The sequence below is a fragment of the Candidatus Pelagibacter sp. PS_37 genome (genome assembly GCF_059417825.1).
Map to the genome: position 1 here is coordinate 343674 of NZ_CM182067.1, position 55634 is coordinate 399307.

Below are 55634 nucleotides of genomic sequence, written 5' to 3' on the forward strand. Positions count from 1 at the left end.
TGCTGCAGGGTGTTCGGTAATTATTAAACCTGATACAATTACACCTGGTGTAGTAATGGAGTTGGTTGATATTTGTAGAGAATGTGGGGTTCCACCAGGAGCAGTTAATCTTTTATCAGGCGATCCACCAAGCATAGCCTCTCAATTAATTCAATCAGATATAGTTAAAAAAATTTCAATTACTGGATCTTTAAGAGTTGGAAAATTAATTTTAAAACAAGCTGCTGATAAAGTTCAAAGAGTAACAATGGAGTTAAGTGGTCATTCTCCTTTTATAGTTTTTGATGATGCTGATGTTAAAAAAGCAGCTGATATGGCTATCGCTGCAAAATTTAGAAATAATGGACAAGTCTGTATTTCTCCTAATAGATTTTACATCCATGAATCAAAAAAAGAAGAATTTATTAATTTATTTATCGAAAAAACTAAAAAGTTAAAAATTGGAAATGGAATGGATCCAGACACTCAATTAGGTCCATTAACAACTCAAAAAAGATTGGAAGAAATTGAAGAGTTGGTTGAAAAAACCAAGCAGGAAGGTGCTAAAGTTTTATTAGGTGGAAAAAGACCAGCAGGCTTTAATAAAGGTTTTTATTATGAGCCAACAATTTTTGATGATGTAAAAGATGATTTTACCATTATGAAACAAGAACCATTTGGACCATTAGTTCCAATGTTGTCATTTAAATCTTTTGATGAAGTTATTAAAAGAGCTAACAATAATGACCTTGGTTTATGTAGTTATGTTTGTACTAATTCAATGGAAACAGCTCATCTGGCATCAGAAAAATTAGAAACTGGATCTGTAGCAGTTAATACAGGAGTTGTTGCGGTTGCTGAGGCACCATTTGGTGGGATAAAACAGAGTGGATACGGAAGAGAAGGTGGATCAATGGCTATCAAAGATTATCTAAATGTTAAATATACTCACATGGGTATTAAGGGCTAATAAATAAAGTTGAATTAAACAAATCCTTAATTAAAATTTTTATTTATGAATAATTATAATTTAAAGAGCAGAGTAGCAATAGTAACAGGTGGTGCACAAGGTTTTGGTTTTGCAATTACAAAAAGGTTTTTAGAATCAGGCGCTGAAGTTATAATTTGGGATATCGATCAAAAAGCTGTCGATGAAGCATTAAAAGAGCTTTCATCCGAAAAATGTAGTCATCAAATAGTTGATGTAACTAACTTCAGTGACATAACAAAAAATATTGAAAAAATTACCAAAGAAAAAAATATTGATATTTTTATTAATAATGCTGGAATGGCAGGTAAAAATACACAAGTTTGGAATTATCCAAATGATGAATGGTTAAAAGTAATGAACTTAGATTTAAATTCAGTTTTTTATTGCTGTAAAGCAATAGCACCTCACATGATTAAGAATAATTATGGAAGAATAGTAAATATTGCATCTATTGCAGGAAAAGAGGGTAATCCAAATGCTAGTGCATATAGTACTGCAAAAGCGGGTGTTATAGGACTTACAAAATCGTTAGGTAAAGAATTAGCTGATAAAAATATTGCCGTTAATGCTGTAACGCCAGCAGCAGCTAAGACTAGAATTTTCGATCAAATGACTGAAGAACATATAAATTATATGTTATCAAAAATTCCAAGAAATAGATTTGCTAAAGTTGATGAGTTAGCGTCATTAGTTACTTGGTTAGCTGCAGAAGAGAATTCTTTTTCAACTGCTGCAGTTTTTGATTTAAGTGGTGGAAGAGCAACATATTAATTATGCAAATTGGATTTGACGTTGGTGCCACAAAAATAGAAAGTGTCATTTTAAAAGATAATGGTGAAGAAGTTGACAGAAGTAGAAGAGACTGTCCAAAAGATTATATTTCAATAGTTCAAACCATAAAAGATGTTGTAGTTGAGCTAGAAAAAAAACATAATAAAACATTACCAGTTGGTGTATGTCATCCAGGTGTTCATTCTCCACAAACAGGACTAGTTAAAAATGCGCCTAACTGTGTTTGGATTGAAAAAAAACCTTTTCAAAAAAGTCTTCGTGAAGCTCTAAATAGAGAAGTTTTTTGTGAAAATGATGGAAATTGTTTTGCATTATCTGAAGCAATAGATGGTGCTGGTAAACATTATAAAATTGTATACGGAATTATTCTTGGATCTGGTGCAGGAGGTGGATTGGTTATAGATAAACAGATTGTTTCAGGACCTAATGGTGTTGCTGGGGAATGGGGTCATAATCAACTACCATTTATAGCTGCCCAAAAAGAGGAGCTCAAGACATTAAATCTAAGAGATGCAGAGGTTGAAAGTTTTGTATCAGGATTAGGGTTGGCTAAAAGATTTAATAAAAAGTATAAAAAAAATTTGAAAGCTAATGAAATATTTGAACTCTATAGAAGACATGAATTAGATGCAGAAAAAATGATAGAGGAATTTAAGACTAATCTTGCAATGTCTTTAGCTACTATAGTTAATATTCTTGACCCAGATGTTTTTATATTTGGTGGTGGTGTTACAAATGAAATAGATTTTTTTGATGAGATAGAAAACTTAACTAAAAAATATGTTATAGGCAAAGAATATGAAGGTGTTTTCTTAAAACCCAAATATGGAGATGCCAGTGGAGTTAGGGGTGCGGCAAGATTAGGTAGAAAATCAAGCTATTAAATTTTCATATCTATCAAAAAGTGAAAAAATTTTTTTTATAAAATTTTTTATTCAAATAAAACATAGTTTAATTTAAAAATAATTAAATCAATCTTAGGTTGTAGAAAAAGTTTTTTGTTTAGGTTTTTTTGTTTTTTTAATAAGTTAATTTTTTAAATTAATTGATCGATTAATTATATTAACTAAAAAGAGGAAAATAAAATGAAAATGAAGAAACTGATAGTTGCTTTAATAGCTCTAGCTCTTACTCCAAGTGTTTCATTTGCAGCACCTAAGGCTGAGGTATTGCACTGGTGGACAGGTGGTGGTGAAGCAAAAGCTTTAAAAGTATTACAAGATGAGTTTGCTGCACAAAATGGAGTTTGGTTAGACATGCCTGTTTCTGGTGGTGGTGGAGATGCAGCAATGCAAACACTAAAAGCTAGAATAGTTGCTAACGATGCACCAGCAGCAGCTCAAATTAAAGGTCCTACAATTCAAGAGTACGATGAAGAGGGTGTAGTTGCACCTTACAATATTGATGCTGTTGCAAAAAAAGAGGGTTGGGACAATCTTTTAAGTAAGCAAGTTGCTAGTCATATGAAATGTGATGATGGTAAAGCGTATTGTGCTGCACCTGTAAACATTCACAGAATTGACTGGATCTGGGCTAATAAAAAAGTTCTAGATTCTAATGGTATTAAAATGCCTTCTACTTGGGCAGAGTTTAATGCTGCTGCGGATAAACTACAAGCAAATGGAATTATTCCTTTAGCTCATGGTAGTCAACCTTGGCAAGATGCAACAGTATTTGAAGCTGTAGCTCTTGGTGTCGGTGGTAATGATTTCTACAGAAAAGCTTTTGTAGATTTAGATGCTGCTACGTTAGGTGGATCAACTATGACTAAAGTGTTTGATCAAATGAGAAAACTTAAAGGTTACACTGATGCTGGTTCTCCAGGTAGAGACTGGAACGTTGCTACTGGTATGGTAATGGAAGGCAAAGCTGCTTTTCAAATCATGGGTGATTGGGCAAAAGGTGAATTTGCTGCTAACAACATGGCACCAGGAAAAGATTATATCTGTGCGCCAACTCCATCTAACAATGGATATCTTTACAATGTAGACTCATTTATTTTCTACAAAGTTAAAGGTAAAGATAAAGTTGAAGGTCAAAAACTACTTGCTAGCTTAATGATGGGAAAAAACTTCCAAAAAGTTTTCAACATCTATAAAGGTTCGATACCTGCAAGATTAGATGTTTCTATGGATGAGTTTGATATGTGTGCTAAAAAATCAAACGCAGACTTAAAAACTGCTGGTTCTAAGGGTGGATTACTACCAAGTTTTGCTCACGGTATGGCATTAAGACTTGCACAAAAAGGTGCTATTCAAGATGTAGTTACTGAGCATTTCAATTCAAATATGTCTTCATCTGATGCTGCTAAAAAACTAGCTGCAGCAGTTAAGGCTTCGCTATAATAAAAAAAAGTACGTTAAAATCTGCGCTTTCATAAAAATGATAGCGCAGATCTAATTAAAAATATGTTTTGGTTAAAAAAAAATTTACCTAAATTAGTTCTAGTACCATCACTTGGAATTTTATCTTGGTTTGTGTATGGTTTTATTTTTTGGACGATTTATATTTCTTTTACAAAATCTAAGATGCTACCAAGGTACGAAATTTGGGGGATAGATCAGTATATTAGATTATGGAATATGCCAAGATGGCATGTAGCAGTTGAAAATTTACTAATATTTACAGTGTTATTTATAATCTTATGTATTGCTATTGGAATTCTTCTTTCAATATTACTGGACCAAAAGATTAGAGCAGAAGGTTTTTTAAGAACAATTTATTTATACCCTATGGCTTTATCGTTCATAGTGACAGGAACAGCTTGGAAATGGGTTCTAAATCCAACACTAGGCATTGAAAAGTTTGTTAATGATATGGGTTTTGAAACCTTTAAATTTGATTGGTTAGTAACACCAGAAATGTCAATCTACACGATAGTAATAGCCGGTGTATGGCAATCTTCCGGATTTATTATGGCAATTTTTTTAGCAGGCCTGAGATCGGTTGATGATGAAATTATTAAAGCTGCAAAAATAGATGGTGCAGGAATTTTTTCAATTTATAGTAAAATTATTCTTCCAATGATGAGACCAGTTTTTATGAGTGCAATAGTAATTTTGGTTCATTTATCAATCAAGAGTTATGATTTAATTATAGCACTAACCTCAGGTGGGCCAGGAATTTCATCAGATATGCCCGCAGTGTTTATGACTGCTATGGCTTTTCATAGAAGTGAAGTGGGACTAGCATCTGCAAGTGCGATAATGATGTTTTTAACAGTATCTGCAATTGTTGTGCCGTATTTGTATTCAGAATTAAAGAGGGAAAATGCAAGATAAAGAAAAATTAAATCTTAATAGATTAGAAGCAAATTCTAAAAGAAAAAATATTATCTATAGATGGATTTTATATTTTATATTAGGAATTTTTGTATTTTATTATTTAACTCCACTATATGTAATGATTGTAACATCATTTAAAACTATGCCAGAAATTAGACAGGGTAATTTATTTTCTTTACCAGAATCTATTAAGTTTGATGCTTGGAAACAGGCCTGGGATGGAGCTGGATTTACAGGAGGTGATGTTGTTCTTAAACCTTATTTTTGGAATTCTATTAAGTTAGTAGTCCCAGCAGTTATAATATCAACTTTACTTGGAGCTATTAACGGTTACGCTTTAACAAAATGGAGATTTAAAGGAGATTCATATATATTTCTATTATTTTTATTTGGAACTTTTATACCCTATCAAGCAATATTATTACCAATGGCTAGAACTCTAGGTGTCCTAGGAATGTCAAATTCAATAAGTGGGCTAATATTAGTTCATGTAGTATATGGAGTTTGTTTTACAACATTATTCTGCAGAAATTATTATGTATCTATTTCAGATGAAATGGTAAGAGCTGCAAGAATTGATGGAGCAGGATTCTTTAAAATATTTTTTAAAATTATCCTACCAATTTCTATTCCTATACTAGTTGTAACTGTCATTTGGCAATTCACACAAGTATGGAATGATTTTTTATTTGGAGCTACTTTTTCATTTGGGGAAGCAGCACCAATTCAAGTAGCCCTTAATAATTTGGTATTAACAAGTACAGCTGTCAAAAGATATAACGTAGATATGGCAGCAGCAATTATTACAGGTGTTCCAACATTAATAGTTTATATTCTTGCTGGAAATTATTTTATTAAAGGACTAACAGCAGGATCAGTGAAAGGATAATATGGCAACTTTAAAAATTAATGACATCAATAAAAACTTTGGAAAAACTGAAGTTTTAAAAGGAATTAATCTAGATATTAAACACGGTGAATTTCTTGTACTTTTAGGACCATCTGGGTGTGGAAAATCTACATTGTTAAATACAATTGCAGGTCTAGAAACATCCAATAGCGGGGATATTTTGATAGACGATCATAATGTAAATAATATGGAGCCAAGTGATAGAGATATTGCTTTAGTGTTCCAGTCTTATGCTCTTTATCCAGCAATGACTGTTAGAAAAAACGTTACCTTTGGACTGGAACAAAGAAAAACTCCAAAAGAAAAAATAGAAAAAGCATTAAATGATGTTTCTAATTTATTACAAATAACACAACTGTTAGACAGAAAACCATCTCAATTATCTGGTGGTCAACGTCAACGGGTTGCAATGGGTAGAGCGTTAGTAAGAGACCCCAAAATTTTTCTATTTGATGAACCGTTATCAAATCTTGATGCAAAATTAAGAGTTGAAATGAGAAGAGAAATAAAAAAACTACATCAAAAACTTGGAACTACAATAGTTTATGTTACACATGATCAAACGGAAGCTATGAGCTTAGGTACAAATATTGCAATTATGGATCATGGATTAATTCAACAATGTGATACACCTAAAAATATTTACAATAAACCTGAAAGTGTCTTTGTTGCAGATTTTATTGGATCTCCATCAATGAATTTGATTGAAGGTAAATTAAAGAAACATGATAATAATATTATTTTTATGCCCAATGGTTCAAATGATAGTATTAAAATACCAGTTGGGAACTACTCTTTTAAAAATAAATTTGAAAACACTGAACTAACTACTTATTTAGGAATTAGACCAGAACACATTTACTTTGATAAAATTAATCCTGATTGTTTTGAAATTGATTTAAAGTCGGAGCTTTTAGAATACACAGGTCATGAGCAAATAGTAACGTTTGATTATCTTGGACAACAAGTTCTTGGTAAGTTTGCATCTACATTTGATATAGAAATAAATAAAGAATTAAAATTAAATATTGATACATCTCAAATTTCTTTATTTGATAAAGATTCAAAAAAGAGGATTTAAATGACAGCTATTTATGAAGATTTAAAAAATAAAAGAGTTTTTGTAACTGGAGGCGGTTCTGGTATTGGTGCCTCTATCGTAGAGCATTTCTGTGAACAAGGTTCAGAAGTATATTTTATAGATATAAATGAGAAAGCATCAAATAAATTAGTTTTAGAATGTAAAAATAAAAATTTTTCTGTTCCTACTTTTATAAAGTGTGACCTATTAAATATAAAAGATTTACAAAATACTATATCAAAAATTATTGATAATAATGGAGCAATCGATGTTTTGGTAAATAATGCAGCAAATGATGAGAGACATTCTATCGATGAAGTAACTGAGGAATTTTGGAACGAAAGAATGAATATTAATTTAAGACATTATTTTTTTACAGTTCAGTCAGTTAAAAAAGCAATGATAGCAAATAAAAGTGGCTCCATTATAAATATTGGGTCTGTTTCATGGATGATTGGACAAGGTGGAATGGCTGCTTATACTGCTGCTAAATCTGGCGTTGTGGGTTTAACAAGATCTTTTGCAAGAGACCTTGGTGAGTTTGATATAAGAGTAAATTCAGTAGTTCCTGGTTGGGTGATGACAGAGAGACAAGTTGAGAAATGGTTAACACCTGAGTCTGAGGCAGATATGTTAAAAAAACAGTGTTTAAAACATAAGTTAATGCCCTCAGATATAGCTAAAACAGTTCTATTTTTTGGTTCTGATGCTTCATCTGGATGTACTAATCAAGATTATGTAGTCGATAAAGGTTGGTTATAATAAAATTCACAAAAATGAAAAAAAAAGAATTAAGAAGCAAACAGTGGTTTGATAATCCAAATGATCCAGCTCTTACTGCTCTATATTTAGAAAGATATCTAAATTATGGAATGACAAGACAAGAATTGCAATCTGGAAAGCCTATAATCGGAATTGCTCAATCTGGTAGTGATCTATCACCATGTAATAGACATTTTCAAGAATTAAGTAGTAGAATTAAGGATGGGATTAGACAGGCGGGAGGAATACCCATTGAATTCCCAACTCATCCTATTCAAGAAACAGGTAAAAGGCCTACAGCTGGTTTGGATAGAAACTTATCTTACTTGTCTTTAGTAGAAGTTTTATTTGGCTATCCTATAGATGGAGTAATTTTAACAACTGGTTGTGATAAAACTACGCCAGCAGCATTAATGGCTGCGGCAACTGTAAATATACCAGCAATAGTTTTATCAGGTGGTCCGATGCTTGATGGAAGTTATAAAGGAAAAAAAGTAGGTTCTGGAACTGTAGTTTGGGAAGCGAGAAAACTGCACGCAAAAGGAGAAATTACATATGATGAATTTATGGACATGGTTGCTGCATCAGCACCAAGCATAGGTCATTGTAATACAATGGGAACAGCATCATCTATGAACTCTATTGCAGAAGCATTAGGAATGTCTTTAACAGGTTGTGCGGTTATACCAGCTCCATACAGGGAAAGATCACAAATTTCATTTGAAACAGGAAAAAGAATTGTTGATATGATTCATGAAGATTTAACACCTTCAAAAATCATGACTAAAGAAGCATTCGAAAATGCAATATTAGTTGCAAGTGCAATAGGAGCTTCAAGTAATTGTCCACCACATCTCACAGCAATAGCAAGACATATGGGTTTAGAATTAGATATAGAAAATTGGCAAACAATAGGTCACGATATCCCATTACTTGTAAATTGTCAGCCAGCTGGCGAACATTTGATGGAAAGATTTTATAGAGCAGGAGGGGTTCCTGCAATTATGCAAGAATTATTAAAAAATAATAAATTACACAAAAACGTACTTACAGTATCAGGGAAAACTGTAGAAGAAAATTTAAAGATTAAAATAGATGTAGATAGTGATGTTATTAAATCATTTGAAAATCCACTAGTAGAAAATGCAGGTTATATCGTTATGAGAAGTAATTTTTTTAGTTCTGCTGTTATGAAAACATCAGTTATTAGTGATGAGTTTAGAAAAAGATATTTATCAGATCCAAAAAATAAAAATGTATTTGAAGCTAATGCCGTAGTATTTGAAGGACCAGAGGATTACCATTCAAGAATAAACGACGAAAAGTTAAATATAGATGAAAAATCAATTTTGATGATTAGAGGTTGTGGACCCGTAGGTTACCCAGGTTCTGCTGAAGTTGTAAATATGCAGCCACCAGATAGATTATTGAAAAAAGGGATTAACACTCTTCCAACATTAGGAGATGGCAGACAAAGTGGCACTTCAGAAAGTCCATCTATTTTGAATGTTTCACCAGAATCGGCTATTGGTGGGGATTTATTGATAGTTCAAACAGGAGATAAAATTAAGATTGATCTTAACAATAGAAGGATAGATTTGTTAATATCAGAGACTGAGATCTCAGATAGAAAAAAAAATACCAAGATCCCAGTATTAACAAACCAAACACCATGGCAGGAAATTTCCAGAAAAATGGTGGGTCAATTAGAAACAGGTGCTTGCCTAGAAACTGAATCTTTATATTTAGATATAACAAACACAAAAGGGATGCCCAGGCATTCACATTAAAAAAGGAAAAACATGAGCAATCGACTAGAAGGTAAAAATATTATTGTAACAGCTGCAGGCCAAGGAATTGGTAAAGCAACAGCTATAGCATTTCATAATGAAGGAGCAAATGTAACTGCAACAGATTTAAATAATAAAACTTTAGCTGAATTAAATAAAGAATATCCTAAAATTAAAGTTCAAACTTTAGATTCAACAGACAATAATGCTATTTCAGAATTTATGAAAAGTGTTGATAAAGTTAATGTTTTATTCAACGCAGTAGGTTTTGTTCATCATGGAACTATTCTAGAATGTGAAGAAAAAGATTGGGATTTTTCTTTTGATGTAAATGTCAAATCTATGTATCAAATGTGTAAAGCAATTTTACCTTTAATGGTTAAGCAAAATGGTGGAAGTATAATTAACGTTTCGTCATGTGCCTCTAGCCTTAAAGGTTTTCCAAATAGATTTGTTTACGGAACTACAAAAGGAGCAGTAATTGGCTTAACTAAATCAATAGCTGCAGATTTTGTAAAACAAAATATTAGATGCAATTCTATTGCACCAGGAACAGTATTTTCACCTTCTTGGCAAGATAGAGTTAATCAAAGCCCGGACCCGGTACAAGCAAAGAAAGATTTTATAGCAAGACAACCAATGGGAAGACTAGGAACAGCAGAAGAAATAGCTGCTGTAGCAGTTTATTTAGCTGGAGACGATGCAACATTTACTACAGGAACAACAATTTCTGTTGATGGTGGAATTTCAATTTAATAAATTAAGAAAAGGAAAATTATGAAACTATTAAGAGTAGGTGTTAAAGGAAAAGAAAAACCAGCAGCATTAGATAAAAATGGAAAATTTAGAGATTTAAGTTCTCATATTACTGATTTAAATTCAGATACTGTAAATTTTGAAACTATTAAAAAATTAGAAAGTATAGATTTAGAAAGTTTACCTGAAATTTCAAATTCTGAGAGAATAGGAGCTTGTATTAATAAGCCAGGAAAGTTTGTAGCAATTGGTTTAAATTATTCTGACCATGCAGCAGAATCTGGTATGGATGCTCCATCAGAACCTATTGTATTCATGAAAGCGACAAGCTCAATTAATGGTCCTAACGATGATATTGAAATTTCAAAAGATTCAAAAGAGCTTGATTGGGAAGTAGAATTGGGAATAATTATCGGAAAAGACACTAAAAATATTAGTGAAAAAGAGGCTGAAAATCACATTCTTGGATATTGTTTAGTAAACGATGTGAGTGAAAGAGAATGGCAACTTAAAAAAATGGGACAATGGGTTAAAGGAAAATCACATGATACTTATGGACCAATTGGACCTTATTTAGTTACCAAGAATGAAATCTCCGACATTAACAGTCTTAATTTAAGCTTAGATGTTAATGGGCAAAGAATGCAAACTGGAAACACAGATAAAATGATTTTTAATGTGTTCTTTATTGTTTCATATTTAAGTAAGTACATGACGTTACAAGCGGGTGATATCATTACGACTGGAACACCTCCAGGAGTAGGTATGGGAAAAAAACCACAGGTATTTTTAAAAGCAGGTGACACAATTAGATTATCAATTGATAATTTAGGTGAACAAAACTCAAAAGTTGTAGCTGAATAATTTGAATATCATAACTTCAAAGCCCAAAGTTATATGGAATTCGAAAACAATATTAGGTGAAGGCACCTTATGGGTGCCATCACACAATTCAATTTACTTTGTTGATATTAAGAAAAAAAAGATTTTTACTTTAAATGTTAAAACTAATAAAAGAAGAATTATAAAGATTAATAAAGAAATTGGGTTTCTAGCTCACATTAAAAAAGATATCTTTATACTTGGTTTACAATCAGAGCTTAGAATTGTTAATCTAAAAAATAAAGAAACTATTAGATCTATTCCAATTGAAGAAGACAAACCTCTAAATAGAATAAATGATGGAAAAATTGATCCTGAAGGTAGATTGTGGTTTGGTACTATGGATAATCTTGAGAGAAACATTAAAAATGGATCTTTATATTGCTTAGATAAAAAACTTAATATTCATAAAGTCGATAAAAAATACTATATTACAAATGGTCCTGCTTTTATTAACTCTGAAAACTTCTTACATACTGATAGTCGAAGTAAAACAATTTATAAAATTAGAATAAATAAAAAATACAAGATAATTAAAAAGACAAAATTTTTAAAATTTTCAAAAATAGATGGCTCACCCGATGGAATGACAATTGATTCAAAAAAAAATGTTTGGATTTGTCATTATGGTGGAGCATGTATTTCTGTTTATAATTCAAGAGGTAAAAAAATTCACAAAATTGAATTACCAGCAAAAAATATTACTAATTGTACGTTTGGTGGATTGAGTAATAATGAAATTTATATATCAACTGCCTTAAAGGGTATGACTAAAAATGAAATTAAGAAATATAAACTTTCAGGCTCTTTTTTTAAAATTAAAACAAATGTTAAGGGGATTAAGTCAAAATCCTTTAAAATATAAAAATTACAAAGTGATTAACTGTAGTTTAAAAATATTATAGGATATAATAAATCATATGCAGAATATTAGCTTTATTGGAATTGGTCTTATGGGGTTTCCAATGGCAAAAAACCTTCTTAAATCAGGCTTTAACTTAAGAGCTTATAATAGATCTCAAGATAAAGCAGATAGATTAAAAGAATTTGGAGCAGAAATATCTACATCTATCAAAGACGTTGTTACAAATTCTGATGTAATTATTACGATGCTTACAGATGATGCTGCAGTAGAAAAGGTAATGGGCAGTGATGAGTTTATATCTAATATTAAAGAGGGAGCTACTGTAATTGATATGAGTTCAGTTAATCCCGTTATTACAAAAAAATATTTTAAGATTTTAAAAGAAAAAAATATTAATTATTTAGATGCACCTGTATCTGGCGGAACAATTGGTGCAGAAGAAGCCTCTCTTGCTATTATGGTAGGCGGTGATGAAGAAACATTTAAACAATGTTATGATCTTCTTAAAATATTAGGCAACCCAACTTTAGTTGGACCTGTTTCCTCTGGCCAAATTTCAAAACTAGCAAATCAAATAATTGTTGGTGTTACCATTGGAGCTGTAGCAGAAGCTGTTACATTATGTGAGAAATCAGGCACTAACCCAAATAAAATGATTGAAGCTTTATCAGGGGGTTGGGCTGATAGTAAAATATTGCAAACTCACGGAAAAAGAATGATCAACAAAGATTTTACCCCAAAAGGAAAAACTACAACACAACTAAAAGATATGACTAACATTATTAATGCTGGAAAAGCAGCTGAAACTCATTTGCCTATTTCTAGTTTAGTTAAAGAAATGTATAAAGATTTAGTAGCAGATGGTCAGGGAAATACAGATCATAGCTCTTTATATAAAGCAATAGAAAAAATAAATAAAAAATGAAATTTTTAAGAATTGGAAAAGAAGGTCAAGAAATTCCTGTAGCATTAGATAAGGATGGAAAATATAGAAATCTATCATCAATTATTAAAGACTTAAATCCTGAAAGTATTAATTTTGAAACTTTAGATAAAATTAAAGATATAAACTTAGAAAGTTTGGAAGAAATAAATCAAAATGAAAGAATAGGATCTTGTATTTCTAAACCTGGAAACTTTTTTGCAATTGGTTTAAATTATGTGGAACATGCAAAAGAAACTGGTGCGAAAACACCTGAAAACCCAGTTCTATTTAATAAGTCTGTTCATTCTATAATTGGACCAAATGACAATGTAATCATCCCCAAGACTTCAAAAAAATTAGATCATGAAGTTGAAATTGCTTTTGTCATAGGAAAAAAAACAAAAAGAGTTTTAGAAAAAGATGCACAAGATTATATTTTTGGTTATTGTATTTGTAACGATATCAGTGAACGTGAATGGCAAAAAGAAAAAGGAGGTCAGTGGGTAAAGGGTAAATCTGGTGATACATTTGGACCTTTAGGGCCTTATTTAGTAACTAAAGATGAAATTCAAGACCTTAATAATTTAAATTTAACGCTAGATGTTAATGGTCACAGACATCAAACAGGTAACACCAATCAGATGATTTTCAATTTTAACTTCTTGGTAGCTCATATTACAAGTTTTATAACGTTAATGCCTGGTGATATAATTACAACAGGAACTCCTCCTGGAGTTGGTCTTGGCATGAGTCCTCCTGTTTTTTTAAAAGATGGTGATAACATGGAGCTATCAATTGATAATCTTGGAAAACAAAACCTAAAAGTGTTAGCTGAATAATATTTAATGTTAGAATTATTTATTGCATTTGGCGCAGGGTTAATTAGCTTTTTATCCCCATGCGTCTTACCACTAATTCCTGGTTATGTTTCATTTATTACTGGCAGTACATTAAATGAAATTTTAGAAAAAAAGAAAATAGATTTATTGCCGTTGATAGTTTTTTCATTAGGTTTTTCTTTTGTATTCATTGTCTTTGGTGCAACTGCTTCTTTCTTAGGACAAATTCTTTTACAAAATTCTCAAATTTTAAGAACTATTGCTGGAGTTATAATAATCATATTCTCTCTTCAATTAATTGGTGTTTTAAATATTAAATTTCTCAATGTTGAAAAGAAATTTTATACAAAAAAATCAAATAATATTTTCTTTGTATTTATTATTGGAATGGCATTTGGCTTTGGATGGACACCGTGTATTGGCCCTATTTTAGGATCAATTCTTGCTTTAGCTTCTACTGAAGAAACTATTTATAAAGCAATTTTACTGTTAAGTTTTTACTCACTTGGATTAGCGATACCTTTTGTTCTATCAGGTTATTTGATGCAAAAGTTTTTACTATTTTCGAAAAATTTCAAAAGAAATATTAATTTGGTTACAAAAGGAGGGGGTATAATACTTTTAATTACAGGAATTTTAATTTTAACAAACCAATTACAAGTTCTTGGCTATTATATTCTAAATTATTTACCATTTTTACAAAATTTCGGTTAGAAACTACTAAAGATAATTAATTCATGAAAATATATCAAATTGACACCAGTGCTAGAAAAGAAGGTTCTACCTCAAGAGCTTTAGCAAAAAAATTATTGGACAAAATTAAAAAGCCAGAAGATCAAGTTGTTTACCGAGACCTTAATGACGAAATGATCTTTATTTCTAATTTAACTGAGTCAGGAATGAAAATTCCTGATGGTGAGCAAACAGAGCAACATAAGAAAATGTTTGAAATGTCAGATAAACTAGTCATGGAGTTAAAAGAAAGTGACACAATTATAATTTCTGTACCGATATATAATTTTGGGCCACCAGCAACACTAAAAGCCTGGGCGGATTTAGCAGCAAGAGTTAAAGAGACATTTAAATATAATGAAGACGGAAGCAGGGTAGGTTTGCTTGAAGACAAACAGGTTTATCTCATAATCACTTCTGGTGGCACAAAAATCAATAGTAAGGATGATTTTTTAACACCTTGGCTAACTCATGTTTTAAATTTTTTTGGTATAAAAAAAATAGATATTATTGCTGCAGATCAATTGGCTATAGACTATGAAAAATCAATTAAAGAAGCAGAAAGTCAAATTGAGAACATAATATAATGAGTTTATTAAGTGTGAAAGAGTACAAGTTATATTCGAACTTTTTAAATACTTTAGCAAAGAATTTAAATAAATTTTATTATTCAAAACTTAATAAAACTTTTGTGATATCTAATAAGCTTAAAGGTAAAGGATATGATCCTGTTACCACATCTGACAAAGCATTTGAAAAATTTATTAGGTTAAAAATTAAACAAAAATTTCCAGGTCATCAAGTTATAGGTGAAGAATTTGGCCACAAAAAATCAACTAGTGACTTTACATGGGTGATAGATCCAATTGATGGAACAAGATCATATGTAATAGGCAACCCTACATGGAGTAATTTAATATCTCTTAATTATAAAGGAAACCCTGTTGTAGGTTTAGCAAATTTTCCTGTTTTAAATAAATACTATTTAAATACTAATAATAAAAAAGCTTATGTATTTGAGAATAACAAGAGAAAAAAAATCTCAGTTTCAAAAGATATACTTTTTTCTAACATAAAAGTTTCTGGGGCTTTTCATGGAGCAGTTAGTCTTAAACAACAAATGAAGATCCCAAAAGTTTTAAAATTAATGCAATTTCCAACTGCAGATGCATTAAGTTATTCTCATCTATGTGAAGGAAAAATTGATGTTGTATTTCAGGCTACAAATAAAATTTGGGATATTCATCCACTAATGCCAATTATAAAAGCAGCAGGTGGAGTTGTAACTACTTGGGATAATAGAGATGCAGTTAACGCAGGAAATATTTTAGTATCTGCAAATCAGCTAATACATAATAAAATGCTTAAACTTTTAAAACCAGTTTCTAAATAAATGTCTGTAGTACCTACCAAGGCTCAAGAAATAATTGATTTCTGGTTTAAAGAAACTCCAATTGAAAAAAGATTTAAAAGAGATGAAAAACTTGATGCTTCTATTAAGAAATTTTTTTTAAAAGATTTTGAATTAGCAAGTACAAGTGAATATGATGATTGGCAAGACACTCCATTGGGAAGCTTAGCACTAGTTATTTTGTTTGATCAATTTTCAAGAAACATGTTTAGAGACGACTCAAAAGCTTTTAGTCAAGACCATAAAGCAAGATTAATAGTTAATGATTCTGTTTATGCTGGATTTTTAGATGACATGGATCAGGATCAACGATTATTTATGCTACTACCACTCATTCATAGTGAGGAGATAACTGATCATGATATGGCCTACTATTTACTCGATAAATATTTAAAAGATCATCCAGATTTAGTTTCTATAAAAAAATCTTGGAAATATCACACATTAGCAATTAAAAAATTTCATAGATATCCCCATCGAAACATAGTGTTAGATAGAAAATCTACTCCTGAGGAAATAGAGTTCCTAGGTCAACCAAACTCATCCTGGTAAATCGTTCACTAAGTGAACAGATAAAATAAAATATTCAATATTTACATTCTATTAGTGACAAATAGTCATTTTAATATTGAAATTTACTATCTATAAGGGGCTCATAAAATTAAAAAAAATTAACATTATCTTCTCTCTCTATTAGATAGTTAATATTAACTTCCCTCTTTTGAGGGAAGTTTCTTATTGTCAATATCCCTCCTGAATAATATAAATTTTTAATGAACTTTAAGTTTGTTTATAAAATATGCACCAAATCTGAGTGGCAAGAAGCTAAAAGTAAAGGTCAATTAACTGGTTCTAAAAAAGATTTAGAAGATGGTTACATTCATTTTTCAGGTGATGATCAGGTTGCCGGAACTCTTCAAAAGTTTTACAAAAATCAAAATGATTTAATTTTATTAAAGGTTGATACTTTAAAGTTAGATCATTTAGTTTGGGAACAAGCATCAGATGGAAATATGTTTCCACATTTATATTCGCCACTAGATATTTCTAATGTAGTTGATGAATTTGATATTATTTTAAATGATGATGGCAATCATGTGTTGCCAGATATTTTTTGACCGCTTTATTAAGGGGGTCACCCTTTCGGTAAACTCCAAAAGAGTTCCCCTGTAAGTGAGCGGTATACGCTAAAATCTATAATAATAGATTCATATTTTATTGGTCTTATCTAGTCTTTGATTATTTAATCACACCAGTTATGTGTCAGGTGGTGATAAGTTCATAATCATCCTCCTTTATTGATATTTATAGATTAACATTTTTGAATATTGTATTCAAAATATTTATTTCACTTTATGTTAAATATATTTATTGAATGCAACCTAGCAAAACTGTAGGATTTCGATAATTTTAGAAACTCTCCTAACTAGCTTTATTTAAATAATTTTATTAATTATTCCCTAAAAGATTTACCATTAGTACACCCACAATAATAAAACACAAACCAACTATCGAATAAAGATTTGGAACTTGATTATATTTGATTATGCCAACACCTACAGTTGAGATAATCGCAAGACCCGCAAATGATGCGTAAGTAATTCCCATTGGAATATTTTTCATCACCATTGATAAGGCATACATGCATAAAACTATAGTAATTGCCGTAATAATACTTGGAACAAGTAGAGTAAAACCTTCAGCGCTTTTTGCAAAACTATTTGAAGCAACACCTAGTACTACTGCTAAAGCTAGAAATAAGTAGGAAGTTGTCATATTCATTAATTAGTTTTTCCCATTGTATTTAATAATATAACACCAATAATAATTAAAGATATTCCAAGAACAGCATAAAGGTTTGGTGTTTGATTATATTTCACAACACCAAAAATTGTTACAGCAGTAATAGTGAGCCCCCCGTAAGTAGCGTAAGTAAAGCCAACAGGTATAACATTCATTGCCTTAGATAAACAAAAGATACATGCAACAATTGTAATAATGCAAAAAAGAGTAGGGTAAATATTTGTAAAGCCCTCTGTAGCTTTTAAGAAACCATTAGAGGAAATACCAAGTATTATTGCTAACACTAGAAATATGTAACCACTAGCAAGATTCATCTAAATATCTTAAATGAAATATTGTTAGAGGTATATAATTATTTAGATATTACCACCAACCCATTACGCGACCATTACCAGCTATAATCAATAGGCAAGTTAGGACATGAAGTAGAATCCAAAATGTTCTAAAGGCTAATGCTTTTTTAACATCGTTTTGTTTTATAGGTAAAAATTCAGGTTTGTCTTTGTCATTAATACCTATGGGCATCCCAACTGTTCTTGCCCAAATTTTTAACCAACGTCTTTGACCAGTCATAATTTTATTTAAATTTAATCAATCCAATTAGGAAAAGGTAATCCTTTTTCTTCAAGAAAAGATTTGTTAAACATTTTAGTAGCGTACTTATCACTTTTATCACAAAGAATTGTTACAATAGTTTTTCCAGGACCAAGCTCTTTACCTAATCTAATTGCACCAGCAATATTAATTCCACAACTAGTACCAAGGCTTAAACCTTCATTTTCAATTAAATCATAAAGTATAGGAAGCGCTTCATGGTCATCAATAGAGTAGGCGTCATCTATTTTAGCATTTTCAAAATTCTTTGTTACTCTACTTGATCCAATACCTTCAGTAATAGAACCACCTTCAGATTTTAATTCACCATTTTTTATATAATTATAAAGAGCAGATCCTTTTGGATCAGATAAAAATATTTTAATATCTTTATTTTTTTCTTTAAGAGCATTGCTTACTCCTGAAATTGTTCCACCTGTTCCAGATGAACATACAAAACCATCAACTTTACCTTCGGTTTGTTCCCAAATTTCTTGTCCTGTTCCTTCATAGTGGCCCTTAGCATTTGCAACATTGTCAAATTGGTTAGCCCAAACAACTCCATTATTATTTGAAGGTCTTAATTCATCAGCAAGTTTTGCTGCAACTTTTACAAAATTAGCATCATCTTTATAAGGTTTAGCTGGAACTAACCTTAAATCAGCACCAATGTTTCTAAGAAGATCTTTTTTTTCTTGGGTTTGGTTATCATTCATTACAATGATTGTTTTATATCCAAGTGAGTTACCAAGTAGACATAAGCCTATACCAGTATTTCCAGCAGTACCTTCAACTATTGTTCCACCTTTGGAAATTAATTTTTTGGTCTCAGCATCTCTAATTAAAGCAAGTGCCGCTCTGTCTTTAACAGACCCACCTGGGTTCATAAATTCTGCTTTACCATAAATATTACAACCAGTTATTTCTGATGCAGCTCTAAGTTTGATTAAAGGAGTATTACCAATTCCAGAAATAAAGTTGTCTTGAATATTTTTCATTAGTTTGAAGTATTTTTATCTACCTCTTCTACAGCATAAGGTTTAAATTCTTCAGTCGCTGTTCCAACATTTTTAGCAGGTATTCCAACCATTACTGCATTTTCAGGAACATTTTTAGTAACTACTGCATTAGCTCCAATTTTAGCATTAGCACCAATTATTACAGGGCCTAATATTTGAGCACCAGAACCAACGACTACACAATCACCTAATGTGGGGTGTCTCTTAACTTGTCTCTGTTCGTTTGAATTAATACTTGGTGCGATCCCACCTAAAGTTGCCATATGATAAATGGTTACATTATTTCCAATTTCTGAAGTCTCACCGATTACAACACCCATACCATGGTCAATAAATAAATTTTTTCCAATCTTAGCTCCTGGATGAATTTCTATTCCAGTAAAAAACCTAGAGAGTTGAGAAATTATTCTTGCAACTAAATGAAATTTAGCAAGTTGAAAAAAATTAGCAATTCTATGAAAAAAAACTGCTTTAACACCAGGGTAAGTTAAAATTAAACTTAGTTTAGATTTTGCCGCAGGGTCTCTGTCAATTATAGATTGTAAAAAGTCGTTCATTTTTTTGCTAGTGTTGATTATAATTTTATATTGCTTTATATAAGCTTTAAATAAGCAATTTAAAGAGGAAAATCCATGTACAAAAATACCAACTGTTTTCATTTAGCAATACCTTGTGGCGATTTAGAGAAAGCAAAACATTTTTACAGTGAAATATTAGGGTGCCGATTAGATAACTCAGCTCAAGAATGGGCAGATGTAGATTTTTGGGGAAATGAATTAACTCTTCACGCAAGCGAGCATAAACTTGAAAGCGAAAGACATGATGTTGATATGGGTAACGTTTCTGTTCCTCATTTCGGTGTACATTTATCTAGAGAAAATTTTGATGCTCTTAAAAGTAGACTAAGAGAAAAAAATACCAAATATTATGATGAGCCATATTTAAGATTTAAAGGAACAAAATATGAGCAAGAAACATTCTTTGTTAAAGATCCTAATGAAAATATTTTAGAGATCAAAACATTAACTGCAAATCCTGGCTAAACTTTTAAATGACAAATAAAGTAGCTGCATACAGTGAAATTTTATATCATTTAATAAATTTTCGAACAGACCAATTCCAACAATTAAAAAAGATGTTAGGAATTGATTACGATTCTTTCATGATACTTTCTGTTATGGGGGCCCATTATTTAAAACATAGTGATAAGTTAGGATCAGATTGGGAAGCTGTATGGGAAAATTTAAGAACATCAAAAATAGAGGAGTTTTATATAGCACGTAAGTTAACAATTTATGCTGTAGCAAATATTTTAAATTTACCAAAAGAAACTGTTAGAAGAAAAATAGAAATTTTAAAAAAAAAAAATTAATAAATCATTCAACTAAAATGGGTCTTTTACCAACAAACAAAACCGAAGAAATAATGAAACCTTTTGCTGAAATTGAATTAAAAACTCTTTCAAAATTTCTAAAAAATCTAAAAAAAAATAACACTTTAGAAAAAGTTTTAAATTTCTAATATTTGTAATACCTTTAAAACCTATTTTGGGTCTATAAAACCTAAATTGGGTTTTTTTTTATTATCAATTTTTTTTTATTTTTATAATAATTTGTTTAATGAAATTTATAAAAATATTTTTAACATCACTCTGTTTAATAATCACAACTGTAGCTAATGCAGATGTAGCCTCTCAAGCTTTAAATAAAGTATCTGAAAAAATATCAAATTTAATCCCAGGAGAAGGAATTACTGAAGTGTCTTTAGATTATAATGATGGTGATGAGGATCAGCTTAACTTCTCAATATTAGGGGTAAGAGATATTGAAGCCACAGATAATTCTAACTTTTTTACTCAATTTAGCTTAATGAACCAAGAGATAAATAGCTCTGGAAGAATTATTGGAAACATAGGCTTAGGTTATAGAAAACTATCTGAAGATAAAAATTTTATGTTTGGCGCAAATACTTTCTACGATAGAGATTTGACAGATGGTCAAGACAGATTAGGCCTTGGTATTGAAGCTAAAGGTTCAATTTTAGATTTAAGTGCAAATAGCTATACAAAAATTTCAAACTCTGAAGTTGTTAATGGTGATAGAGAGCAAGTTTTATCTGGTTGGGATTTTAACTTAACATCTCAAATTCCAAGAGCACCATGGGCTAGAATTAATTATAATGGTTATAAATGGGAAGCTGAAAAAGGATCTCTTGATCAAAAAGGTAATATTTATTCTCTAGAACTAGATGTAACAAACTCAGTAGAAATTGTTGCAAGTTTAGACAAATCTTCACTAAATGGTGTGGATGATGAAACTTCTTTAAGTATTAATTATATTTATCCACCAAAAGAAAAATCTATGGTGATGTCTGACGGCTTATCAAATGACATGTATGAAAAAAGCAACATGGAACAAAAATTAAAAGAAAAAGTTAGAAGAAGAAATAAATTAGTAATGGAAATTCAAGGATCAGTCGTCATGACTAAAAAATAATTATGAATATGATTAAAAATTTAATTTCAAAAATATTTATTATTATTTTTTGTTTAATCTTTACGAATAATTTATTTGCTGCAACAAATGTTAAAGGAGCTGCAACAGAATATATAATAACAATGACTAAAGTTGAATTATGTGAAACTGGAAGCACAATATCTAATTGTTTAAACCCTATAAATATAACAACTGGTAATGGTGCAACAGCCGACATAGCTTCAGTAGAAGCTGGAGTAACAGCAGCAACAGTTGCAGATTTTGGAAAAGCTACATTAGGAAAAACTTATACGTATATTCAAACAACCATGTCAAGAGCAATGACGATAACAGGAACTGCAGGAAATTGTAAAACTAAAGCAGGTATAAACGGGTCTTTAGGTGGTTCTGCAGGAGGTGCAGCAGTTGGTCATGCTGGTACAGCGGGCTCTGCAATATTATATGTTCCGCACTTTACGCAGGATACTACAAATTATTCTATGATGGAGGGATCAAATGCTGACGGTAGTTCATTGGCTACATTAGCAACTGTAAGAACAACTGATACACATTTTAGATCAAGACAAATTTTAACATCACCTTACACTCCTGTTGCTGGATCAAGCCCTACAGTTTTTGTAGCATTTGACACTTCAGTTGCCGTAAACGAGCTTAATGATGCATCTTGTACAGATGCTGGATTGCAAGCTGCACCACCTACTGTAACTCTAACAGTTCAAGGTCAGTAATCTTTTATTTTACAAAATTTAATTTTTGTAATTTAATATCACAATTAAAATGATAATCTTATCTTCATTAATATGAAAAATATTCTAATTCTTATTTTTACAATATTATTTTCTTCAATTGCACATGCTGGATTAAATGAAGTAGGTTCAGGAGGTTTTTATCAAGAAGATTGCAAAGAAACTATTTTAGGAGACTATAAAAGAAGTTATGAACAAGCAAAATCAGAAGGTAGGGATTTTATAATGTATGTATCTATTTCTGAAGATGGCTGTTCATCAGGCGCATCAATGCCAATGTATGGGATTAATAAGAAGGGCCATAAGAGTGCATACAAATATTGTAAAAAAAATGCAAAAAAATTTACTAAGGCAGATTGTTTTATTTTTTCAATTAATGATGAAATTGTCTGGAAAGATTACGATCAACTTAGTGTAAGCCAAAAAGACTTAGATAGAGAAAGACAATCAAAACCATTTTTTTTAGATGAAGATAAAAAGCCAGGAAGGTTTATTGAAGACCAGCCAGATATTACTAATGATTTTCAAATTCATATTATCTACACCCTTTACAAAGATTCGAAAGATAATGAGGGGGACATAAATGGAAAAGTTGAAGAATTAATTAAAGTTGCAAATGATTGGACATATAAAAAAACTAAAAAAGCTAACGAAAAATCAAATACCATGAATGGTGAAGGTCAAAGAATGAAATTTGATTATAGAAAAGATGGAAAGTTAGATATTAGTTTTATTCGTCTTGGAGTAACTAAAAAAGAATTTAGAGATTGTAGTGGCAGTTGTGGAAATTTGGCAGAGCGAACAATTATCAATGCTGGGTTTAATAACCCAAAAAAAATATATGTAAATTTTGGTGATTATTCATATGCTGAGTGGCCTTATTCAGCAGGTTTTCCAATTTTTAATATTTTTTCAACAGCAAGTGGTAGTAGATTAAATAAAAGTGAAGTTGGTTATTTTTTATTACATGAAGCTTTGCACTCAATGGGTGGAATATATTCGTGTTCACCAAAACATGTTAATGGGCATAATACTAATAAATCCTCAGACATGATGAGCTTACAAGGTGATGGAAGAAATATGACTTTGGATCCAAAAAATGACGATTATTGGGGTCATAAAAATTTATCATGTCCCGATCTTCAAGATAGTGTCTATTTTACACCAACATCAGATACACCTTTTGATCCATTTGAGGTTACCTGTTTATCAAAAGATAAATGGAAAATTACCAAACATGACTACAAAAATTTTGAGGATAGAAGAGGGATAGGTTATCAATGTTTCTACACAAGAGATGATGTCACTGCTCCTTGGGAAAAAGAACTTGGTATCTACTAACTTTAAAGTTTGCTTAAGGAATTAACCAAGTATCTTTATTATTCTCTAAATCAAACTTAGCACGACGGTGACCTTTGGCTGCTAAATACTGAAGAACTAATGAAAGCTTTTGCTCGAATTGAATTGAAAACTCTTTCAAAATTTCTAAAAAGTCTAAAAAAAAATGGTTCATTAGACGTAGTTCTAAGATTTTAAAGATTAATAATAATTTTAAAACCTATTTTAGGTTTATATAACCTAAATTGGTTTTTATTAACTTTACTATTTTTAATAATTATTTTAGAATTTATTACATAAATGATTAAAATTTTATCAATAACTCTAATTTTATTTTTTTCATTCTTATCAACATCTTTTTCAGCTAAGGATATTAAAGATTTTGAAAAAATAGATTTATCTAAAGATCAAAAGCCTGGAAGATATTTTGAAGATCAGCCTGATATAACTGACGATCATCAAATACACTTTATTTATTTACTGCCATCTGATGCTGAGGATAGAGAGCTAGATATCAATGGTAAAATGCAGGATATTTTGGAAAAAGCTAATGATGCAATGCTTGAGGCTACTAAAGTAAACAAAGGTTCTGGAGGAGTAGGTAAAAAATTTAGATATGATTATAGAGAAGATGGAAAACTAGATATCACTTTTATTAGAACGAGTAAGAACTGGAAAGAATTAAAAGATAACAGTGTTAATACCCAAATGGGACATTATTTTCACCAATTTGGTGGTTTCACAAATAAGAAGAAAACATATTTTTTATGGACCGATGTTAATGCTGGAAATCATGGTGGAGATGCTGGCGTTGGAATAGGTGGAATTTTTGTAAGAAGCAATGGTCATAACAATGAAGAAAGATTAACACAGATTAATATACATGAATTGTTTCATACTCAGCTAATGGGAATAAGATGTATTAAAGGTATGAAAAAAATTCACTATTCAGATCATTATAACGGTGGCACTGATCATATGCTAAGTGTCGGCTTTAAATTAAATAGAAATTTGTATACTCATGATATTGAAGGGTGTCCTCAGTTAATTGATAGTGTTTATCTAACTCCAACATCTAAAGATCCATATAATCCGTATGATATTATGTGTGAAAGAAATCTTGGAAAGTACACACATCCAAAGCTAGTTAAGATTATGTCTAAAGCTGAAAAATCAAACAAATGGTACAAGAATAGAATTGGACCAACTTGTAATTGGAGAAACTGGACTAATAAGTTTGACTGGTTTGGACCAATGAATTAATTATTGATAATTAATCTTTTAAATAATAACCTACAAAGATCATGGTTGTTAACTACAAATCAATTGCTAAAAATTTAAAGTTTGAAGGAAGAGCTTTTATTAATGGTAAATATGTTGAAGCTATTGATGGCGAAAAATTTGAAAATATTAACCCTGCAACAGGCGAAGTCCTTTGTGCAGTTTCAAAATGTAATCATAAAGACGTTGATCTAGCAGTTAAAGTTTCAAGAAAAGCTTTTAATAGTGGTGTTTGGTCTAGAACATCTCCAGAATTTAGAAAAGATGTTTTGCTTAAATTTGCAGAACTACTAAGACAAACTGGAGAAGAAAATTCTGTTCTTGAATGTGTGGATACTGGAAAATTAATTGGAGATTGTATTAATGAAGTTGCAAATGACGCGCCAATGCATTTCCAGTGGTACGGAGAATTAATAGATAAAGTATTTGGTAAAGTTGGACCAACAGAACCATCGTTAACTAGTTTAATTGTTAAAGAACCAATTGGTGTTGTTGCTGGAGTTGTTCCATGGAACTTCCCTTTAATGATGGCAGTTTGGAAAATGGCACCAGCGTTAGCTGCAGGATGCTCTGTTATAATTAAACCAGCAGAAGACACACCTTTAACTGCAATTAGAGTTGCTCAAATTGCTAAAGAAGCAGGTATTCCAGATGGAGTTTTAAATATAGTACCTGGCTTTGGAGATGTGGGAGAAGCACTGGGTAGACACAATGATGTTGATGCAGTTTCATTTACTGGCTCAACAGAAGTTGGAGGACTGTTCATGAAATATTCTGGTGAAAGTAATTTAAAGACAATTGGTTTAGAGATGGGTGGTAAAAGTCCGTTCATCGTTTTAGAAGATGCAAAGATTACAGATAATTTAATTGATAATGCAATTAATTCTGCCTTTTGGAATGGTGGACAGAATTGTTCAGCAAATATGAGGCAAATAATTCACACTAAAGTTAAAGATGAATTTTTAGATAAAGTTTCCAAAAAAGTAAAAGATCTTAAAGTAGGAGATCCTTTAGATCCAAGCTCTAATATGGGATCAATGATTTCTAAAAAACATCTAGCAACTGTTGATGGGTACATTCAAAAAGGAGTTGATGAAGGTGCTAAATTATTATTTGGAGGAGTTTCAAGTAAAGATCAAAAAGGTTTTTTTGCAAAACCAACTCTTTTTGATGATTTAAAAGAGAATATGACTATTGCCCAAGAGGAAATTTTTGGACCAGTACTTGGTGTTCTTACAATCAATAGTGATGAAGAAGCTTTGAAAATTGCAAGTAATTCAAAGTATGGGTTGCACGCAAGTGTTTTTACTCAAGATATAGATAGGGCTTTTCATATGGCTAAAAGCTTACCTTGTGGAACTGTCTCTGTTAATACTTTTTCTGAAGGAGATATTAAAACGCCCTTTGGTGGATACAGACAATCTGGATCTTTAAGTAGAGATCAAGGTACAGAAGCTCTGGACCAATACCTTCAAACCAAGACTATTTGGATTAGTCATTCATAAAAAGATAAATAGCAGTAAGGATTATAAGTAGATAATTTGCTTTGACTTGCTCAAAAGTTTTAAGTTATGCTTCGTTTTTTAAATTAATCGAGAGGGATATAATGAAAATAATAAAAACTACACTTGTAGCTGGTTTAATTTCTTTATTTGCTACTTTTTCAACATTTGCTGAAAAAGTTAAAATAGGAGATCCAGGTTGGACAGGTGCAACAGCTATTGCAAATTTATTAGCAGCAGTTGTTAATGACAAAATGGGTGGAGAAGCAGAATTAGTTCCAGGAAATAATACTGCAATCTACGCGGCAATTGATAGAAGCAAAGGTGAGATAGAAGTTCACCCTGATATCTGGTTACCTAATCAACAGGCTTATACTAACGATCTAGTTCCTAAAGGAACTCTTAAGTTAAGTTCAAAACCTTACGAAGGAAACCAAGGATATTGTGTGTCTCAACAATTTGCTAAAAAAATGAATATTACAGCAATTGAAGACTTAGCTAGACCAGAAGTTGTTAAAGCAATGGACAGTGACGGAAATGGTAAAGGTGAGTTTTGGATTGGTGCTGATGGATGGGCTTCTGCAAATGTAAACCAAGTAAAACTTAGAGATTACGGTTTATACGATGCAGGCATTGAAGCAATCAGAGCTGCTGAAGCTGTAAAAAATGCAAGAGTGCTTGACTCTATTAAAAAAGGTGAAGGTTATGCATTTTATTGTTACAAGCCACATGCAATTTGGGGAATGGCTGATGTAGTTATGTTAACTGAACCTAAGTTCGATGAAGCAAAATACAAAATGGTTCAACCTAAAGAAGATGCTGATTGGTACAAAAAATCTTATGTTGCATCAAAAGATGCTCTTAAGCAAATCCAAATCGGTTGGGGAACTTCTTTAGAAGCAAAGTCACCAGCGATTGTTGATTTCTTTAAGAACTTTCAATTGTCAGCAGACGATGTTTCATTAATGGCTTTTCAAATTTCAGTTGAGAAAAAAGATCCAGCTGATGTTGCCAGAACATGGATGAAAAACAATAAGTCTAAAGTTGATGGTTGGTTAGGCCTTTAAGTTAAACTAAATTTTACCCGGCAACCAAATTTGTTGCCGGGTATATTTCTTTAAAAAATTATTAAATTTTCGAACGGATCTGATGGACTCTGCTATAGAAATAAAAAATGTTTGGAAGATTTTTGGCAACACTTCTGTGGAAGCATTAAATGCCATTCAAAATAATCGTATTTCAAAACAAGAAGCTTTAGAAAAATATAATTCAGTAATTGGTGTATCAGATGTCTCTTTTGACGTTAAAAAAGGAGAAATATTTTGTGTAATGGGTCTTTCAGGGAGTGGTAAATCCACTTTAGTGAGACATATTAATAGATTACTAGAACCTACTTCAGGACAAATTTTGATCGATAATGAAGATGTGATGAAGTTTGATCCAAAAAGTTTACAAGATTTAAGGAATAAAAAGATAGGCATGGTTTTTCAAAACTTTGCTCTAATGCCTCACCGATCAGTTTTAGACAATATAGCAATGCCGCTTGAAATAAGAGGTATTAGTAAAAATGATAGATTGGATGCTGCTAATAAGATTTTAGATATTGTGGAACTTCAAGGTTGGGGAAATAAATTTGCCCATGAACTTTCAGGTGGAATGCAACAAAGAGTAGGATTAGCTAGAGCTTTGGCAGCGGATCCTGATGTTTTATTAATGGATGAACCTTTTAGTGCACTAGACCCATTAATAAGAAGGCAGCTTCAAGCAGAATTTATCAAACTTTCAAAACAAATGAAAAAGACTACAGTATTTATAACTCATGATTTAGATGAAGCAGTAAGAGTGGGTCATAGAATTGCTATCATGAGAGATGGAAAAGTTATCCAAATAGGAACACCAGAAGAAATAGTAATGAAACCAGCAGATGATTATGTTGCTGATTTTGTAAAAGGAATATCTAGATTAAAAATTATTCAAGCAAAATCTATCATGCAGCCTGTTGAGAAATTTGAAAAAGAATTTGGATTAATATCAAAAAATTTAGAAAGCGTTCATGAAAATGATTTACTAAATAAGTTGATAGAAAAATCTTCTATTAAGGATGAGCCGATATTAGTAATTAATAATGAAAACAAAAATATTGGTATAATAACACAGGCAGACTTATTAAAAGCTGTTGTAGAGGGTAGTGATGGATAATAAAGCAAACAGAAACCCATCAAGAGATGAATTAATTACTGACTTTGTAAAAAGTAATCCAGACTATTATATTAAAGAGTTTAAAAAAATTGGTAGCAAGCCTACTTACTCATTTTCATTTAATTTATTTGCATTCATATTTGGACCAATTTGGTTTGGAATGCGTAATATTTGGAATTGGACTTTAGCTTTTTTAATTATTGAAACTTTTTCAGTAGTACAAATAATCAGAGGTTTATTTGGTAATATTACGGCAGAGGCCATTGCTAAAGTTGAACAAGTAAAAAGCACTATAGCCTTTAGAAATAAACAATTAGAAGCTGCGATAGAAAATAATCCAGACAAAATTGATGTCTTTGAAAGAAACATAAAATCCTTAGAGGATGCTATGCAAGGTTATTTAGATGAAATTACGAGAATAGAAGCTTCAGCAATTTGGATAGCAATTTTTGGTTTTATTTTATTGATAGGAATTAAAATTGTTCAGGGTGTTTTGGCAAATTCAATTTTAGAAAAGAAATATTCTGAATGGTTATCCGATAAATCTATTCATCCAGGGATGCAGATGAAAAATTATATTTTAAGTGGTGTTTTTACCTCTGTTATAATGATTTTTACAGTTATCCATTACAGTTTTCCAGGCTTACTTCAGATAATGGATACGTTCCCAACACATCCTGAAATAAGATTATTTTCAATTAAATGGATAGAAATTGTTTTTGATTATGCCGTTGTTAAAGGAGATTTAATTTTTACAGCTATAACAATTGGTATTAGGTCCGTATTAGATTTCTTAGAATTATTGTTTGTTAAAACTCCTTGGATTGTAATTATAACTGCAATTGTAACTTTAACTGGGTTATCTGCAGGACCCAGGGCTGCAATTTATTCTACAGGATTTTTATGTTACATGGGTTTTTTAGGTTTCTGGGTTAAAGCAATGACTACACTTGCCTTATTAGGAACTGCTGCAGTTTTAAGTATAGCAATTGGAATTCCGCTTGGAATTTTCTGTGCAAGACGACAAAGATTTTATTCATTAATCAGACCGATAATGGATTTCATGCAAACAATGCCAGCCTTTGTATTTATGATTCCAGTAATAGCATTTTTTGGAACTGGAAAGGTTGCAGCAGTAATTATTACAATGATCTTTGGTGGTACACCTGTTGTAAGACTTACAGTTTTAGGGTTACGTGGAGTGCCAGAAACAATTCGAGAAGCTGCTATCGCATACGGTGCAACTAAATGGTATTTGCTGAGAAAAGTAGATCTGCCACTAGCTACACCTTCAATTTTAGCAGGTGTGAACCAAACAGTAATGTTAAGTTTAGCCATGGTAGTTGTAGCATCTCTAATCGGTGCAAAAGGTTTAGGTCAAGATGTTCTTGAGGCATTGCAATATGCTAATGTTGGACAAGGTATACTTGCGGGTATAGCTATTTTATTTGTTGCATTAATACTTGATAGGGTTGTTCAGGGTAAAAAAAGAGTTTAATAAAACTTAATGGATTATTTAATATTAGGTTTTTTAACTGGGTTAAGTTTAATTCTTGCAATAGGTGCTCAAAATATATTTGTCATAGAACAAGGCTTAAAAAAACAATATATTTTTATTGTATGTTTAATTTGTTCAATTTCAGACTTTTTATTAATTTTTTTAGGAATTTTTTTATTTCAGTATCTGAATCATTTTTTTACTCCAACTATTGAGTTAGTTTTTAATATTTTACTTTTAATATTTTTATTACATTTTATTTGGGGAAAAATTAAAACTAAAGTTTCAGAAACTTCATTTGATGTGGATAGTAAAACTAATAATTTATCTAACATTGTAGTTAAAACTTTAGGTTTTACTTTTCTTAATCCACATGTTTATTCAGACACTGTGTTTTTCCTTGGAAACTTCTCTAAAAGCCTTAGTCAAGTGGATAAGTATTACTTTGGTGCTGGGGCAGCCATTTCTTCATTCCTATTTTTTTTTATAATAGGATATCTTTCAAAATATTTTTCTAAATATCTTAAAAGTGCAACAGTGTGGAAAAGAATAAATTATTTGATTATTCTTTTTATGTCTATTTTGGCTTTAACAGTGCTAATGGAAATTATATAATTTAACTAGAATAACCGTACTTTTTAAGCCTAACGTCGCCTGTTCTTGCATGCGCTTCCATTCCTTCATATCTAGAAATTCTTGCAGCTGCAGCACCAACTAATTCAGTAGATTCTTTTGTCATTCTTTGAAAACTTAAAGTTTTAACAAACTTACCAACGAATAATCCACCCGTATATCTTCCCGCACCTTTAGTTGGAAGTATATGATTAGTTCCTGAACATTTATCTCCATAAGCAACAGTTGTTTCTTCTCCAATAAATAAAGAACCATAGTTTGTAAGTCTTTTGTGAAACCACTCTAAATTTTCTGTCTGAACTTCTAAGTGTTCTGGAGCATACTCATCACTAATAGTTGCCATTTCTTCATCAGTATCACAAAGGATAACTTCACCATAATCTCTCCACGCTGCATCTGCGTTTGTTCTTGGAATTTCTGGTAGTTCAGCAATTAATTCTGGAACTCTTTTCATTACTTTTTCTGCAAGCTCTTTACTCGTTGTGTATAACCAACAAGGTGAATTATAACCATGCTCAGCTTGACCCACTAAATCTACAGCAACTATCTCAGGGTCAGCTTTAGCGTCAGCAATAATTCCAATCTCAGTAGGACCAGCAAACAAGTCAATACCCACTTTTCCAAATAAAATTCTTTTAGCTTCAGCAACAAATTGATTTCCAGGACCAACGATAATGTCTGCAGGAGGGTTATTAAATAAGCCATTAGTCATTGCTGCAATTGCAGGAACACCACCTAAATTTAAAATTACATCAGCACCACAAAGATCTGCGGTATAAATAATTGTTGGATGTGCACCCACTCCTTCTTTTGGAGGACTACAGGCAATAACGTTTTTTACACCAGCAACCTTTGCTGTTGTTACACTCATAACAGCTGATGCAATGTGTGCATAACGACCTCCTGGTACATAACATCCAGCAGTATTTACAGGTATTAATTTTTGACCAGCAAAAAGTCCATCAGAAAGCTCTACTTCAAAATCTTGACCATAATTTTTTAATTGAGCTTCAGCAAATTTTCTAACTCTTTCATATGAAAATTGAACATCATCTTTTGTTTTTTGATCTAATGTTTTTTTAATTTCTTCAATTCTTTCTTTAGAAACGATGATTTCTCCATCGTACTTATCAAATTTTTTTGTAAGATCGATACAACCTTGTTCTTTTGTAGTTTCGATATTTTTTAATAAATCCTGAACAATTCCAGTTGTTTTAGTATCGTCCGTTGAAGATGTTTTTGGTGATTTTTTTAAGTACGTTATAGCCATTGTTTCCCTCTCTAATTTTGAAGCTTTATTTAAAACATTAATGCCATTATTTCAATGAAGAATTAGTCTAAAGCAACAACAGCTGCAGCAATAGAGGCTAATCTAGCTTGTGCTTCATCAGATCTACTAGTAATTACTATTGGAACTTTACCACCTACTACTACACCAGCTGCACAAGCTCCCATAAAATAAATCATCATTTTAACCAAACTATTTCCGGTTTCAACACTTGGAACTAGCAATACATCTGCATTACCAGCTACAATATTTTTAACACCTTTTATAGCGGCAGATTTTTTTGAAATACTATTATCAAATGCCAAGGGACCAAAAACATCAGCATTTAAATTTTCTTCTTTTGCAAGTTTTGTAATTTCATCTGCATCGATAGAGCTTGGTACACTATCTAAAATTTCTTCTGTTGCTGATAGAACTGCAATTTTGGGCCTTTCAATTCCTATACGGTTTGAAAAATCAATTACATTTCTTAAAATATGCATTTTTGTTTTTACGTTGGGTAAAACATTTAAAGCACCATCAGTAATTATAAGTGGCTTGTCATCTTTAGTATTTGTCATATGCCATATGTGACTAAGTCTAGTTTTACCAAGTAAATTGTAATCTCTTTTTAAAATTTCTTTCATTAAGACATCTGTATGAATATGACCCTTAACAATAATTTTTACTTTATCTTGGCTAGCAAGTTTTGCAGCAATAGCAGCAGTATTATTTTCAATAGGTTCATCAATGATTTCAAATTTTGAAATATCCCATTTTAAATCTTCAGCACATTTAAGAATTTCTTTTTTATTCCCTATAAAGATAGGTGTTATTAAATTTTCATTAACAGCATCTTGAACTGAAAGCATTGGTAAAGGCAACCCTGCATTTACGATTGCAGCATTAACACCTTTTTTCTTATGCGCATGATCCAGAAGGTTATTAGGACAAACAATTTCTTTATTTGAAAGCATGAGGTATATTTAGTCTGAATTTTTAAAAAGTATATACTGTAAATTGATAATGATTAAGCCTTTTAAATTAGATATTCCCGATAAAGTACTTCAAGAAATATACACTAAAGTAAAAAATTATCCATGGCATGAAATGCCAGATGATGGTGGCTGGAAATATGGAAGTAATCTTGATTATATGAAAGAGATCTCAAATTATTGGATTAAAGATTTTGATTGGAGAAAACATGAGGCAGAAATAAATCAATTTCCAAATTTCACAACTATTGTAGATGATATCGAAATACATTTTATTCATGAAAAGGGAAGTGGGTCCAACCCAACACCTTTACTTCTTATGCATGGATGGCCTGGATCGGTAATTGAGTTTTTACATATTATAGAAAGACTTGCACACCCTGAAAAATTTGGTGGAAACATTGACGATGCCTTTGATGTAGTGGTCCCATCATTACCTGGTTTTGGTTTTTCTGGGAGACCTTCAAGACCCATGGGACCAAGAAAAATAGCCAATACTTTAAATAAATTGATGACAGAAAACCTTGGTTATAAAAAATATTTAGCACAAGGAGGTGATTGGGGAGCAACTATTGCAAACTGGATTGGTTATGATCATTCAAAATCATGTAAGGCAATTCACATTAATTGTTTAACAATGCGCCACCCTGATGGTCCACAAACAAAACAAGAGGAAGAATGGCAACAAAGATTTAACACAGACCAAATAATGCAGGATGGATATAGAACTCAACAAGCAACTAAACCTCAAACTTTAAGTTATGGAATGATGGACAGTCCTGTTGGAATTGCAGCATGGATTATTGAAAAAATGTACTCATGGTCTGATTTAAAAGATAACAATATTGAAAGTGTTTATTCAAAAGATACACTCTTAGCTAATATTATGGTTTATGTAGTTACAAAAACTTTCAACACAGCTACTTGGATTTATTACGGAAGAAGAGAAGAGGGTGGACGTTTTTTTCCTAAAGATTTTAAAAAAATAGAAATTCCAACAGCTGCAGCAATTTTTCCAGCAGAAATGTCTGAGTGGCCACCAAAATCTTATGTAGATAGAATGTTTAATATTACTCAATGGACAGAGATGCCGAGGGGTGGACATTTTGCAGCCCTTGAGGAACCTGAGCTTCTTGTTAATGATCTTGTAAAGTTTTCAAGATCTGTACGATAGTTAGATACTTTGTAAATATTCCAAGTCTTTTAAAACAGCTTTTGAAATATTAATTTCTTTTTTAAGATTACTTTTAAACCTATTAAACTTACTTTGTCCTGGGTAAAGAATTTCTTTAACACCTTTTATCTTAGGTAGTTTTTTTATAGTTTTGATATTGTCTTTTATTCTTTTATTGAAAGAATTTCCGACAAATAAATTAGGCTTTAAAACAAAAAATAGGTGACCAATATTTTGTGGACCACTAAAATCAGTAAATGGATCTTTAACTCTACCTGCATGATTACCACCTGTTAATACACCACTTAAAATATCAACCATCCAAGCTAATCCAGAACCCCTAAAACCAGCTATTGGTAATTGAACACCCTCTAATGCTTTTTTAGGATCCGTTGTTGGTTTACCAAATTTATCTAAAGCAACTCCCTCAGGAATTTTAGTTCCTTCTCTTGCTGCAACTCTAATTTTTCCTCTATTAATCATTGAGATTGAAGTATCTAAAATAAAAGGAACCTTTGATCCAGTAGGTGTTCCAAAACAAATAGGGTTTGTTCCAAATAAACTTTTTAAAGCCCCATGAGGTGCAACTGCTGGAGGTGCATTAGTAAATACCATTACCATTAAACCTTTTTTAACTGCTTGCTCTGCGTAATAACCAGATAAACCATAATGACCACTATTCTTAACTGCAACTAAGCCAATTCCAGTTTTTTTAGCATTGTTTATAGCAGTTTTAATAGCGGTATCTGCAGCAACAAAGCCAATACTATTGTTACCATCAACATGGGCAATGGATTGAGAAATTTTTTTAACTTTAATTTTAGCTTTTGGATTAATAACTTTTTTAGAAATACGGTCACAGTACATCTTAAGTCTAGATAAACCATGTGATGGAGCACCAACTAATTCTGCATTGATTAAGGCTTCAGCACAAATAGTGGCATGATCTTTGTTTAATTTATACTTAATAAAGATATCTTTAATAATTCTTTTTAATTTCGAAGATTTCATAGTTTAATAAAAGTTTGATTAACCTTTGCCATGCCATGGAATTGTTTTGTCAATTATTTTTCTTAAAGCAACATCAAATAATAAACCTAACATACCCATTACAAAAATAGTGATCCAAATAACTTCATATTGGAAGTATTTTTTAGCAACGTTTTCAACAAATCCAATACCTGTAGTACCGGCTAAAAATTCAGCTGCAACCAAAGTTCCCCAACACATTCCAACAGCAACTCTAACCCCTGTTAAAATTTCTGGTAATGAGTTTGGAAATATTACATGTCTTAATATTTGCCATTTAGATGCACCAAGTGAGTGTGAAGCATGAATTTTAGACAACTGCGTACCAGCAGCTCCTGCTCTAGCAGAGATGATCATAATTGAAAATGAAACCATAAATAATAAGAAAACTTTCCCAACATTATCAATTCCAAATACAGTAATAACTAGAGGAGCCCAAGCTAATGGGGGTACCGGTCTATATAGTTCAATTAATGGATCAAAAAATCCTTTAGCAAATCTGTTTAAACCCATAAACAATCCTAGTGGCACACCAAAAATAATTCCAAGTACTAAACCTAGGAGAACTCTTAAAAAGAATCCCAGATATGACCCATCGGAACTGGTATCTTAAATAATTTAAACTCACCTGTAACAACACTTAAGACTTTACTCTTAAAGTTTGGAGTAACAGTTCCATCAGCATTATGAATTGGATATGCCCCAGGCATAGCATCTGCAATCCAATCAGGTAATATAAAACCAACTATTTTACTTACATCCATCATTTCATACCAAATTAGAGGTACGTTTTTAAATCCAATACTGGGTTTAAGGAGTAGCACAAATTTATTAAAGGTATCAGACGGTTTTGGTAACCATCTTCCAGATCCTTGCTCAGAACAATTTGGTCCACTTGAAACAATTGTACCTGCAGGAAATAAAAAAATATCAACTAGTCTTAAAACACCTTGCTCTTTCTTTTGAACTTCATCAAACTCTATTATTGATTTTTGCATATCATCAAGAGTATTAGGTGGGAAAATACTTGCGTATTCGATTCTTCGAGCAATTTTTAAAACATCTTTTGCTAATGCAGAAGCTACTTCTTGGGTATCATCTAAACTAGATCGATAAGCTTTAATCTCATCCTTAATCTCTTTCATTAACTGCTTATATTTATAGTTATGATTTCTTAATTTGAAAAAGTCATTACTAATAAGAGTTAATTCTTTTGCAGCTGCATCAAATTTTAAACCCATTTTTGTTTCAGGAATTGTTGGTATTTCAACTGTATTTTCTACAGCGGTTGCAGAGGCTCCCCATTTCCCTTGTTTTTTTAAAGCTTCAATTCTTGCGTTCTCTTCTTCAATACTTTTAATTGGTGGATAGCTTATTTTTTGAAAATCTTCTGTTAACCAAGTAATTCTATTTGTTAAATCTCGAATTTGACTTTTTGTTTCTTCTTCTAAAAGATCAATATTGGTTAACAATGGAATTGATTGTTGAGTTTTTGCAATAAATTTTAAAAGAGTAGTTTTGTCTTGTTCTCTTATATTAGGTGAATTTTTAATTTCATTAGCTAGTTTTTGTATATTTTTGTTTTCACCTTTAATTATTGAAGTACTCTTAAATTCACGTTCCTCAATTGGAAATAAATATTTTAATGAAAGTAAAGAGTCGTTTACTTTTGCAACCTGACAAAGTTCATTTGCAGACTGAGGATAAAATGATTTCGCCATATCCCAAGAATAGTAAAGCCAAGTTAATAGTAAAAAACTACTACCAACAATAACCCAATGAACTCCACCTTTAGCTCTTTCAGGGTTACCAAATACAGCATCTAATTTTTCAGTTTTTGCTAATTTTCTTCCATACAAAATAGATCCAATAACTGCAAAAATTACTACGAATGTTATAATACCTGTTAGCATACTAAATATCTTTACCCATAATTTCTTCTTCCATATTCCAAATCATAGTTAGAATTTCTTCTCTAGTGCTTACAAAGTTAGGTGTTTTTTTTATCTCTCTTAAATCACCATCAATACCCATTGATGCAAAAGGAAGATTATATTCTTTATGGATACGACCTGGTCTTGGTGCCATTACATATAATCTTTCACCTAGTAGTAAAGCTTCTTCAACTGAGTGGGTGATTAAGATAATGGTTTTTCCTGTTTCTTTCCAAATTTTTAAAACTAAAGACTGCATCTTCTCTCTAGTTAATGCATCTAATGCTCCTAATGGTTCATCCATTAAAATTAAATCAGGGTCATTAATTAAACATCTAGCAAGAGCAACTCTTTGCTGCATACCTCCAGATAATTGATAAGTAGGAGTGTTTCCAAAACCTTGTAGGCCTACTATATTTAACCATTCTTCAACTTTCTTAGCAGTTTTAACTGGGTCTTCTTTTTTCATTCTTAAACCAAAGTCAACATTCTCTGCAACCGTTAGCCATTCAAATAAAGCACCTTGTTGAAAGACCATTCCCCGTTCAACACCAGGGCCATTAATTTCATTTCCGTTAAGAGTGAGAACTCCAGAAGTAGGTCGTAGAAATCCAGCAGTAATGTTTAACAAAGTTGTTTTTCCACAGCCCGAAGGACCAAGAACAGTTAAAAGTTCACCTTTTTTAAGTGTAAAGTTTACATCTTTTAATGCATGAACTGTTTCTCCTTTAGGAGTTTTAAAGATCATGTTTAAATTCTGAGAAATTAAATCACTCATAAGACAATACTATATTAGAATTTTTTTAAAAAAATAGGCACCAATTTATTAAATTGGCGCCTATTTAAATTTATTTAACTCTCTAAATTAAAGAGGTAAAAAGCTTGTATCAACTGCTCCGTTAGGAGTACCCATTCCTTTTAAAAATCCACTTAGATTTCCAGAAGTCATAGATTTTTCAGTCTCTTCAGGTGTAAGAAATTTAAATCCGCTTAAAGTTTCTTTCATATCACCAAGCTTCATCTCAGCATCTTTAGCGATAACATTTAAATCACTTTTACCTGCTGCATATCTAGCATTCGCTTCATGAGTTACTTCTATGAAAGTTCTCAGCATACCTGGGTTCTCTTTCATAAATTTGTCAGTAACAGATGTAATGTCAATACCTAAGATACCAGCATCACGCGCTTCTTGAACTGTTAGTAATCTACTTCCAACTGCAGTTGCAGCTTTAATAGAATTTCCACCAAATAAACATGCCATTACAACATCACCAGAAACTAGTGCAGCAGCACCTTCTTCAGGATCCATTTGAATAACTGTCATTTTACTTTTATCAGCGCCAACAACTTTCATACTTTCATCAAAAACATACTCAGCCATTGTTCCTAGAGGAACAGCAACTTTTTTACCTTCTAATTCAGAAGCGTTAGCTTTTGTAATTCCAGAAGCATTAGATGTAACACAAGTTGTTCCACCCATTCCGTATTCCATAGCAATATCTACAAGTTTTAGCGGAGCTTTTGATTTAACAGCATTGATAAATGGCACTAAGCCTTGTGAGTAAGAAATATCAATATCTCCAGCTAACATAGCATCAGTCATTGCACCACCGTTTGAAAAGTTAGTCCATTTAACTGGAACACCTAGAGCTTTATCAAACATCTTTTTAACTTTGTCTTCTTGGTTTGGAGTAGGCCATTCTAAAAAGAATGCAACTCTAACTTCTTTAGCAGCAGCGTTAGCAACTGACATTGATAAGTTAAGAGCAACTACAGCACCAAGAATAAAACTAATTATTTTTTTCATTATTATTCCTTTGTTAGTAATTTAATTAAATTATCTGTATTTAAATAGAATTTGGAATTGATGTAAAACAAATTTTAATTTTTATACACCTATAAGTTGTAAAATTATAAGCCTTAAAGAAAAAAATAATTATAGAAAACCTTTTGATTTAGTCTAATAGTTAGGAATAAAATTATAACACTACATACTTAGAGAGAGAATATTTATGAGCTCAGAAAACAGAACTTCAGTACCTAATTCATTAAATGAACATTGGATGCCGTTTACATCTAATAAAGATTTCAAAGCAAACCCAAGACTAATTACAGAAGCTAAGGGGGTTTACTTAAAAACTCACCATGGAAAAACACAAATAGATGCGAGCTCAGGGTTATTTTGTAACCCACTAGGCCATGGAAGAAGAGAAATCACAGAAGCTGTTACAAAGCAATTAGAAACTTTAGATTACGCACAACCATTTCAACAAGGTTTTGGTGGTTCATTTGAATTAGCTACAAAAATTTCAAAACACACACCAGGTGATTTAAATAAAATGTTTTTTACAATTTGTGGATCTACAGCTGTAGAAACTGCAATTAAAATTGCTGTTGCATATCACAGAGCAAAAGGACATGCAGAAAGATTTAGATTTGTTGGACGTGAGCGTGGTTATCATGGAATGAACATTGGCTGTATTTCAGTGGGTGGAATGGTAAATAATGTTAAAACGTTTGCAAGCGTTTTAATGCCAGGTGTCCAACACATTAGACATACACATTTACCAGAACATAAGTTTGTGAGTGGTCAACCAGAAACTGGAGACTATTTAGCAAATGATTTAGAAACTATTTGTCAAAATTTTGGTGGTGAAAACATTGCTGCTTGTATTGTTGAACCGATTGCTGGATCAACTGGAACACTGGTTCCACCAAAAGGATATTTACAAAAACTAAGAGAGATCTGTGACAAGCATGGAATACTTTTAATTTTTGATGAAGTAATTACAGGATGGGGCAGAACAGGATCTAAATTCGCTGCAGATGAATTTGGAGTAACTCCAGACATTATGACAATGGCTAAAGCTACAACCAACGGTGTTGTTCCCATGGGTGTTGTTGCATGTAATGATTATATCTATGATGCGGTAATGGATGCTTCACCAACAGGTGCAGTTGAATTGTTTCATGGCTATACTTATTCAGGAATTCCAGTTGCAGTTGCTGCCGCTCTTGCAGTGCAGGAAATTTTTGAAAAAGATGATATTTTCAATAGAGCAAAAAATTTATCTCCTTATTTCCAAAAAGGATTATTCTCTCTTCAGGATCTAGAGTCTGTAGATAATATTAGAGGATATGGAATGATGGGCGGAATAGACATGAAGCTAAACACTAAACCAGGTAAAGCTGGTTATGAATGTTTTAAAGCTTGTTATGAAGCTGGTGTTAACTTTAAAGCTACAGGAGATTGTTTGATTATAGCTCCTCAATTCATCTGTGAAGAAAAACATATCGATGAGATTATTGAAAAGTTAAGAACTGGTATTACTAACTATCAAAAAAATCAAAAAAACTAAAAACTTTAATAAAATTTAAAGTACTGAAAAGGGAGAGAGTGTTATGAAAATTGGCGTACCTAAAGAAATCAAACCACAAGAGCATCGTATTGGATTAACCCCTGAAAGTGTTAAAACTTTAATATCAGAAGGTCATGAAGTTTTAGTTGAAAATAATGGTGGATTTGAAGCTGGTTTTGAAAATGATCAATACACAAGTGTAGGTGCTAAAATTGTTGATAAAGCTGAAGATATTTTCAATGATGCAGATATAATTGTTAAAGTAAAAGAGCCCCAAGCAGGTGAAGTTAAGATGATTAGAGAAAATCAAATCGTCTACACTTATCTACACTTAGCAGCAGCTAAAGAATTAACAGAAGGTTTAGTTAAATCTAAAGGTGTTTGTATAGCCTATGAAACGGTTACAGATGATAATGGCAGATTGCCATTACTTGCACCAATGAGTGCAGTTGCTGGACGTATGTCAGTTCAAGCTGGAGCACATTGCTTGGAAAAAAACCAAAATGGTAGAGGTCTTTTATTAGGAGGAGCTCCTGGAGTTGAAGGAGGTACTGTTGTTATTTTAGGCGGCGGTGTTGTTGGTGAAAATGCTGCTGTTATTGCAACTGGAATGGGTGCTAAAGTTCATATCGTTGACAAGTCTGAAGCAAGATTGAAACAATTGGTTGAAATGTTTGGTGATAAAATTATTCCAGAACAAAGTGATAAAATTGATTTAAATAAATTAGTTGCAAAAGCTGATCTTTTAATTGGGGGTGTTTTAATACCAGGTGCAGAAGCTCCAAAATTAATTACTAAACCAATGTTAAAATTAATGCAAAGAGGATCAGTTATTGTTGATGTTGCAATTGACCAAGGGGGTTGCGTTGAAACAAGTAAACCAACAACTCACGGTGATCCAACTTATATTATTGATGATGTTATTCATTACTGTGTAGCAAATATGCCAGGTGGAGTTCCAAGAACTTCAACAATTGCGTTGAACAATGCAACACTTCCACATCTAGTAAAAATTGCAAATAACGGTTACGCTAAAGCACTAAGCGATGATAAACATTTGCTTGCAGGACTAAACGTTTGTAAAGGTCAAGTAACATATAAAGCAGTGGCTGATGTTTTTGGGTATGATTATGTCGATCCTTTAAAAACTCTGTAATTTTTTTAACTAATGTTATCGGATAAAATTAAAGATTATTTAAACGAATACATTAGCCAGGAAGTTTACGTTCAAGTAGCCGTTGCTAAGGGTAAAAATAAAATTTCAACTAATGCTGCAATCAGTAAGTACTTTGAAAGCAATCACTTTCAAGGTTTGGCTGAAGGTAAACCCTACAATACTTTTTTAGATGATCTTAAAGATAAATGTTTAGGAAAATTAGTTAACTCTCCAATGAAAGATAGCAAAACGGACGATGAGATTATTATTGAACTTCAGAATAAACTTAATACTTTAGATATTGGTGAATTAAATGATACTTACTGGGAAGTTGAAACAGGTGAATATTTAAGAGGAGCAGATATTAAAGAAATCGAACTCGAGAGAGATACTTTAATTAAATTTTTAACTTCAAAAGATGAAGCACATGACACGGTAAGTACTCTTTGCAAAAACTATGAAAAATTGTGTAAGCAAAAGTACCCTGAAGCTCCATTGCCTTTAGAAATTTTATAATAAAAATTAATTTTATTTTTTAATTAATTCACTAATAAAAAGCTCGCCATTACCACTATCCAAGGCATCTTTATAAAAATCTTTTGTATCTTTGGCTAATTTTTCAGCATCAGGCATATCTTTTAGTAAATCTTGAATGTAGGACATATCTTTATGCGAATTTTTTGCAGTAAACTTAAACCCTGTATAATCGTTTTTTAAAAGGTTATCAAAAATTCTACTTAAGGCTGCAGAATTTCCAGAGCCAAGTTTAGCAACATCGTATAATTTCTTTAAATCAATATTAAATTTTTTTGCACCTTTTATCATGTGAACAATTAAAGTAGCGTTACCCAGTGTTAAAAAATTATTTAAAAGTTTTGATTTAGTTCCCATGCCAACTTCTCCAAAATAAAAGTAATCTTTGCAAAACGCTTTTAAAAATACCTCAGCTTTCTTAAAATTTTCTTCACTGCCACCAATAATACCACCTAAGACACCTTCTTCAGCTTGAACGGGGCCTCCCATTACAGGACATTCTATGTAGTTTATATTTTTACTTTTAAAAATTTTATTAGCTTCGATGGATCCATTTTGGTTATGAGTAGTGATATCAATAATAAGAGTATCTGAATTTAATAGAGGTAATATTTTTTCAATAATTGAATGAGCAATAGGAGTATTGGTTACACATAAAAAAAGACAGTCTAAATCTTTTGAACATAATTCGTCATATGATTTAACTTCAACTGCACCTTCACTAACTATTTTTTCTATTGGGGATCTATTTTTATTAGCAATAACAAATAAATTATTTTTATTTTTTAGAATATTTTTGGCTATTCCATAACCCATATACCCAACACCAATGAAACCAACATTTTTCATGAATGATTAAATTTATGCTTAATTATAAATTATATCAAATAGATATTTGTGTTTTGTTTTTTAATCAACTGATGTATGTATTGGAAAAGGGGTGTCGTAACTGACTGAGATTAAACCCTAATAACCTGTCCGGTAATTCAGAAAGGGAGAACAATGGATAAAACATACTTTATAAGTCAATCAACATCATTAACACTCGTCATAACTATAAGCTTAATCTTTACAATTGTTGGATTAATTTACTCTAAAAAATATCAAGGGATTAACAATTATCTAACTGCGAATAGAAACATTGGTTTCTTTTCACTAACAACAAGCCTAATTGCATCTGCGCTTGGGGCTTGGATTTTATTTGGTCCAGCATCTGCTGCTACATGGGGTGGAATAGGTGCTGTGATTGGTTACGCATTAGGAACAGCATTTCCAATGATTTTTTTAATTTCACTTGGAAAAAAAATAAGAACTGACTTTCCAAAAGGCTCAACGTTAATTGAATTTTTAAGAAAAAGATTTGGAAAGAGTTTATTTAAACTTATTTTGCTTATGACAGTATTTTATATGTTCGTCTTTTTATGTGCTGAAGTTACTGCAGTTGCCATATTGATCAATTATATTTCAGGAACTGAACTTTGGGTCACCTCTTTAATTATTCTGATCGCAACGCTTGCTTACACCTTATACGGTGGATTAAGAGCTTCAATTTTTACAGATAATATTCAAATGATAGTAATTGTAGCTTTATTATTAATTTCAGTATTTTATCTAACATCATTTACAGGGGATCAGTTTTCTTTCTCATTTATTAAAGAAAAAAGTCCTCACTTATTAAGTGCGAGTTATATTCCAAACTATACTGCAGGATTAACGTTCTTTATCGCGGTTGCTGCAACTAATCTTTTTCATCAAGGAAATTGGCAAAGAGTTTATGCTGCAAAAAATAATGAAGTTTTAAAGAAAAGTTTAATAGTAGCGTTCATCGTTATTATTCCAATTGTTTTTTTTATGGGCTTTAGTGGTTTAGTTGCAGTATCAGCTAATCCAAAAGTTATTCCTGATCTTGGTTTCTTCTCTTTATTATTAAGTGAACAGACAGAATTTTTATCATTAATAATTGTGATCCTTGGTTTATCATTGACAATTAGTACCGTTGATACATTAGTCAATGCAATATCAAGCCTAATAGTGGTTGATGGTAAAGCAACTTTTAATTTAAATAAGAAAACTAATTACTTAACTCTTTCAAAATATTTTATAGTAGTGCTTTCAATTATAGCTTTTGTAATTGCTTCAAAAGGATTCAGTGTTTTATACTTATTCTTGCTTGCTGATTTATTTTGTTGTGCGTTTGTACTTACTGTTTTTTATAGTTTCTATAATAAAAAGTTGAATGAAAAAACGGCATATATTTCAATTATTATTGGGTTAATTGGAGGGTTTCTTTTATTCCCAGCTCCTGATTTTTCAAAGAGTTTGTTAGTAGGTATAATTTTACCAGCAGATACTTTTCCAGCTTTTGTCTCTCAATCATTGTTGTTTTTATCTTTTATAATCGCAACTTTTTTGCCTGTAATATTTTGGAAAATAAAAGGATCTAAAAAATAGACCTAATAATTTGTAAAAGGTGTATAAGTAACTATATACACCCTAACAAATGTCTGAGATTCAAATATCCATTAACAACTTATCAAAAGTTTATGATAATGGCTTTAAAGCCCTTAATAATGTTAGCCTTAATGTAAAACAAGGTGAAATTCTTGCAATGCTTGGACCAAATGGTGCAGGCAAAACTAGTTTAATCAGTATTATTTGTGGAATTGTTAAACCTACTTCAGGAACTGTTACAATTGATAACTATGATATTATAAAAGATTATAGAGAGACAAGATCAAGAATAGGGCTTGTTCCTCAAGAATTAAATTTAGAATCTTTTGAAACTGTTTTTGATACCGTATCTTATTCAAGAGGACTGTATGGAAAAGCACCTAAACCAGAACACATTGAAAAAATTTTAAAAGATTTAAGTTTGTGGGATAAAAAAGATCAAAGATTAAGACAATTATCAGGCGGAATGAAAAGAAGAGTTTTAATTGCAAAAGCTTTATCTCATGAACCTAAAATATTATTTCTTGATGAACCAACAGCCGGAGTTGATGTTGAACTTAGAAGAGATATGTGGATGGTTGTTGATGACCTTAGAAAAAAAGGGGTCACAATTATTTTAACCACTCATTACATTGAGGAGGCTGAGGCTATAGCGGACCGTGTAGCTGTAATTAATCAAGGTGAAATTATTGTTGTTGAGGATAAAAAAGAATTAATTAAGAAAATGGGACACAAAAAACTAACCATTGAATTGCAGAAAAAAATTACAGAAATTCCAGAAGATTTATCTAAGTATAATCTTGAAATAAGTGAAGAGCAGATGTCATTAATTTATACTTATAATGTTCAGGCTGAAAAAACGGGTATTACTGATTTATTGCAAGATATAAAAGATACTGGCTTAAAATTAAAAGATTTAAAAACAGAACAAAGTACATTAGAGAAAATATTTGTTGATTTAGTAAAGGAGAATAATGAAATTTAACTATTACGGCTTTAAAGCTATTTATGTTCATGAGATGAATAGATTTATAAGAACTATAGGTCAATCTCTTCTCTCACCTGTAATATCTACATCATTATACTTTGTTGTTTTTGGGTCAGTTATTGGAAATTATATTCAAAAAATTGATGGGGTTAGTTATGGGTCTTACATTGTACCAGGTTTATTAATGTTAACACTCCTTACTCAATCAATAAGTAACACTTCGTTTGGAATCTTTTTTCCAAAATTTAATGGAACTATTAATGAAATTTTAGCAGCACCCATTTCAACACTTGAAACCGTTCTAGCTTTTGTAGGGGCAGGAGCCACTAAAACTTTAGTTGTTGGTGCTGTAATTTATGCAACCGCCTCTTTTTTTGCTGATGTGAGTGTTATGCATCCAATGTTAATGATATTTTTATTAGTATTAGTTTCTTTTACTTTTGCTTTATTTGGATTTTTAATTGGTGTAGTTAGTAAAAACTTTGAGCAGATGTCGATTATTCCATCATTAGTCATTACTCCAATGGTATTTTTAGGAGGAAGCTTATACTCTCTTGATATGCTGCCACCATTTTGGCAAACAATTTCATATTTTAATCCAGTAGTTTATCTAATTGATGGCTTAAGATTTTCTTTCTACGGCGTCTCTGATTTTGATATTTGGATTAGTATTAGTTCGATGGTTTTCTTTTTAATGGTTTGTATTACCCTTGTGTCTATCTTGCTTAAAAAAGGCTATAATATTAAAAGTTAACTCGCTTTCATTTTAAGATTAATAACTACTAAAGTTTTATAATCGTTTGATTTAATTTCATGATATGAAATTCTAATCGAAGCTTAGGAAATTTTTTATTTAATAGTTGTTTTAGTTTTTGATAAGAAGTTTTGTGAATTTCATCCTCATCTAAATCTTTTTTACCTTCGGCAATTTTAATCGCACCACAGTCTTCATGATTTATAACAATGAGTTTGCTTATTTTGTGAAGCTCAATTGAAGCTGATAAATTATCAATAAAAGTTTGATGCCATTTTTTAAATTTATTATGAGTAACACCGATGGCTCCACCTGCAATAGTAAATGAGCTATACTTTCCAGTTAAGTTCTTTTTTTTGGTAAATTTATAGACTAGGGATTGGAACCTTGGATCCATACAAGAAAGAACCATTGCTTTAAATTTTTTTTGCATAAAAATTAATTAATAAAATTTAAATACAAAATTTTTTTTTATTTGTCATTAATTTGTTTATTTTTTGAAATGAATTGACTATTGAGAACGGCCTTAAAGTCAGCTAGAGTATAATTATTATGCTTTCTTATATATTGCCTTTTATTGCTTTAATTGTTGTGGTGGTATTTATCCATGAATATGGACATTATTATTTTGCTAAACGATACGGTGTAGGAGTTACTGATTTTTCAATTGGTTTTGGCAAAGAAATGTTTGGTTGGAATGATAAATCAGGAACTCGTTGGAAGGTTTGTGTCATACCTCTTGGGGGATATGTTAAGTTTTTTGGTGATAGAAACGTTTATAGCCAAGCTGATAATGACAAAATTATAAAAGAATATAGTAAAGAAGATCAAGATAAACTGTTTGTACTAAAGCCTTTATATCAAAGAGCTTTAATTGTATTTGGTGGCCCTTTAGCTAACTTTTTATTAGCAATTCTGATATTTTTTTCAGTTTATACCTTTTTTGGAAAAGATTTTACACCAGCTGTAATTAACGAAGTTCAAAAGGATAGTCCTGCAATGGTAGCTGGTCTTAAAGACAATGATATTGTGGTCTCTATTGATGGCAACGAGGTTACAAGCATTATGGATGTTTCAAAATATATTATGATGTCTACTGATGAATTTATCAATTTTACAGTAAATAGATTTGATCAAGATTTAACCTTTAGAGTAAAACCGAATATTGTTGAAGGCGAAGATAATCTTGGAAACAAAATCAGCAAACGTATGGTTGGTATTAAACTTGGTGCTTATAACAATGAGGTAAATCACGTTAAACTCGGTCCTACTAAAGCAATGTTTTATGCGGTTAATGAAGTTTATTATGTAAGCACTTCGTCTCTTAAATATATTGGAAGCATGCTCACTGGAAATGGTGATACTTCACAGTTGGGTGGGCCAATTCGAATAGCAAAAATTAGCGGACAAGTTGCAGAATTTGGAATTTTACCTTTTATAAGCCTTATGGCTTATATTTCTATTAGTTTAGGGTTAATAAACTTGTTCCCAATTCCAATGTTAGATGGTGGGCACTTAATGTTTTATGGAATTGAAAAGGTATTAGGGCGTCCATTATCACAAAAAACTCAAGAAGGTTTTTTTCGAATCGGAATGTTTTTATTGCTATCATTGATGTTTTTTACAACGTTTAATGATCTAAAAGACGTTGGTTTATTTAAGTTTTTTAATAATTATATTTCTTAAATAATCCTTTAAAATCAACATTTATTTAACAAATCACTATATATTGAGGTTTTTATTTTAGTAGACACTAATAAAAAGCTTGATTTATGAGGTTTAATGTCAATTATGTGAAAATAACCAATAAAACCGGAGCTAAATAAATGAACAAAAAACAATTAATAGCACAACTTTCAGGTTCTTTAAACCTAAGTAAAGCTGATGCTGAGCGTACTTTTGATACTATTACAAACACTATTCTAGATGCTTTAAAAGGTGACGATACAGTGAAAATTGCTGGATTTGGAACTTATAAAGTAGCAAAAAGAAAAGCTAGAGTTGGAAGAAATCCTAGAACTGGAGAGCAAATCCAAATCGGTGCTTCTCAAAAAGTTAAGTTCTTACCAGCTAAGGCACTTAAAGAAATATTTAATAAGTAATTAAATAGTAAATTCATTAACAGCCTTTTACAGAAATGTAATAAGGCTGTTACCATATGCAATCACTGCATACCTAAATTTCCCAATCAACATTAGTTTTTAAGTTCATCCAAAATATAAGTGAAAACTTAAACATGGAGGTCTTAATGATAAAAATAATAAAAAAAATATCAGTTCCACTTATTAGTTTATTTTTTTTAATAAACATGAGTAGTGCTGGAATAGCAGAAACAACTATTTCTGCTGAAGTAGGGTTTGTATTTAATACACTCCTATTTTTAATTTGTGGTTTTTTAGTAATGTTCATGGCGGCAGGCTTTGCAATGCTTGAGTCAGGAATGGTTACTTCTAAAAGTGTTTCTGTAATTTGTGCAAAAAATATTGGTTTGTATGCAATTTCAGGAATTATGTTTTGGTTAGTTGGTTACAACTTAGCATACGGTATACCAGAAGGTGGATATATAGGTACTTTTACACCTTGGTCAGACTCTAGTTCACTGGAGGCAGGTTACTCTGCTGGATCAGATTGGTTTTTCCAAATGGTATTTTGTGCAACAACAGTTTCAATTTGCTCAGGAGCAATGGCTGAAAGAATTAAGCTATGGCCATTCTTTTTATTTGCAGCAATTTTATCTGGTGTTATTTATCCTATAGTAATGGGATGGCAATGGGGTGGAGGCTGGTTAGCAACTATCGGATTTTCTGATTTTGCTGGATCAACTCTAGTTCACTCAACTGGGGGTGCTGCTGCACTTGCTGGTATTATAATACTTGGTCCAAGATTTGGAAGATTTGATAGCAAAGGTAATCCAAAGGCTATTCAACCATTTGCAGCATCATCAATTCCATTAGTAACTATTGGTGTGTTTGTATTATGGTTAGGTTGGTTTGGATTTAATGGTGGTTCTCAATTAGCATTAGGTTCATTTGCTGATGCAGTAGCTATTTCAACAATCTTTATTAATACTAATTTAGCAGCTTGTGGTGGTGTATTAGCTGCAGCCGTAGTTACAAGATTATTGTTTGGTAAAACTGATGTAATACAAATGTTAAACGGTGCAATTGGTGGGTTAGTTGCAATAACAGCTGAACCATTAGCACCATCTCCATTAGCAGCAATATTAATTGGTGCTGTTGGTGGTGTGATAGTTGTATTTGGAACTAAACTACTATTTTCATTTAAACTTGATGATGTAGTGGGTGCAATTCCAGCTCACATGTTTGCGGGTATTTTTGGAACTTTAATAGTACCGATCACAAATGCAGATGCAACATTCGGAGCACAGTTAATTGGTGTTTTATCAATTAATATTTTTGTTTTTGTAGTGGCTTACATAATCTGGTCGATTATGAACAATCTCTTTGGAATTAGATTGAGTAAAGAAGCTCAAGCCAAAGGTACAGATGTTACTGAAACAGGAGTAATTGCTTACGCAATCAGAGACTAATAAAAAACTATCTCTCTTATAGTTAGAAAATAGGCCCCTTAATTGGGGCCTTTTTAATTTATAGAGTTTTTTAGGGTATCAAGCACTTCTTTAGCATGATCCTTAACTTTTACATTATCCCAAATTTTTACTATTTTACCATTTGGATCAATTAAGAAAGTTGTTCTCACTATTCCCATGAACTCTCTACCCATAAATTTCTTCTTAGCCCAAACTTTGTATTTTTTTAAAATATTAAGCTCTACATCAGATAAAAGATCAAATTTGATTTTAAATTTTTCTTTAAATTTGTGGTGGCTTTTTAGATCATCTTTGGAAATACCAAAAATATTACAATTCAGTTTTTTAAATTTAGGTAATAATTTGTTAAAATCATTAGTCTCAATTGTGCATCCTGGAGTGTCATCTTTAGGGTAAAAATAAAGAACCACATATTTGCCAAGTGAATCTTTTAAAGAATAAATCTCACCATCTGTTGAGTTTAATTTAAATAAAGGTGCTTTAGAATTTATTTTAAACATTATTTATATTTAATCATTAAGATGTTTAATTATATCTAAAAAAACTTTATCAGGAGTAAGTTTTCGCATTTCTTCCCGGTCTTTGATAAACTGATTATCAACATAATTTTCAGGAACTAATGGTATGACCTTACTAAACTTTAATTGACTTATCGCAGTATTAGCAAATAAGCCAAAACTTTTTATATTTAAAGCAGCAGCTAAATTTAAAGGACCAGAGTTATTACCTACAAAAAATTCACAGTCTTTTATCACGCTAATGATATCAATTAGTTTTAAATCAGAACAATCAATAAAATAGTTTTTATTTGATTTAGCTATAATATCTTTAGCTATATGCTGCTTATCTTTTCCACAAACTAAATAAATATAATCAAAAACTTTCTCGTTGTAAAATTTATTTGCAAGTTCTATAAAATTTTCCTCATACCATATTTTATAATCCTCAAATGAATCAACACCAAAGGCTATTTTTTTTCCACTATAAAAATTTTTTTTTTTAAATTCCTCTATGCTTGATGGCTTAATCTCTATATGTGGATAAATATCTTTAATTTCAATATTATTTAATTTCAATAATTTTTGTGATTGTTCAGAATAACTTAAAAGCCAATCCTTATCGTCTAGAAAGTTTTTATTAGTAAGCCACTTTTTTTGTCTTTTAATGCCAGGACCTATAATATTCTTAATGTTTGCGAGTTTTGCAGCTACTGCCGGCTTGTTGATTTTATCTAATATATAGACATGCGTATAATCTTCAGTAAAAAAAATTTTCTTTAGTTTAAAAACATCTATCCAATAAAAAATTTTTTTTCTAAAATTGTTATAGTGAATTGTATTTATATAATTAAGATCTTTTAAAATTTCTTTAGCTTGCGTTTTTTCTCTAACAACTAAATCAATTTTTTTATTGTGATGTTCACTTATGGATTTTATATAAGGTAGTTGCCAAATTAAATCGCCTAATTTATGATGCGAATAAACAATACAAATTTTTTCAATCATTAAATTTTAATAGAAAATCTTCTTTTCTGTGTGTATTTTTATAATCGAGACCATTTATTGGAAAAGATTTGTTTGTTTTTTTTAAATTTAGATCATTATTTTTAATGTTTATAAAAGTTAATTCTATAACATTGGGATCTCCATCTTTATTTGACCCTGCAAAATTATTAGCATGTATATGAATTAATTTAAGCTCTTTAGATTTAATAACAAAATCCTCAATTTTATTTAGATTTTTGTGTATGTCGTGAAATTCAATAATCAAAGTATTAATTTTTTTTGAATTATCTAAAATTTGATCAAGTATTTTGTATTCATCACCTTCAATATCAACTTTTAGTAATACACTTTGATAAGCTTCAAGAATTTTGTTAATGGTGATTTCTTGATTGTTAATGTCTTCTGTACCAATCTTAAGAATATAATGCTTGTTATGATTTTTGAAGAATCTTAAATAATCTAAATACCTAAAAATATGAATAATTTTTCTTAATCTTATTTTTTTTAATAAAAAAAAATGTTTAATATCTTTTTTAAATCTTTCTACCCAAAATTTTTTATCAATTGTATGGTCATAAGCTTGTACTATACATTTGGTGTTTATTTTTAATAATGATTTTTCAAATTCCCAGTCATCATTTAAACCGCAGGTTATGATTATATTAGCATCTAGGACTGATTTTTTATCAATAACATAGCCACCATCAAGTTTTGGACCAATTCTAACTAATTTTTTATTATCAATATGAAAAGGTTTTAGAAAATTTGGTAACATATAAATATATTAAGTCTTTATTTAAATTTTTTTTTATATAATAGTATATAAATGAATATCAAATCATCACAAATGTTAGTTTCACAGGCTTTAGAACAGGTAAAAACCATATCTGCCGAAGAGGCACACCAATTATTAGTAAATAATAAATGTAATTTAATCGATATTAGAGAAAAAGGTGAACTTGATAAAATGGGAAGAGTTGAGAGTTCAAACCATATTCCTCGTGGAATGTTAGAATTTTGGTTAGATCCAGAAGGTCCATATTTTAAAAGTGGAAAAATTGACATGACTAAAGAGATGGTTTTGTTTTGTGCCGGAGGATTAAGATCAGCCCTTGCAGCTAAATCATTAAAAGAAATGGGTTTTGAAAATGTTTCGCACATTGATGGTGGCTTTGCAGCAATTAGTCAAAGTGATTTTAAAATAGTTTAATCTATTTTATTATATTCATCTAAGGCAAATTCCAATCGATCTTGTCCCCAAAATATTTTATTATTAACAATGAAAGTGGGCGCTCCAAAAACTTCTTTTTCATAGGCATTTTTTGTGGCATCTTTTAATTTTTCTTTAATAGCTGGATCTTTAATTGTTTTAAAAAAAATATCTTTATCAATCTTACAATGTTCAAGTAGTGATATTAAAATTTCTTCTTTAGAAATATCCAAATCATCTTTCCAATAAGCGTCAAACATTGTTTTAATATATTGTGCTTGATTTGATGAGCTAATATCTAAATAGCCACGCATAATATTTAATGAGTTTAAAGGAAATTTAGAGTTCCACTTAAAATCAAAATTATTTTTTTTTGCAATTAACAAACAGTCATTAATCATATGTTTTAATTTAGGTTTGATAAATGCTGGTGCTGTTATTCCTTCTAAATTGTGAAGACCACCTAATAAAATTGGCTTATAATTTATTCGAATATCTTTTGGTAACTTTTGGATTTTTTTGTAAGCTAAATACGCGTAAGGACTAATAAAATCAAAATAGAAATCTATTTCTTTAATCATATAGATTAATTCTTTTTGCGTAAAAAATTCTTATAATCCAATAAAGAGTAAGTCCAATGGGACCAATAAAATATGTTATTAATAACGGAAAAGACATTATTATTTTATTGATACCAAATTTTTGTGAGTCCTTAACAATCCATCCACCACAAAATAGATTAATAGAAAGAAAATGAGTCCAAAACAAAATTAAGAAGGATTTATCGTTAAACAAATAACTAATTGAATCTAAGCCTAAATATAGTTCAAAATTTTTAATAAAGTCATAGCCTTCGTTAAACAGCATATATGTTAAGTAACCGTAGGCGAAACTTAAAATAATAAAAGGAAAAATTGATGTGATAAAAACTCTACATATTTGTGACTGCGGAAAGAAGACTAATATTAACCAAAAAGGTAAGACACCTAGATTTAACCAAAGAAAAATCATTTCAATTGTAAAATATGTATAGATTTGATCGATCATTTTTTAGTGTATTATACAACAAGCTATTAAGATTCATATGAGAAATAGAAAAAAAACATTACAAGTGACGGTAGAGGAAATGAGAAATTTCTCATTTGCCTATATCGAAAGATACGCACCATCTAAACAACAGCTTAGAACCTATCTATTAAAGAAGTATCTAAAAGCTAATTTAGAAAATATTAAAAAACAAGATATTACAGATTTAATAGATGTTGTTTTGCAAGATCTTGAAAAAACTAAGTTTATTAATGATAAATTCTATTCTGAAAGTAAATCTAGAAGCTTAATCCAAAGAGGTAGTTCGGTTAATAAAATTAGAAACTATTTAATGACTAAAGGAATTAATGATCGCTACATTAAAGAAACAATAGATAAGATTAAAGAGGATAATTCTGACCAAGATTTTTTTTCTGGAATAAAAATATGTAAAAAAAAGAGAATTGGACCAGCAAGAGTAGAGGATAATAGAGCCCTATTTTATAAAAAGGATATTGCTTTACTAGCAAGAAATGGTTTTGATTTTGAAACCTCTAAAAGGATCATGGATATTGATCAAGCTGACTATATGAAAATAATTAGATTACTTTAATTTTTTTTCTTTCTCTTCTTCTTCAACAAGTAACTGAATTCTATTTCTAATAACATTTTTGACAAATACAAAAACTAATAAACCAAAGATAGAAACTGATACTATAATTATTAAAATTATTCTTAATTGCTCATCCATTATAATATGTTTTTACTTTTTAAAATTAAACTTGGGTTTTTAAATTCAGTTTTTCCATAGAGTATTTCATTATAATTAAAGTCAGTCACTTTCCCTCCTGAGTGCTCAAGGATTGCATGACCAGCTGCAATATCCCACTCACAAGCTCTTGGTTCAGCGACATACATATCAAATTCACCCGCTGCAATAACACAAAATTTTAGTGAGCTTTTCATTTTTTGAAAAGAACTTATTTTATATTTTTTATGAATTTCTAAAATTTCAGGTTTAAGATCGTTAGAATAGCTAACTGCTGTATGTCCAACATAATTTTTCTCTTTATTCATTAATGAAATTTCTTGATTGTTAATTAACTCGTAACTGTGAGACAAACCGTAAGAATAAAAAACTCTTTTTTTTGCTGGAACTGTTATGATCCCAATAGCGGGTTTTTTATCGAATATTAATGCTGCATTTAAAGTAAATTCATCACGGTTATTAATATAATCTTTGGTGCCATCTATTGGATCGATTAACCAAAAAGTATTTAAATCATTATCCATCTTATGGTTTGCACTCTCTTCTGAAACAATAGGGATATTTGGAGTGATTTCTTGGATCTTACTGGTTAATATTTTATTAACTTCAATATCTCCGTTACTTACAGGAGTATTGTCTGACTTAATTTCTTTTTTTAAACCAGCTCCTCTTAAATCTAAGGCTACCTGACTTGCTTTATTAAAAGTTTCTATCAGTGAAAGAGTAATTTTCTTTTTTTCTTCAAGGTTCATTTATATAATTTTTCTAATTGAATTATTTTTGAATTGATAACTTTTTTTCCAAC

At 30.9% G+C, this 55634-nt stretch carries 64 protein-coding genes and 1 pseudogene (2 of these 65 cut by a window edge); 43 read left to right on the forward strand and 22 right to left on the reverse strand.

Features of this window, described 5'->3' with window-relative positions; genetic code table 11:
- The 19 genes from AC5SL9_RS01825 to AC5SL9_RS01915 form a co-directional block, all read left to right on the forward strand.
- On the forward strand, positions 1-949 hold the 3' portion of the coding sequence (locus AC5SL9_RS01825; RefSeq protein WP_494574242.1) for an NAD-dependent succinate-semialdehyde dehydrogenase. 494 nt of this gene lie to the left of the window's left edge; the window shows 949 of its 1443 coding nt (coding positions 495-1443); the start codon falls outside the window, past its left edge; it ends in the stop codon at positions 947-949.
- A gap of 45 nt (positions 950-994) precedes the next feature.
- Positions 995-1741 (forward strand): SDR family NAD(P)-dependent oxidoreductase, encoded by a 747-nt coding sequence (locus AC5SL9_RS01830; RefSeq protein WP_494574243.1) that lies wholly within the window; start codon positions 995-997, stop codon positions 1739-1741.
- 2 nt (positions 1742-1743) lie between these two features.
- Entirely contained in the window at positions 1744-2646 is a 903-nt protein-coding gene (locus AC5SL9_RS01835) for an ROK family protein (protein ID WP_494574244.1), read from the forward strand.
- Positions 2647-2847: 201 nt separating this feature from the next.
- Complete coding sequence (locus tag AC5SL9_RS01840; RefSeq protein ID WP_006997146.1) at positions 2848-4107, forward strand: ABC transporter substrate-binding protein; 1260 nt, start codon at positions 2848-2850, stop codon at positions 4105-4107.
- 63 nt (positions 4108-4170) lie between these two features.
- Entirely contained in the window at positions 4171-5043 is an 873-nt protein-coding gene (locus tag AC5SL9_RS01845; protein ID WP_006997145.1) for a carbohydrate ABC transporter permease, read from the forward strand.
- Complete coding sequence (locus AC5SL9_RS01850) at positions 5033-5935, forward strand: carbohydrate ABC transporter permease (RefSeq protein WP_006997144.1); 903 nt, start codon at positions 5033-5035, stop codon at positions 5933-5935. The genes AC5SL9_RS01845 and AC5SL9_RS01850 overlap by 11 nt, the downstream gene beginning before the upstream one ends.
- Before the next feature lies 1 nt (position 5936).
- Positions 5937-7037 (forward strand): ABC transporter ATP-binding protein, encoded by a 1101-nt coding sequence (locus AC5SL9_RS01855; RefSeq protein ID WP_006997143.1) that lies wholly within the window; start codon positions 5937-5939, stop codon positions 7035-7037.
- The gene (locus AC5SL9_RS01860; protein ID WP_006997142.1) at positions 7038-7799 is read left to right on the forward strand and encodes an SDR family NAD(P)-dependent oxidoreductase; all 762 of its coding nucleotides are present in this window, start codon (positions 7038-7040) and stop codon (positions 7797-7799) included. It begins immediately after the preceding gene.
- 14 nt (positions 7800-7813) lie between these two features.
- On the forward strand, positions 7814-9589 hold the full coding sequence (locus tag AC5SL9_RS01865; RefSeq protein WP_494574245.1) for an IlvD/Edd family dehydratase: 1776 nt from the start codon (positions 7814-7816) through the stop codon (positions 9587-9589).
- Between the two features lie 12 nt (positions 9590-9601).
- The gene (locus tag AC5SL9_RS01870; RefSeq protein WP_006997140.1) at positions 9602-10345 is read left to right on the forward strand and encodes an SDR family oxidoreductase; all 744 of its coding nucleotides are present in this window, start codon (positions 9602-9604) and stop codon (positions 10343-10345) included.
- Positions 10346-10366: 21 nt separating this feature from the next.
- Complete coding sequence (locus tag AC5SL9_RS01875; protein WP_494574246.1) at positions 10367-11209, forward strand: fumarylacetoacetate hydrolase family protein; 843 nt, start codon at positions 10367-10369, stop codon at positions 11207-11209.
- Position 11210: 1 nt separating this feature from the next.
- Entirely contained in the window at positions 11211-12092 is an 882-nt protein-coding gene (locus AC5SL9_RS01880) for an SMP-30/gluconolactonase/LRE family protein (protein WP_494574247.1), read from the forward strand.
- Between the two features lie 55 nt (positions 12093-12147).
- On the forward strand, positions 12148-13017 hold the full coding sequence (locus AC5SL9_RS01885; RefSeq protein WP_006997137.1) for an NAD(P)-dependent oxidoreductase: 870 nt from the start codon (positions 12148-12150) through the stop codon (positions 13015-13017).
- Positions 13014-13856: a fumarylacetoacetate hydrolase family protein gene (locus AC5SL9_RS01890; RefSeq protein WP_494574248.1), complete on the forward strand. Its 843-nt coding sequence runs from the start codon at positions 13014-13016 to the stop codon at positions 13854-13856. Before AC5SL9_RS01885 ends, AC5SL9_RS01890 begins: the two co-directional genes overlap by 4 nt.
- Before the next feature lie 6 nt (positions 13857-13862).
- A complete protein-coding gene (locus AC5SL9_RS01895) occupies positions 13863-14570 on the forward strand; it encodes a cytochrome c biogenesis CcdA family protein (RefSeq protein ID WP_006997135.1) in 708 nt (235 codons plus the stop codon).
- A gap of 23 nt (positions 14571-14593) precedes the next feature.
- On the forward strand, positions 14594-15175 hold the full coding sequence (locus AC5SL9_RS01900) for an FMN-dependent NADH-azoreductase (RefSeq protein WP_006997134.1): 582 nt from the start codon (positions 14594-14596) through the stop codon (positions 15173-15175).
- On the forward strand, positions 15175-15981 hold the full coding sequence (locus tag AC5SL9_RS01905) for an inositol monophosphatase family protein (protein ID WP_006997133.1): 807 nt from the start codon (positions 15175-15177) through the stop codon (positions 15979-15981). The genes AC5SL9_RS01900 and AC5SL9_RS01905 overlap by 1 nt, the downstream gene beginning before the upstream one ends.
- Positions 15982-16551, forward strand: coding sequence for a DUF924 family protein (locus tag AC5SL9_RS01910; RefSeq protein WP_006997132.1), 570 nt, complete (start codon positions 15982-15984; stop codon positions 16549-16551). It abuts the gene before it with no gap.
- 221 nt (positions 16552-16772) lie between these two features.
- Positions 16773-17117: a DUF952 domain-containing protein gene (locus AC5SL9_RS01915; RefSeq protein ID WP_006997131.1), complete on the forward strand. Its 345-nt coding sequence runs from the start codon at positions 16773-16775 to the stop codon at positions 17115-17117.
- Positions 17118-17448: 331 nt separating this feature from the next.
- Here AC5SL9_RS01915 and AC5SL9_RS01920 read toward each other — a convergent pair whose 3' ends face one another.
- From AC5SL9_RS01920 to epsC, 5 genes are read right to left on the reverse strand one after another with little or no spacing between them, the layout of a single operon-like run.
- Positions 17449-17781 (reverse strand): DMT family transporter, encoded by a 333-nt coding sequence (locus AC5SL9_RS01920; RefSeq protein ID WP_006997130.1) that lies wholly within the window; start codon positions 17779-17781, stop codon positions 17449-17451.
- Positions 17781-18116 carry a DMT family transporter gene (locus AC5SL9_RS01925; RefSeq protein WP_494574249.1) on the reverse strand — a complete coding sequence of 112 codons (336 nt, stop codon included), beginning with the start codon at positions 18114-18116 and terminating at the stop codon, positions 17781-17783. Before AC5SL9_RS01925 ends, AC5SL9_RS01920 begins: the two co-directional genes overlap by 1 nt.
- 49 nt (positions 18117-18165) lie before the next feature.
- A complete protein-coding gene (locus AC5SL9_RS01930; RefSeq protein WP_027306630.1) occupies positions 18166-18375 on the reverse strand; it encodes a hypothetical protein in 210 nt (69 codons plus the stop codon).
- Between the two features lie 14 nt (positions 18376-18389).
- Positions 18390-19394 (reverse strand): cysteine synthase A, encoded by a 1005-nt coding sequence (locus AC5SL9_RS01935; RefSeq protein WP_494574250.1) that lies wholly within the window; start codon positions 19392-19394, stop codon positions 18390-18392.
- Complete coding sequence (epsC, locus tag AC5SL9_RS01940) at positions 19394-19972, reverse strand: serine O-acetyltransferase EpsC (protein WP_494574251.1); 579 nt, start codon at positions 19970-19972, stop codon at positions 19394-19396. The genes AC5SL9_RS01935 and epsC overlap by 1 nt, the downstream gene beginning before the upstream one ends.
- A gap of 75 nt (positions 19973-20047) precedes the next feature.
- On the opposite strand from epsC, the gene AC5SL9_RS01945 reads away from it, so the two are divergent.
- The 6 genes from AC5SL9_RS01945 to AC5SL9_RS01970 all read left to right on the forward strand — a co-directional run bounded on the left by AC5SL9_RS01945 (position 20048) and on the right by AC5SL9_RS01970 (position 23997).
- Positions 20048-20458 carry a VOC family protein gene (locus tag AC5SL9_RS01945; protein WP_011281947.1) on the forward strand — a complete coding sequence of 137 codons (411 nt, stop codon included), beginning with the start codon at positions 20048-20050 and terminating at the stop codon, positions 20456-20458.
- Positions 20459-20466: 8 nt separating this feature from the next.
- The gene (locus AC5SL9_RS01950; RefSeq protein WP_494574252.1) at positions 20467-20787 is read left to right on the forward strand and encodes a hypothetical protein; all 321 of its coding nucleotides are present in this window, start codon (positions 20467-20469) and stop codon (positions 20785-20787) included.
- Between the two features lie 17 nt (positions 20788-20804).
- Positions 20805-20936 carry a hypothetical protein gene (locus AC5SL9_RS01955; protein ID WP_494574253.1) on the forward strand — a complete coding sequence of 44 codons (132 nt, stop codon included), beginning with the start codon at positions 20805-20807 and terminating at the stop codon, positions 20934-20936.
- A 98-nt stretch (positions 20937-21034) separates the two neighbouring features.
- Positions 21035-21910 carry an inverse autotransporter beta domain-containing protein gene (locus AC5SL9_RS01960; protein WP_494574254.1) on the forward strand — a complete coding sequence of 292 codons (876 nt, stop codon included), beginning with the start codon at positions 21035-21037 and terminating at the stop codon, positions 21908-21910.
- An 8-nt stretch (positions 21911-21918) separates the two neighbouring features.
- Entirely contained in the window at positions 21919-22638 is a 720-nt protein-coding gene (locus tag AC5SL9_RS01965; protein ID WP_494574255.1) for a hypothetical protein, read from the forward strand.
- Between the two features lie 72 nt (positions 22639-22710).
- A complete protein-coding gene (locus AC5SL9_RS01970; RefSeq protein ID WP_494574256.1) occupies positions 22711-23997 on the forward strand; it encodes a hypothetical protein in 1287 nt (428 codons plus the stop codon).
- Between the two features lie 13 nt (positions 23998-24010).
- Here AC5SL9_RS01970 and AC5SL9_RS01975 read toward each other — a convergent pair whose 3' ends face one another.
- Positions 24011-24169, reverse strand: coding sequence for a hypothetical protein (locus AC5SL9_RS01975; protein WP_494574257.1), 159 nt, complete (start codon positions 24167-24169; stop codon positions 24011-24013).
- 125 nt (positions 24170-24294) lie between these two features.
- Between AC5SL9_RS01975 and AC5SL9_RS01980 the strand changes: the two genes are divergently transcribed.
- From AC5SL9_RS01980 to AC5SL9_RS02005, 6 genes are all read left to right on the forward strand, one after another.
- Positions 24295-25257, forward strand: coding sequence for a hypothetical protein (locus tag AC5SL9_RS01980; protein WP_020169279.1), 963 nt, complete (start codon positions 24295-24297; stop codon positions 25255-25257).
- Between the two features lie 41 nt (positions 25258-25298).
- Positions 25299-26780 (forward strand): aldehyde dehydrogenase, encoded by a 1482-nt coding sequence (locus tag AC5SL9_RS01985; protein WP_494574258.1) that lies wholly within the window; start codon positions 25299-25301, stop codon positions 26778-26780.
- 101 nt (positions 26781-26881) lie between these two features.
- Positions 26882-27844, forward strand: a complete 963-nt coding sequence (locus tag AC5SL9_RS01990) for an ABC transporter substrate-binding protein (RefSeq protein WP_006997122.1) — start codon at positions 26882-26884, stop codon at positions 27842-27844.
- Between the two features lie 82 nt (positions 27845-27926).
- Positions 27927-28976, forward strand: coding sequence for a quaternary amine ABC transporter ATP-binding protein (locus tag AC5SL9_RS01995; RefSeq protein ID WP_006997121.1), 1050 nt, complete (start codon positions 27927-27929; stop codon positions 28974-28976).
- Positions 28969-30474, forward strand: a complete 1506-nt coding sequence (locus AC5SL9_RS02000) for an ABC transporter permease (RefSeq protein WP_011281954.1) — start codon at positions 28969-28971, stop codon at positions 30472-30474. Before AC5SL9_RS01995 ends, AC5SL9_RS02000 begins: the two co-directional genes overlap by 8 nt.
- Positions 30475-30483: 9 nt before the next feature.
- Positions 30484-31089, forward strand: coding sequence for a LysE/ArgO family amino acid transporter (locus tag AC5SL9_RS02005; RefSeq protein WP_006997119.1), 606 nt, complete (start codon positions 30484-30486; stop codon positions 31087-31089).
- Between the two features lies 1 nt (position 31090).
- Here the strand turns inward: AC5SL9_RS02005 and hisD are convergent, their stop codons facing one another.
- Together hisD and AC5SL9_RS02015 are read right to left on the reverse strand one after the other, a co-directional pair.
- Positions 31091-32377, reverse strand: coding sequence for a histidinol dehydrogenase (gene hisD, locus AC5SL9_RS02010; protein ID WP_494574259.1), 1287 nt, complete (start codon positions 32375-32377; stop codon positions 31091-31093).
- Positions 32378-32439: 62 nt separating this feature from the next.
- A complete protein-coding gene (locus AC5SL9_RS02015; protein WP_271627144.1) occupies positions 32440-33351 on the reverse strand; it encodes a bifunctional enoyl-CoA hydratase/phosphate acetyltransferase in 912 nt (303 codons plus the stop codon).
- A gap of 49 nt (positions 33352-33400) precedes the next feature.
- On the opposite strand from AC5SL9_RS02015, the gene AC5SL9_RS02020 reads away from it, so the two are divergent.
- Entirely contained in the window at positions 33401-34543 is a 1143-nt protein-coding gene (locus tag AC5SL9_RS02020; RefSeq protein ID WP_494574260.1) for an epoxide hydrolase family protein, read from the forward strand.
- On the opposite strand, the gene AC5SL9_RS02025 is transcribed toward AC5SL9_RS02020, so the two are convergent.
- The 4 genes and pseudogenes from AC5SL9_RS02025 to AC5SL9_RS02040 form a co-directional block, all read right to left on the reverse strand.
- On the reverse strand, positions 34544-35554 hold the full coding sequence (locus AC5SL9_RS02025; protein ID WP_271479879.1) for an Ldh family oxidoreductase: 1011 nt from the start codon (positions 35552-35554) through the stop codon (positions 34544-34546).
- Positions 35555-35572: 18 nt separating this feature from the next.
- Positions 35573-37485 (reverse strand): annotated as a pseudogene (locus tag AC5SL9_RS02030) (ABC transporter permease).
- A gap of 1 nt (position 37486) precedes the next feature.
- Entirely contained in the window at positions 37487-38284 is a 798-nt protein-coding gene (locus AC5SL9_RS02035) for an ATP-binding cassette domain-containing protein (protein ID WP_020169287.1), read from the reverse strand.
- Between the two features lie 87 nt (positions 38285-38371).
- Positions 38372-39313: an ABC transporter substrate-binding protein gene (locus tag AC5SL9_RS02040; RefSeq protein WP_018414008.1), complete on the reverse strand. Its 942-nt coding sequence runs from the start codon at positions 39311-39313 to the stop codon at positions 38372-38374.
- 205 nt (positions 39314-39518) lie between these two features.
- On the opposite strand from AC5SL9_RS02040, the gene aptA reads away from it, so the two are divergent.
- The 3 genes from aptA to AC5SL9_RS02055 are packed head-to-tail and all read left to right on the forward strand — an operon-like array spanning position 39519 to position 42537.
- A complete protein-coding gene (aptA, locus tag AC5SL9_RS02045) occupies positions 39519-40865 on the forward strand; it encodes an omega-aminotransferase AptA (protein ID WP_006997111.1) in 1347 nt (448 codons plus the stop codon).
- A gap of 43 nt (positions 40866-40908) precedes the next feature.
- A complete protein-coding gene (gene ald, locus AC5SL9_RS02050; RefSeq protein ID WP_006997110.1) occupies positions 40909-42021 on the forward strand; it encodes an alanine dehydrogenase in 1113 nt (370 codons plus the stop codon).
- 12 nt (positions 42022-42033) lie between these two features.
- The gene (locus AC5SL9_RS02055) at positions 42034-42537 is read left to right on the forward strand and encodes a hypothetical protein (RefSeq protein ID WP_006997109.1); all 504 of its coding nucleotides are present in this window, start codon (positions 42034-42036) and stop codon (positions 42535-42537) included.
- A gap of 12 nt (positions 42538-42549) precedes the next feature.
- Here the strand turns inward: AC5SL9_RS02055 and AC5SL9_RS02060 are convergent, their stop codons facing one another.
- Positions 42550-43404, reverse strand: a complete 855-nt coding sequence (locus AC5SL9_RS02060) for an NAD(P)-dependent oxidoreductase (protein WP_494574261.1) — start codon at positions 43402-43404, stop codon at positions 42550-42552.
- Between the two features lie 153 nt (positions 43405-43557).
- Between AC5SL9_RS02060 and AC5SL9_RS02065 the strand changes: the two genes are divergently transcribed.
- From AC5SL9_RS02065 to AC5SL9_RS02075, 3 genes are read left to right on the forward strand one after another with little or no spacing between them, the layout of a single operon-like run.
- On the forward strand, positions 43558-45006 hold the full coding sequence (locus AC5SL9_RS02065) for a sodium:solute symporter family transporter (RefSeq protein ID WP_494574262.1): 1449 nt from the start codon (positions 43558-43560) through the stop codon (positions 45004-45006).
- 49 nt (positions 45007-45055) lie between these two features.
- Positions 45056-45991 (forward strand): ABC transporter ATP-binding protein, encoded by a 936-nt coding sequence (locus tag AC5SL9_RS02070; protein ID WP_494574263.1) that lies wholly within the window; start codon positions 45056-45058, stop codon positions 45989-45991.
- Positions 45981-46748: an ABC transporter permease gene (locus tag AC5SL9_RS02075; RefSeq protein WP_020169293.1), complete on the forward strand. Its 768-nt coding sequence runs from the start codon at positions 45981-45983 to the stop codon at positions 46746-46748. The genes AC5SL9_RS02070 and AC5SL9_RS02075 overlap by 11 nt, the downstream gene beginning before the upstream one ends.
- A gap of 28 nt (positions 46749-46776) precedes the next feature.
- Here AC5SL9_RS02075 and AC5SL9_RS02080 read toward each other — a convergent pair whose 3' ends face one another.
- The gene (locus AC5SL9_RS02080) at positions 46777-47181 is read right to left on the reverse strand and encodes a carbonic anhydrase (protein WP_018414011.1); all 405 of its coding nucleotides are present in this window, start codon (positions 47179-47181) and stop codon (positions 46777-46779) included.
- 119 nt (positions 47182-47300) lie between these two features.
- On the opposite strand from AC5SL9_RS02080, the gene rseP reads away from it, so the two are divergent.
- The 3 genes from rseP (at position 47301) to AC5SL9_RS02095 (ending at position 50298) form a co-directional block, all read left to right on the forward strand.
- Positions 47301-48434, forward strand: coding sequence for an RIP metalloprotease RseP (gene rseP, locus AC5SL9_RS02085; RefSeq protein ID WP_494574264.1), 1134 nt, complete (start codon positions 47301-47303; stop codon positions 48432-48434).
- Positions 48435-48574: 140 nt separating this feature from the next.
- Positions 48575-48850, forward strand: a complete 276-nt coding sequence (locus AC5SL9_RS02090; protein ID WP_006997102.1) for an HU family DNA-binding protein — start codon at positions 48575-48577, stop codon at positions 48848-48850.
- A gap of 146 nt (positions 48851-48996) precedes the next feature.
- A complete protein-coding gene (locus AC5SL9_RS02095) occupies positions 48997-50298 on the forward strand; it encodes an ammonium transporter family protein (RefSeq protein WP_494574265.1) in 1302 nt (433 codons plus the stop codon).
- 53 nt (positions 50299-50351) lie between these two features.
- Here the strand turns inward: AC5SL9_RS02095 and bcp are convergent, their stop codons facing one another.
- From bcp to AC5SL9_RS02110, 3 genes are read right to left on the reverse strand one after another with little or no spacing between them, the layout of a single operon-like run.
- A complete protein-coding gene (gene bcp, locus AC5SL9_RS02100; protein ID WP_494574266.1) occupies positions 50352-50819 on the reverse strand; it encodes a thioredoxin-dependent thiol peroxidase in 468 nt (155 codons plus the stop codon).
- 9 nt (positions 50820-50828) lie between these two features.
- Entirely contained in the window at positions 50829-51824 is a 996-nt protein-coding gene (locus tag AC5SL9_RS02105; RefSeq protein WP_494574267.1) for a glycosyltransferase family 9 protein, read from the reverse strand.
- The gene (locus AC5SL9_RS02110; RefSeq protein WP_494574268.1) at positions 51817-52599 is read right to left on the reverse strand and encodes an FkbM family methyltransferase; all 783 of its coding nucleotides are present in this window, start codon (positions 52597-52599) and stop codon (positions 51817-51819) included. Before AC5SL9_RS02110 ends, AC5SL9_RS02105 begins: the two co-directional genes overlap by 8 nt.
- Before the next feature lie 51 nt (positions 52600-52650).
- Here AC5SL9_RS02110 and AC5SL9_RS02115 point away from each other — a divergent pair, with 51 nt between their 5' ends.
- A complete protein-coding gene (locus AC5SL9_RS02115; protein ID WP_494574269.1) occupies positions 52651-53034 on the forward strand; it encodes a rhodanese-like domain-containing protein in 384 nt (127 codons plus the stop codon).
- Here AC5SL9_RS02115 and AC5SL9_RS02120 read toward each other — a convergent pair.
- Together AC5SL9_RS02120 and AC5SL9_RS02125 are read right to left on the reverse strand one after the other, a co-directional pair.
- Complete coding sequence (locus tag AC5SL9_RS02120) at positions 53031-53615, reverse strand: 2-hydroxychromene-2-carboxylate isomerase (protein WP_494574270.1); 585 nt, start codon at positions 53613-53615, stop codon at positions 53031-53033. The two genes, AC5SL9_RS02115 and AC5SL9_RS02120, sit on opposite strands and share 4 nt — an antisense overlap.
- Complete coding sequence (locus tag AC5SL9_RS02125; protein WP_494574271.1) at positions 53608-54081, reverse strand: ABA4-like family protein; 474 nt, start codon at positions 54079-54081, stop codon at positions 53608-53610. The genes AC5SL9_RS02120 and AC5SL9_RS02125 overlap by 8 nt, the downstream gene beginning before the upstream one ends.
- Before the next feature lie 37 nt (positions 54082-54118).
- Between AC5SL9_RS02125 and AC5SL9_RS02130 the strand changes: the two genes are divergently transcribed.
- Positions 54119-54673: a regulatory protein RecX gene (locus AC5SL9_RS02130; RefSeq protein WP_006997094.1), complete on the forward strand. Its 555-nt coding sequence runs from the start codon at positions 54119-54121 to the stop codon at positions 54671-54673.
- On the opposite strand, the gene AC5SL9_RS02135 is transcribed toward AC5SL9_RS02130, so the two are convergent.
- The 3 genes in view from AC5SL9_RS02135 to AC5SL9_RS02145 are tightly spaced (each overlapping or abutting the next) and all read right to left on the reverse strand, a layout consistent with a single transcriptional unit that may run on beyond the window.
- Positions 54665-54811, reverse strand: coding sequence for a hypothetical protein (locus tag AC5SL9_RS02135; RefSeq protein ID WP_020169301.1), 147 nt, complete (start codon positions 54809-54811; stop codon positions 54665-54667). The genes AC5SL9_RS02130 and AC5SL9_RS02135 overlap by 9 nt on opposite strands.
- Positions 54811-55581, reverse strand: coding sequence for a 3'(2'),5'-bisphosphate nucleotidase CysQ family protein (locus tag AC5SL9_RS02140; RefSeq protein WP_494574272.1), 771 nt, complete (start codon positions 55579-55581; stop codon positions 54811-54813). The genes AC5SL9_RS02135 and AC5SL9_RS02140 overlap by 1 nt, the downstream gene beginning before the upstream one ends.
- On the reverse strand, positions 55578-55634 hold the final stretch of the coding sequence (locus AC5SL9_RS02145; RefSeq protein WP_006997091.1) for a DUF3553 domain-containing protein. Its footprint extends 150 nt past the window's final position; the window shows 57 of its 207 coding nt (coding positions 151-207); the start codon falls outside the window, past its right edge; it ends in the stop codon at positions 55578-55580. Before AC5SL9_RS02145 ends, AC5SL9_RS02140 begins: the two co-directional genes overlap by 4 nt.

What these genes read in the sequence shown, in the direction of transcription:
- AC5SL9_RS02075 (WP_020169293.1), top strand. Translation starts at nt 45,981, where the DNA reads ATGAAATTTAACTATTACGGCTTTAAAGCTATTTATGTTCATGAGATG.
- AC5SL9_RS02125 (WP_494574271.1), bottom strand. Translation starts at nt 54,081, where the DNA reads ATGATCGATCAAATCTATACATATTTTACAATTGAAATGATTTTTCTT.
- aptA (WP_006997111.1), top strand. Translation starts at nt 39,519, where the DNA reads ATGAGCTCAGAAAACAGAACTTCAGTACCTAATTCATTAAATGAACAT.
- AC5SL9_RS02005 (WP_006997119.1), top strand. Translation starts at nt 30,484, where the DNA reads ATGGATTATTTAATATTAGGTTTTTTAACTGGGTTAAGTTTAATTCTT.
- AC5SL9_RS02135 (WP_020169301.1), bottom strand. Translation starts at nt 54,811, where the DNA reads ATGGATGAGCAATTAAGAATAATTTTAATAATTATAGTATCAGTTTCT.
- AC5SL9_RS02000 (WP_011281954.1), top strand. Translation starts at nt 28,969, where the DNA reads ATGGATAATAAAGCAAACAGAAACCCATCAAGAGATGAATTAATTACT.
- AC5SL9_RS02130 (WP_006997094.1), top strand. Translation starts at nt 54,119, where the DNA reads ATGAGAAATAGAAAAAAAACATTACAAGTGACGGTAGAGGAAATGAGA.
- AC5SL9_RS02115 (WP_494574269.1), top strand. Translation starts at nt 52,651, where the DNA reads ATGAATATCAAATCATCACAAATGTTAGTTTCACAGGCTTTAGAACAG.
- AC5SL9_RS01925 (WP_494574249.1), bottom strand. Translation starts at nt 18,116, where the DNA reads ATGAATCTTGCTAGTGGTTACATATTTCTAGTGTTAGCAATAATACTT.
- AC5SL9_RS01985 (WP_494574258.1), top strand. Translation starts at nt 25,299, where the DNA reads ATGGTTGTTAACTACAAATCAATTGCTAAAAATTTAAAGTTTGAAGGA.
- bcp (WP_494574266.1), bottom strand. Translation starts at nt 50,819, where the DNA reads ATGTTTAAAATAAATTCTAAAGCACCTTTATTTAAATTAAACTCAACA.
- AC5SL9_RS01965 (WP_494574255.1), top strand. Translation starts at nt 21,919, where the DNA reads ATGATTAAAAATTTAATTTCAAAAATATTTATTATTATTTTTTGTTTA.
- hisD (WP_494574259.1), bottom strand. Translation starts at nt 32,377, where the DNA reads ATGGCTATAACGTACTTAAAAAAATCACCAAAAACATCTTCAACGGAC.
- AC5SL9_RS01970 (WP_494574256.1), top strand. Translation starts at nt 22,711, where the DNA reads ATGAAAAATATTCTAATTCTTATTTTTACAATATTATTTTCTTCAATT.
- AC5SL9_RS01845 (WP_006997145.1), top strand. Translation starts at nt 4,171, where the DNA reads ATGTTTTGGTTAAAAAAAAATTTACCTAAATTAGTTCTAGTACCATCA.
- AC5SL9_RS02060 (WP_494574261.1), bottom strand. Translation starts at nt 43,404, where the DNA reads ATGAAAAATGTTGGTTTCATTGGTGTTGGGTATATGGGTTATGGAATA.
- AC5SL9_RS01990 (WP_006997122.1), top strand. Translation starts at nt 26,882, where the DNA reads ATGAAAATAATAAAAACTACACTTGTAGCTGGTTTAATTTCTTTATTT.
- AC5SL9_RS02025 (WP_271479879.1), bottom strand. Translation starts at nt 35,554, where the DNA reads ATGAAATCTTCGAAATTAAAAAGAATTATTAAAGATATCTTTATTAAG.
- AC5SL9_RS02020 (WP_494574260.1), top strand. Translation starts at nt 33,401, where the DNA reads ATGATTAAGCCTTTTAAATTAGATATTCCCGATAAAGTACTTCAAGAA.
- AC5SL9_RS02120 (WP_494574270.1), bottom strand. Translation starts at nt 53,615, where the DNA reads ATGATTAAAGAAATAGATTTCTATTTTGATTTTATTAGTCCTTACGCG.
- AC5SL9_RS01995 (WP_006997121.1), top strand. Translation starts at nt 27,927, where the DNA reads ATGGACTCTGCTATAGAAATAAAAAATGTTTGGAAGATTTTTGGCAAC.
- AC5SL9_RS02055 (WP_006997109.1), top strand. Translation starts at nt 42,034, where the DNA reads ATGTTATCGGATAAAATTAAAGATTATTTAAACGAATACATTAGCCAG.
- AC5SL9_RS01950 (WP_494574252.1), top strand. Translation starts at nt 20,467, where the DNA reads ATGACAAATAAAGTAGCTGCATACAGTGAAATTTTATATCATTTAATA.
- AC5SL9_RS01905 (WP_006997133.1), top strand. Translation starts at nt 15,175, where the DNA reads ATGAGTTTATTAAGTGTGAAAGAGTACAAGTTATATTCGAACTTTTTA.
- AC5SL9_RS01960 (WP_494574254.1), top strand. Translation starts at nt 21,035, where the DNA reads ATGAAATTTATAAAAATATTTTTAACATCACTCTGTTTAATAATCACA.
- AC5SL9_RS01915 (WP_006997131.1), top strand. Translation starts at nt 16,773, where the DNA reads ATGAACTTTAAGTTTGTTTATAAAATATGCACCAAATCTGAGTGGCAA.
- AC5SL9_RS01930 (WP_027306630.1), bottom strand. Translation starts at nt 18,375, where the DNA reads ATGACTGGTCAAAGACGTTGGTTAAAAATTTGGGCAAGAACAGTTGGG.
- AC5SL9_RS01955 (WP_494574253.1), top strand. Translation starts at nt 20,805, where the DNA reads ATGGGTCTTTTACCAACAAACAAAACCGAAGAAATAATGAAACCTTTT.
- epsC (WP_494574251.1), bottom strand. Translation starts at nt 19,972, where the DNA reads ATGAACGACTTTTTACAATCTATAATTGACAGAGACCCTGCGGCAAAA.
- rseP (WP_494574264.1), top strand. Translation starts at nt 47,301, where the DNA reads ATGCTTTCTTATATATTGCCTTTTATTGCTTTAATTGTTGTGGTGGTA.
- AC5SL9_RS01875 (WP_494574246.1), top strand. Translation starts at nt 10,367, where the DNA reads ATGAAACTATTAAGAGTAGGTGTTAAAGGAAAAGAAAAACCAGCAGCA.
- AC5SL9_RS01830 (WP_494574243.1), top strand. Translation starts at nt 995, where the DNA reads ATGAATAATTATAATTTAAAGAGCAGAGTAGCAATAGTAACAGGTGGT.
- AC5SL9_RS01980 (WP_020169279.1), top strand. Translation starts at nt 24,295, where the DNA reads ATGATTAAAATTTTATCAATAACTCTAATTTTATTTTTTTCATTCTTA.
- AC5SL9_RS02070 (WP_494574263.1), top strand. Translation starts at nt 45,056, where the DNA reads ATGTCTGAGATTCAAATATCCATTAACAACTTATCAAAAGTTTATGAT.
- AC5SL9_RS02105 (WP_494574267.1), bottom strand. Translation starts at nt 51,824, where the DNA reads ATGATTGAAAAAATTTGTATTGTTTATTCGCATCATAAATTAGGCGAT.
- AC5SL9_RS02090 (WP_006997102.1), top strand. Translation starts at nt 48,575, where the DNA reads ATGAACAAAAAACAATTAATAGCACAACTTTCAGGTTCTTTAAACCTA.
- AC5SL9_RS02065 (WP_494574262.1), top strand. Translation starts at nt 43,558, where the DNA reads ATGGATAAAACATACTTTATAAGTCAATCAACATCATTAACACTCGTC.
- AC5SL9_RS02040 (WP_018414008.1), bottom strand. Translation starts at nt 39,313, where the DNA reads ATGAAAAAAATAATTAGTTTTATTCTTGGTGCTGTAGTTGCTCTTAAC.
- AC5SL9_RS01855 (WP_006997143.1), top strand. Translation starts at nt 5,937, where the DNA reads ATGGCAACTTTAAAAATTAATGACATCAATAAAAACTTTGGAAAAACT.
- AC5SL9_RS02095 (WP_494574265.1), top strand. Translation starts at nt 48,997, where the DNA reads ATGATAAAAATAATAAAAAAAATATCAGTTCCACTTATTAGTTTATTT.
- AC5SL9_RS01840 (WP_006997146.1), top strand. Translation starts at nt 2,848, where the DNA reads ATGAAAATGAAGAAACTGATAGTTGCTTTAATAGCTCTAGCTCTTACT.
- AC5SL9_RS02015 (WP_271627144.1), bottom strand. Translation starts at nt 33,351, where the DNA reads ATGCTTTCAAATAAAGAAATTGTTTGTCCTAATAACCTTCTGGATCAT.
- AC5SL9_RS01945 (WP_011281947.1), top strand. Translation starts at nt 20,048, where the DNA reads ATGTACAAAAATACCAACTGTTTTCATTTAGCAATACCTTGTGGCGAT.
- AC5SL9_RS01895 (WP_006997135.1), top strand. Translation starts at nt 13,863, where the DNA reads ATGTTAGAATTATTTATTGCATTTGGCGCAGGGTTAATTAGCTTTTTA.
- AC5SL9_RS01920 (WP_006997130.1), bottom strand. Translation starts at nt 17,781, where the DNA reads ATGAATATGACAACTTCCTACTTATTTCTAGCTTTAGCAGTAGTACTA.
- AC5SL9_RS01890 (WP_494574248.1), top strand. Translation starts at nt 13,014, where the DNA reads ATGAAATTTTTAAGAATTGGAAAAGAAGGTCAAGAAATTCCTGTAGCA.
- ald (WP_006997110.1), top strand. Translation starts at nt 40,909, where the DNA reads ATGAAAATTGGCGTACCTAAAGAAATCAAACCACAAGAGCATCGTATT.
- AC5SL9_RS01850 (WP_006997144.1), top strand. Translation starts at nt 5,033, where the DNA reads ATGCAAGATAAAGAAAAATTAAATCTTAATAGATTAGAAGCAAATTCT.
- AC5SL9_RS01870 (WP_006997140.1), top strand. Translation starts at nt 9,602, where the DNA reads ATGAGCAATCGACTAGAAGGTAAAAATATTATTGTAACAGCTGCAGGC.
- AC5SL9_RS02080 (WP_018414011.1), bottom strand. Translation starts at nt 47,181, where the DNA reads ATGCAAAAAAAATTTAAAGCAATGGTTCTTTCTTGTATGGATCCAAGG.
- AC5SL9_RS01935 (WP_494574250.1), bottom strand. Translation starts at nt 19,394, where the DNA reads ATGAAAAATATTCAAGACAACTTTATTTCTGGAATTGGTAATACTCCT.
- AC5SL9_RS01865 (WP_494574245.1), top strand. Translation starts at nt 7,814, where the DNA reads ATGAAAAAAAAAGAATTAAGAAGCAAACAGTGGTTTGATAATCCAAAT.
- AC5SL9_RS02035 (WP_020169287.1), bottom strand. Translation starts at nt 38,284, where the DNA reads ATGAGTGATTTAATTTCTCAGAATTTAAACATGATCTTTAAAACTCCT.
- AC5SL9_RS02110 (WP_494574268.1), bottom strand. Translation starts at nt 52,599, where the DNA reads ATGTTACCAAATTTTCTAAAACCTTTTCATATTGATAATAAAAAATTA.
- AC5SL9_RS01885 (WP_006997137.1), top strand. Translation starts at nt 12,148, where the DNA reads ATGCAGAATATTAGCTTTATTGGAATTGGTCTTATGGGGTTTCCAATG.
- AC5SL9_RS01975 (WP_494574257.1), bottom strand. Translation starts at nt 24,169, where the DNA reads ATGAACCATTTTTTTTTAGACTTTTTAGAAATTTTGAAAGAGTTTTCA.
- AC5SL9_RS02140 (WP_494574272.1), bottom strand. Translation starts at nt 55,581, where the DNA reads ATGAACCTTGAAGAAAAAAAGAAAATTACTCTTTCACTGATAGAAACT.
- AC5SL9_RS01900 (WP_006997134.1), top strand. Translation starts at nt 14,594, where the DNA reads ATGAAAATATATCAAATTGACACCAGTGCTAGAAAAGAAGGTTCTACC.
- AC5SL9_RS01860 (WP_006997142.1), top strand. Translation starts at nt 7,038, where the DNA reads ATGACAGCTATTTATGAAGATTTAAAAAATAAAAGAGTTTTTGTAACT.
- AC5SL9_RS01910 (WP_006997132.1), top strand. Translation starts at nt 15,982, where the DNA reads ATGTCTGTAGTACCTACCAAGGCTCAAGAAATAATTGATTTCTGGTTT.
- AC5SL9_RS01835 (WP_494574244.1), top strand. Translation starts at nt 1,744, where the DNA reads ATGCAAATTGGATTTGACGTTGGTGCCACAAAAATAGAAAGTGTCATT.